This window comes from Nocardiopsis sp. NPDC055879 (genome assembly GCF_053615935.1).
Window position 1 is genome coordinate 456,475 of sequence record NZ_JBSHCT010000001.1, and the last position, 57,671, is coordinate 514,145.

Genomic DNA, 57,671 nt, shown 5'->3' on the forward strand with positions numbered 1-57,671 from the left:
TCTCCGCGATGTCCTCGGTCACCGAGGCGCCCTCCACCAGGGCACGGAAGAAGTCCTTGGCCAGGTCGGTGAGCAGGGTGGTGTCCGCGGCGACGATCCGGTCGTCGGCGGTGTCCACGGCGAGCACGACACCGAGCCGCTGGTACTGGGAATGGCTCGCCACCGAATCGGGGAGACGGGCGTAGCCGGATATGAGGACAACCCGGGGGTTGCGGAAGAGCTGCTGAACGCGGTCGTCGCCGGGCAACGGACACACCTCTCGTCTGCGGGCACGCGAAAACTCCTACCGACTGGAGTCTCGCGTCTGAAGGGTTACCGGGGGAACCGGACACCCGCGACGTGAGGGCAGTTCGAGACCAGTATGTCGTCACCGTCGCGCCGACTGTCAAGCGGGGGCGTGTCCCAGAGCACACGAATCCCGTGGGTGCGTCGCGCACGAGCCATGTGTTACATTTCGGCACAGGTCACGAGTACCAGCGTCAAGCCCCGGCTAGCTGGTCGGCAACCCTCCTTCCGCGGTGGGGTGCCCCGGGTGAGGACCAGGTCCCGACACGACCGTGTCGGACAAGCGCGGACCCAGGAAGACGCGGCCGTCGAGCGGCGCACCCCGTGGGTCCCACGACCCACCGAAGAGGTGCCCCATGACCACCGTCATCCCGTTCGACTCCACCCGTCGCCCCCGCACCCGCCAGGCCGTTCGGGACGCGCGTGCGCGCCGGGCGTCGTACCCCGTCGGCGCCGCCCCGGACTGCTCGATCGTCACCCCGGACCGCGGGGTCCAGCTGGTCACCGGCGAGTACGTCGACTACGCCAACTTCGACTACGCGGCCAGCGCGCCCTGCCTGACCGCGGTCGCCGACGCCCTCTCCGCCGCCCTGCCCTACTACGCCAGCGTGCATCGGGGCGCGGGCCACCACTCCCGGATCAGTACCGAGGCCTACGAGGAAGCCCGTCGCGGCGTCGCCGGTTTCCTGGACGCCCGCCCCGACACCGACGCCGTGGTGTTCGTGCGCGGCACCACCGACGCGCTCAACCTGCTGGCCCGTTGCGTACCCGACGGTTGCACCGTGGTGGTGTTCGAGTCCGAGCACCACGCGAGCCTGTTGCCGTGGGAACACCCGGCCGCCCGCGCCGCGAAGGTGGTGCGCCTGCCGCTGCCCGCCACCCCCGACACCGCCGTCGAGGCCGCCCGCGCCGCCCTGCGCGAGGCCCCCGAGGGTCCGAAGCTGCTGTGCGTGACCGCGGCCTCCAACGTCACCGGTGAGATCTGGCCGGTCGAGGAGTTGGTCGAGGCCGCCCACGCCGAGGACGCCCGCGTGGTGGTCGACGCCGCCCAGTACGTGCCGCACCTGCCGTTCAGCCTCACCGAGACCGGCGCCGACTACGTGGCGCTTTCCGGACACAAGCTGTACGCGCCCTTCGGTTCGGGTGTGCTGGCGGGCCGCGCCGATTGGCTGGCAGAGGCCGCGCCCTACCTGTCCGGTGGTGGCGCGACGCGGAAGGTCACCGACCACGACGTGTTCTGGAACGACCTTCCGGCCCGGCACGAGGCGGGCAGCCCCAACGTCTTGGGCGCCGTGGCGTTGGCCGCGGCCTGCGCCACCTTCACCGAGGACACCCTGTACCTGCAGCACATCCGCGAGTCCGCCCTCCTGGAGCGCCTGCGCGCCGGGTTCTGCCAGATCGACGGCGTGCACGAGCTGACCCTGTGGGGGCCCGAACAGGCGCGGGTGGGCATCGTTTCGTTCGTGGTGGACGGGCTGCCCGCCGATCTGCTGGCCGCCGCCCTGTCCGCGGAGCACGGCATCGGGGTGCGCGACGGCCTGTTCTGCGCGCACCCGCTCACCGCCCACCTGCTGCCCGAGGGGCACACTCAGGCGGTTCGGGCCAGCCTGGGCGTGGGCACCACCGAGGAACACGTCGACCGGTTGGTCGGCGCCGTGGCGGATCTGGTCGCCCATGGGCCGCGTTGGGAGTACGTCGACCTCGACGGCCGGTTGGTCCCCGCCTCCGACCCGCGCGACGCGCTCTGAACGGAGCACGCCCGGAGCGGTCCCGTCGTCTATGATCAATGCGGAAAAACCGGTGGGAACGGGATGTTCTGCGCACGGTCGTCGAATTCCCGTTCCCTGCCGCGAACCCCCTGCGTATCGAGGTGGATGACCGCATGACCGACGATTCGACCGCCCCGGCCCCGGGGTCGAAGATCGACACCACCCGGACCCACTCGGCCCGGATCTGGAACTACTGGATGGGTGGAAAGGACCATTATCCGGTCGACCGTCTGGCGGGAGACGTGGTGGCCGAGTCCTTTCCGGAGATCCGGGACCTGGCCCGCACCAGTCGGGAGTTCCTCGTCCGCGCGGTGACCCACCTGACCCGGGACGAGGGCATCCGCCAGTACCTCGACATCGGTACCGGGATGCCCACCGCCAACAACACGCACGAGGTCGCCCAGTCGATCGCGCCGGAGACCCGGGTGGTCTACGTCGACAACGACCCCCTCGTGCTGACGCACGCCCGCGCCCTGCTGGTCGGCACCCCCGAGGGGGCCACCGACTACGTCGACGCCGACCTGCGCGACCCCGACGCGATCCTGGCCAAGGCCGCCGAGACGTTGGACTTCGACGAGCCGGTCGGGCTCATGCTGATGGGGATCCTGGGCCACGTCCCCGACGAGGAGGTCCAGCCGATCGTGCGCAGGCTGTTGGACGCCCTGCCCTCGGGTAGCTACCTGGTCAGTTACGACGGCGCCGACACGAGCGAGGACTACAACCAGGCCATCGAGGAGGGCAACAAGCACGGGGACGTGCCTTACCTGCTGCGCAGCCCCGAGGCCATCGCCGAGCGCTTCGAGGGCCTGGAGCTGCTGGAGCCCGGTGTGGTTCCCTGCCCGTTGTGGCGGCCCCCGATCGCGGGTGCCCGGCGCGGACTGGACCAGTACGGCGGGGTGGCTCGCAAGCCCTGACGGCCGGTCTCCGGCCGGTGCCCGAAGTCCCACCGCGGGCCGACCCGGAACCTCCGGGTCGGCCCGCGGTGTTCGTGGATGGGAGTTCGGGACCTTGGACTCACAAGAACTTGCGACGCAGGTCGTGACAAACGGCGCGATAGGGCCCATTTCACTTGGGTGTGTGCGGGGTATCACGTTCACAAGCGGTACTATCTGGCCCTGACGGCAGGGCACACCGTCGCGGACCCGATCGGTCCACCGACAACGGACGTCCTGCCTCCCACGAGCGAACCGGCTGGGGGAGCGTGAACGTGACGGACGTCCGAGGACCTGAGGCAGGCCCCCTCACGGCCGTGTTCCGACGGAGGACATCCTTTCGAAAGCCCGGGCGGGGACCACGCGTGGTCGACCTCGGCGACAGTAGCCGCGCCCATGTCCCCCACGACCCGGCCCTGGCCGAACACGTCCGTTTGCACCAGGCCTTCCTCGGTCGGGTCGTCGACTACCTGAGCGTCGACGCGGGCATCCGCCAGTTCGTCGATTGGGGCAGTCCCGTCCAGGGAACCGCCGAACGCGTGCACGGCGCCGACCCCGACGCCACCATCGTGCACATCGCCCCCGAGGGCGCCGCGGGGATCCTGGCCTCCCCGGACGACTCCGCCGTGCCGTCCGGCGACGGCGTGTGCTCCGAAACGCTCCTGCGCCGCCTTCACGCCGGTGGGCTCGTCGATCTCGACGAGCCCATCGCCGTATTGATGACCCGCACCTTCGGAGCCGACTCCCCGCCCACGGGCCTGGACACCCTGCACCGACTCATGCGCGGCGGCGGCTACCTGGCCCTCACCTCCACGGCGCCCCGAGCCGACGTCGAACGCGCCTTCGGCCCCTTCCTCCCCCTCGAACCCGGCGTGGCCGACCTCACCTGGTGGCCCTACCCCGACGAGGACGTCGCCGCCCAGGGCAGCGGAGTTCTGGCAGGATTGGGCCGCGCGTCGAGACGAGGAGGGGGAACGACCCGATGGCGGTGAACTGGAACGGCGAGATCCTCGCCCAGATGCAGTTCTACTGGGATTTCTCGTTGTGGCCACGCCTGGAGGGGCTCACCGACGAGGAGTTCTACTGGGAACCGGTGCCGGACTGCTGGACGGTACGTCGGCGCGAGGACGGCCGACACGCGCCCGATGGCGCCTACCCCGAACCCGTCCCACCACCGGTCACCACGATCGCCTGGCGGCTGGGCCACATCATCGTGGACGTGCTGGAGACCCGGATCAACTGGCACTTCGGCGACCGCACCGCGAGCCGTGACACCATCGACTGGCCCTCCACCGCCGCCGAGGCGCGCCAACGCCTGCGCACCGCCTACCTCACCTGGTCCGAACACGTGGGACGACTCGACGACGACGCCCTGGCCGTACCCGTGGGCGGGGCCGAGGCCGCCCAGTGGTCGGAGTTCCCGATGGTGGTGCTGGTCCTGCACCTGAACCGGGAGTTCATCCACCACGGAGCCGAGGTGGCCCTCCTCCGGGACCTGTACCGTGCCCGCTAAATGACGCGGAGGGGGTCCACGCGGACCTGGGCGAGGTGCTCGTCGCGGCGGGCGCTGCGGGCCACCGCCGCCGCCTTCAACGCACGCGCCAGCTCACCGATCCCGTTGCGCGGGACTCGCAGCAGCGCGCGCTCGGTCACGTGGGACCCGTCGTCGGCCGTCTCCGACCCGACCGGGACCGGACCCAACAGCTCGACACCCGTGGGCAGGGCGATCTGATCCAGCAGCTCGCGCACGTGCTCGGGGCCGCCGGTGATGGAGGCCATCGACACCGCGGGCGGGAAACCCAGCTCGCGACGGTCGGCCAGCTCGCGTTCGGCGAACCCGGCCGGGTCCCAACGCACCAGTGACTGCACCAACGGCAGCGAGGCCTCGGCGGACACCACCACGGTGCCGCCGGGGCGCACCAGCGCGGCGGCGTTCAGCCACCGACGCAGCGTCTCCTCCGAGGCCCGCAGGTCGGCCCGGTTGAGGAGCGCCCACCCGTCCAACAACACCGCCGCCGCGTAACCGCCGCCCTTGGCCACGGGTTCGGCCCCCGGGGTCGCCACCACCAGGGCCGGTTTGCTCGAAACCTCGGGCAACACGTCCTCACGTCCGGAGGTGCGCACGGCCAGCGCGGGGAAGGCCCTCCCCAGCTCCTCGGCGGTACGCCGGGCGCCCACCACCACCGCGCGCATTCGGGTCACCCCGCACTCGGGGCAGGCCCACTGGCCGGCCACCCGGCCGCACCAGCCGCATGAGGGCAGGGCGTGCGACCCACGGACCGCGAGCGGGCCGCGACAGCCGTCACAGCGAGCGGGTTCGCGACAGCCCGCGCACGCCAGGCTGTTGAGGTAGCCCCGGCGCGGCACCTGGAAGAGCACGGGCCCCACCCGGGCGGCCTCCCGGGCCGAACGCAGGGCCACGCTGGGCATGCGCGCCGAACGCGCCGCCTGGTCCCGGGCCAGTTCACGGTCGTCCCCGGCCGCTCGTACCAGGGGGGCGCGTCGACGCAGCGTCGCGCGGTCGGCGATCAACGGGTGCGCCCACCCCGATTCCAGCAACAGTTGGGCGTCGGTGGTGCGGGTGTGCCCGCCGATGAGCGCACCGGCGCCCGCCTTGTGGGCGCGCATCGCCAGTACCGTGCGCGAGTGCGGGTAGGGCGCGTGCGGGTCCACGTGCACGTCGTCGCCGTCGTCCCACAGCACCACCAGGCCCAGGTCGCGCACGGGGGCGAAGACCGCGGCGCGGGTTCCGACCACGACCCGGATCTCGCCGCGCAGGACCGTCAGCCAGCGTCGGTATCGTTCGGCCGGCCCCAGGTCGGCGGTGAGCGCCACGTGCCGTCCCTCGCCCAACCGGCGGGTGAGCGCCTTGTCCACCCGGGCCACGTCCCGACCATCCGGGAGCACGATCACGCCGCCGCGCTCGGCGGCCAGGACGGCTTCGGCGGCCACCGCGATCGCGTCGGTCCAGTCGGTGCCGGGCAGGGCGTTCCAGATGGCGCGCGCGGGGAGTCCCTCGCGCAGCGCACGCACGTACGCCGGACCCTCCGTGTAGGCGTCCCAGGGGCCGGGGTCGACCTCCAGTACGGCGGCCTCCACGGTCTCCTGCACGGCGGAGGCTTCGCCGGGCGGCGCCTCACCGGGCTCGTCCTCCTCGGCCCCTTCCAGGTCTTGTGCCCTCTCCCGCGCGCGCCGGTCGGCCTCCTTCTCCACCCGCGCGTGCCGGGGTGGCACCGCCAGTCGCAGCACGTCGCTCAGGGTGCCCGCGTACCGATCGGCGACGGCTCGGGACAGCGCGAGGACCTCCGGGGTGAGCACCGGCTCGGGGGAGACCACCGTCTCCAGGTAGGCCAAGCGTCCGGCGAACTCCGAGCTCTCCACCCGCTCCGCCAGGAAACCGGCGAGCAACCGACCGTTGAAGCGCACCTTCACCCGGCAGCCGGGCACGGCCGTCTCGTCCATGTCGGCCGGTACGCGGTAGTCGAAGTAGCGGTCCAGGTGCGGCAGCGGGGTGTCCACCACGACACGCGCGATCGGGAGTCGGTCGGCGGGCCTGCGCTTGGCGGGCGGACGGCTCTTGGCGGAGGCGGCCCTGGCCTTCGCCGTTTCCTTCGGCTCCCCCGCAGGCAGGTCGAAGAGGGCCGCTTCGGGCTGGTCGGGCTGCGCTGTCATCACCTTTGGTCTATCAGATGACCACGACGGTCCAGGGACCCGAGAAGCCCGACACAGGCGCGTTCTCGGTGGGGAGTGCGGTAGAACAGTGACGTGTGGTCGCAGTCGAGGGGGAATGGTCGAACATGAAGCTGGTCTTTGCCGGTACACCCGAGGTGGCGGTGCCCTCACTCCGGGCCCTGATCGACTCCGAACACGAGGTCGCGGCCGTCGTCACCCGGCCCGACGCCCGCTCCGGGCGCGGGCGCAAGGTGTCGGCCAGCCCGGTCGCCGAGCTCGCCGAGAGCGAGGGCATCGAGGTCCTCAAGCCCGCCAAGGCCGGTGACCCCGACTTCCTGGCCCGGCTGACCGAGATCGCCCCCGACTGCTGCCCGGTGGTCGCCTACGGCGCCCTGCTGCCCCAGTCCGCCCTGGACATCCCCGAGCACGGCTGGGTGAACCTGCACTTCTCCCTGCTGCCGGTCTGGCGCGGCGCGGCCCCCGTCCAGCACGCCGTCCTGCACGGCGACGACGTCACCGGCGCCTCCACGTTCCGCATCGTCAAGGAACTCGACGCCGGGCCGGTCTTCGGCACCGTCGCCGAGACCGTGCGTCCCACCGACACCAGCGGCGCACTCCTCGCCCGCCTGGCCGAGTCCGGGGCCGGTCTGCTGGCACGCACCATCGACGGCATCGCCTCCGGTGGCCTGGTCCCCGTCGAACAGCCCGCCGCCGACGTCTCCTACGCCGGCAAGCTCACCCCCCTGGACGCCGAACTCGACTTCACCTGGACGGCCCTGCGTCTGGACCGGGTCGCCCGCGCCTGCACCCCGGCCCCCGGCGCCTGGACCACCTTCCGCGGCACTCGTCTGAAGGTGGGGCCGGTCCGCCCCGTCACCGACGCCGACCGCCCCGACCTGGACCCCGGCCACCTGTTCGTGGACAAGAAGCGGGTTCTGGCGGGCACCAGCACCCACCCGGTCGAACTCGGTGAGGTCCAGCCCCAGGGCAAGAAGGCCATGTCCGCGGTGGACTGGGCGCGTGGGGTGCGTCCCACCGAAGACGACCGGATGGGCCGCTGACCTGTCGTAGTCTCAAGGCCGGTGGGCGCGGTCGCTCGCCGACAAACGTCCCCGGCTTGTTGAGGCAGAGCACACGTTGAGCGAGCAGTCCCGTTCCCAGAACCGTCGTCCGAGCCGGGGCGGTGGATCCCGCCAGGGCGGTCAGCGGTCCGGGCCGCCCCAGCCGCGCGACCCCGCGCGCAGGGTCGCCTACGACGTGCTGCGCGCGGTCGAGCAGCGCGACGCCTACGCGAACCTGTTGTTGCCGGCCCTGCTGAACGAGCGTGGCATCCACGGCCGCGACGCCGCGCTGGCCACCGAGCTCACCTACGGGACCCTGCGTCGTCAGGGCACCTACGACGCGATCCTGCAGACCTGTGTGGACCGCACCTTGGCCTCGGTGGACGTCGAGGTGCTTCCGCTGCTGCGGATGGGTTCCCACCAGTTGCTGTCCACCAACATCCCGCCGCACGCCGCGGTGGGGGAGTCGGTGGAGTTGGCCCGCAAGGTGGTGGGCCATCACCGCTCCCGTTTCGTCAACGCGATCCTGCGCAAGGTGAGCGCTCGCGACCTGGACGCCTGGCTCCCGATCGTGGCCCCCGAGCGCGACCGAGACCCGAGCGGATACCTGTCGGTGGTGCACAGCCACCCGCGCTGGGTGGTCAAGGAACTGGCCCGGGCCCTGGGGGAGCGGGCCAAGGACGCCGGTCTGCCCCGTACCGAGGAGCTGCTCCAGGCGCACAACGAACGTCCCAAGGTGACCCTGGTCGCCAAACCGGGCCGGTCCAAGGTCGCCGACCTGGAGGAGCACGGCGCCGAGCCGGGCCGCTACTCGCCCTTCGCCGCCTACCTGCCGGAGGGTGACCCGGGCGCGATCCTGGAGGTACGCCAGAATCGGGCCGCCGTCCAGGACGAGGCCAGCCAGCTGGTCGCGTTGGCCCTGACCCGGGTCGACGTCCACGGGGACGACGCCCGTTGGTTGGACGTGTGCGCCGGCCCCGGTGGCAAGGCGGGCCTGCTCGCCTCCCTGGCGGGGCAGCGCGACGCCCGCCTGGTCGCCTCCGAGATGCAGCCGACCCGGGCCGGGCTGGTGGCCGGCGCGGTGCGCCGGGCCCCGCGTGACGCCGGTCGCGCGATCGCCGCCGACGGCACTCGACCCGCCTGGCGGCCGGGTGTCTTCGACCGGGTCCTGGTGGACGTGCCGTGTACCGGTCTGGGGGCCCTTCGGCGCCGTCCCGAGTCGCGTTGGCGTCGGGGCCCGGAGAACGTGACCGAGTTGGCCCCGCTCCAGCGCGAGCTGCTCGTCAACGCCGTGTCGGCCGTGCGTCCGGGCGGGGTGGTGGCGTACGTGACGTGCTCCCCCCACCTGGACGAGACCGACACCATCGTCCAGGGCGTGCTCGCCGAGCGGGACGACCTGGAGCTGTTGCGAGCCCCCGACTATCTCGACGAGGTTCCCGGCCTGGCCGCCGGACCGGAGGGAAGGTACGCGCAGTTCTGGCCGCACGTCCACGGCACCGATGCCATGTTCCTGGCCCTGCTGCGCCGCAAGGTCGGATAGCGTCACCCGTCGTTTCGCCCGACGCCCTCGGTGTCGGGCGAAACGGGCATATTCGGATCTACCTCGTAAAGGTGGAGGTATGGCGGTGTTCCAGTCTCGGGGGCCGACCACCGGACAAGGCCTATACACTGCTGACGTGGCAATTCAGATCTCTCCCAGCATCCTGAACGCGGACTTCGCGCACCTCGCGGACGAAGCCGCCGCCGTGCCGACCGCGGACTGGCTGCACATCGACGTCATGGACGGACACTTCGTCCCCAACCTGACGCTGGGTCTGCCCATCGTGGAATCCCTGGTCAAGGCGACCCCCACCCCACTGGACTGCCACCTGATGATCGAGGACCCCGACCGCTGGGCGCCCGCCTACGCCGAGGTCGGGGCCGGCAGCGTCACCATCCACGCCAAGGCCGCCGGCGCGCCGGTGCGCACCCTGCGGGAGATCCGCAAGCGGGGCGCTCGCGCCGGACTGGCCCTCAACCCCGCCGAGCAGGTCGAACCCTATGCGGACCTTATCGGCGAGATGGATATGCTGTTGTTGATGACCGTCGAACCAGGGTTCGGCGGACAGAAGTTCCTTGACCTGGTTCTGCCCAAGATCCGCCGAGCTCGTGAGATCCTGGACAGCAGGGAGGCCTCCGTCTGGCTACAGGTCGACGGAGGGGTCTCCGATGAGACCATCGAACGCGCCGCCGAGGCCGGAGCCGACGTCTTCGTCGCCGGATCGGCCGTCTACGGGGCACAGGACCCCGCGAGCGCCGTCGAGTCCCTCCGGGCCCAGGCTCGCAAGGCGAGCGGTCGGGACTAGAACCGAAGAGACCATCTCCGAAGGGGCGCGGCCGCCCGCACCCACCACCCCGGTGCGGCCGCGCCCCGCCCCATTCCCTTCCCAGGATCCCGCCCCGCCTTGAGGACCGGGTCTGGCCAGGGGGCGCGAAGGCGTTTAGGCTTTCGGCGGTAGTCGTAGAACCTTCGCTTGGTCGCGGCTCCGTCTTCCCCCGCACCACCTTGTGACCCAGGGAGCGGCGCGGCGTGAGCGCGTTGCCAGGCCGGACCCCGTGGAGCACGCGTGCAAGCCCAACACCTGGCCATGGACACCCTCTGGGAGGCGGAGAGCGTCGCCATCCGCTGGTTGCAGGGAGCCGGCGATCCGCTCTCGTATCCACTCGGGTTGATCACCCACCTGGGATCCCAGGGCGTGATCATCGTGCTGATGGCCGCCGTCTTCTGGTGCGTGAACCCCGGTCTGGGCGCTCGACTGCTCGTCGCGGTCATCGCCTCGGGCGCCGTCAACGGTCTGCTCAAGTCGGTGTCCTACACGCCGCGTCCCTACTGGTTCGACGCCCAGATCACCGGCCACAGCCACCACGGGAGCTTCGGAATGCCGTCCGGGCACAGCCAGGCCGCCATGGTGGCCTGGGGTTACCTGGGGATCCGGTCGGGCCGCCGCGCCCTGATGTGGGCGGCCGTGGTGATCATCCCGTTGGTGGGGTTCTCCCGGATCTACCTGGGCGCCCACTTCTTCAGCGATGTCGTGGTCGGGTTGTCCATCGGCGCGCTCATCCTGTGGCTGATGCTGCGCTACGAGGACCGGGTGCTCACCTGGTGGAGTTCGCTGGACACCACGCGTTGGGTCTCCTATCTGCTGCTGATCACCCTGGTGCCGTGCGCGCTGGGGGCGGCATGGCAGTTCGGGGTGCGCGGGGACTGGGTCCTGCCGGCCACCGAGTGGATCGGCGCAACCCCCGCCGACCCGGCCGGACACTCCCTGACCGGTCTGTACACGGCCTCCGGGGGGTTGCTCGGCGGCGTGCTCGGGCTCACCCTGCTCCACCGCTGGGGCTGGTACAGCGCCGAGGGCACCATCACCGCGCGGGTGTCGCGGTTCGCGCTCGGTATCTCCGTGGTCGTGCTCGTCGTGGTCCTGGACGAGGTCCTCTTCGGCGACCTGGGCGGGCCGATCGGTGCCCTGTTCTCCTTCGTCGTCTACGCGGTCCTGGCGTTCTGGGCCACCTACGGCGCGCCGCGGATGTTCGTCGCCGGTGGACTCGCCACCAAGGCGCAAGAGGCCGAGCGCATCGACCAGGGGTGACACCCCTCACAGCGGCTAGGCGTCCCGAGCGGCAAGGGGTTAGGATCGGGATCGCTGTAGTTATCGAACGCGTGCTCCGGGGTCGGTGAAAATCCGAACCGGCGGTGATAGTCCGCGACCCGGTCGAATCCATCGACCGGTTGAACCGGTGGAATTCCGGTACCGACGGTTAAAGTCCGGATGGGAGGCAGTACGCGTTGGGACGGTTTCGAGCGTCGCCGACCATCGGCGTACCCACTCGGACCCGGACTCGTCGTGGACCCGTTCCCACACCCTTTTCCCCGGAGCCTGAAGCAGGCGAAGGGACGTAGGGCGTGTTCACCGGAATCGTGGAAGAACTCGGCGAGGTCATCTCCGTCGAACCGGCCGGAACCTCCGGCGAGGCCGTGCTGCTCACCGTGCGCGGGCCACTGGCGAGCTCCGACGCGGGGCACGGCGACTCCATCGCGGTCAACGGCGTGTGCCTGACCGTCGTCGAGCTCGGTGAGGGAACCTTCACCGCCGACGTCATGAAGGAGTCGCTGGACCGGTCGAGTCTGGGGTCCCTCGTCCCCGGATCACCCGTCAACCTGGAGCGCGCCGCGCGCAGCGACGGCCGTCTGGGCGGGCACATCGTCCAGGGACACGTGGACGGCACCGCGGTCCTCCTCTCCCGAGACCCGGGCGACAAGTGGGACGTGCTCCGCTTCGCCCTGGCCCCGGAGCTGTCCCCCTACGTGGTGGAGAAGGGCTCCATCACCGTGGACGGCACCAGCCTCACGGTCTCCGCGGTCAGCGAGCCCGGAGCCCTGGAGGAGTCCTTCGAGGTCAGCCTCATTCCGGCCACCCTGGCCGCCACCACCCTGGGCGGCCTGGCCGTCGGCGCCGTCGTCAACATCGAGGTCGACGTCATCGCCAAGTACGTGGAGCGCATCACCGCCGTCGCACGCGCTCGCGAGAGCGCCCGTACCTGAGGCACCCGCGCCCTAGAGCGCCCACCACCCACCACTCAGCACCGACGTACCTTCAGGGAGCGGGAATGACCGTCACCGACACCACCCCGTCCGCCGACACCACCGACTCGCAGGACTCCGCGGGCACCGTGGTCCTCGACCCGATCGAGGACGCCATCACCGAGTTCGCCGCCGGACGCGCCATCGTGGTCGTGGACGACGAGGACCGGGAGAACGAGGGCGACATCATCTTCGCCGCCGAACTCGCCACCCCCGAACTCTTGGCCTTCATGATCCGCCACACCTCCGGCGTGGTGTGCGTGCCCATGGAGGGCGAGGAACTGGACCGCCTCGACCTGCCGCTGATGACCGCGCGCAACGAGGAGAGCCTGCGCACCGCCTACACGGTCACCGTCGACGCCCGAGAGGGCGTGACCACCGGGATCTCCGCCGCCGATCGCGCGCGTACCGTCCGGCTGTTGGCCTCCGCCGAGAGCACCGCCACCGACTTCGTGCGCCCCGGCCACGTCCTGCCGCTGCGCGCTCGACCGGGCGGTGTCCTGGCCCGTCGCGGGCACACCGAGGCCTCCATCGACTTCGCCCGCCTGGCCGGGCTGCGCCCCGCCGGTGTCCTGGCCGAGGTGGTCAACGACGACGGCACCATGGCCCGTCTGCCGCGACTGCGCCGGTTCGCCGACGAACACGGCCTGAAGTTGGTGTCGGTGGAGCAGTTGGCCGCCCACCGCATCGCCCTGGGGGAGACCCTCACCGCCGAGCAGGCCGCACCCGCGTTGGTCACACGCCAGGTGGAGACCCGCGTGCCGAACCGGCACGGTGAGTGGCGGGCGGTCGGCTACAAGGGCACCACAGACGGCGCCGAGCACGTCGCCCTGGTCCACGGTGACCTCACCGACGGCGTCGACGTCCTGGCCCGCCTGCACTCGGAGTGCCTGACCGGGGACGCCTTCGGTTCGCGGCGCTGCGACTGCGGCGCCCAACTGGACGCCGCCATGGCCGAGATCGTCGAGGAGGGCCGCGGTGTCGTGGTCTACCTGGGCGGCCACGAGGGGCGCGGGATCGGCCTGCTGCACAAGCTGCGCGCCTACAGCCTCCAGGACCAGGGCGTGGACACCGTCGACGCGAACCTGCGGCTGGGGCTGCCCGCCGACGCGCGCGAGTTCGGCGCGGGAACACAGATCCTCACCGACCTCGGGGTGTCCTCGGTGCGGTTGTTGAGCAACAACCCCGTCAAGGCCGAGGCACTGGAGAAGTACGGGGTGCGGGTGAGCGAACGGGTTCCCATGCCCACGTTCGTCACCGACGACAACCTCGCCTACCTGCTGGCCAAGCGGGACCGGATGGGTCACGACCTGGCCGGCGTCGCCCGCTAGCGGGCCCCACCCCCTGTTCGGGCCCGCCGTCGGGCGGGCCCATCGCATGTTCGTCATCACGTGGAAAGGCCGGTCATGAGTGGTACAGGACGTCCCGAACAAGAGCGGGTCGAGGCCGACGGGCTCTCGGTGGGCATCGTCGCCACCAAGTGGAACGCCCCGATCATCGAGCCGATGCTCGCCAACGCCCTAGAGGTCGTCAAGGAGTCCGGCGTCTCCGATCCGGTGGTGATCCACGTGGCCGGCGCGGTGGAGATCCCCGTCGTGGCACAGGAACTGGCCCGAAGGCACGACGCGGTGATCGCCTTGGGCGCCGTCATCCGCGGCGGTACCCCGCACTTCGACTACGTGTGCCGATCGGTCACCCACGGGTTGACGGAGGTGGCCCTGCGCGAATCCACCCCCGTGGGCAACGGTGTGCTCACGTGTGACACCCTGGAACAGGCGCGTGACCGTGCCGGCCTGCCGGGAAGCGCCGAGAACAAGGGCGCCGAGGCTGCGTTGGCCGCCCTGGACACGGCGGTGGCCCTGCGCGGGCTACGTCGCTGAACCACACCCTCCTCGTCGGCGCGCGCCGCAGTCGTATCCCAGCAGGACCGTGTGGTCACGGATGGAGCAGTCGGTGCGGACGAAGGAACAACCTGTGGACGAGGCGTCGAAGCGGCCCGAGCTGCCGAGGACCTGGCGTCCCCGGGCGGTGCGCTGGGTCGCCTACGGGATGTGTGTGCTGATCGTGGGGACCATGTTGGTGCTCGCGATCGTCCTGCCCGGTGACTGGCGACCACTGGACCGGATCATGATCGTCGGACTGGGGTTGGTCATCGCCGCCGGGCTGCACATGCTGGGTCGTCCGCGGCTGATCGCCACCGAGGACAACGTGGTCGTCATCAACGGGATCCGCACCCACTACCTGGCGTGGCCCGAGGTGTTGGACATCCGCATGCCGGTGGGGGAGCCCTGGCCGTGCGTGGACCTGTCCGATGGCACCTCGCTGCCGGTGATGGGGATCCAGAGCGCCGACGGTGACCTGTCCCGGCGCAACCTGGAGGAGTTCCGTTCGATGCTGGGCCGGGGCGAGGCCGCCGAGCCGAACCGGCCCGCCTAGTCGCCGGTCTCGATCACCGGTCGCCGACCGCCGTGACCGGGCCTCTTCGTAGAAGCAACCGAATCGAGCCCTCGTTTCCTGGAGGAACGGGGGCTCTTCGGTGTTGTGTGGGGCACATAGGTTGGTACCGAGTCCGGCGGATCTCGGGATCGACCCGCCGGGAGGAAGTCTGGAAGAGGTGCCGTGTGCGTGATATCCGAGCGACCGTGTCCGACCTGTACGCCTCAGGTGAGACGTTCGCGATGGCCACGGTGATCGACACCTACAAGAGCGCGCCCCGGGACGCCGGGGCGGCCATGCTGGTGAGCACCTCGGGTGAGGTGACGGGCAGCGTGTCCGGGGGCTGCGTGGAGGGCGCCGTCTACGAGGAGTCCCTGGAGGCCATCCGCACCGGAGACCCGGCGCGCCGCACCTACGGCGTGAGCGACGACGACGCCTTCAGCGTGGGGCTGACCTGTGGCGGAACCCTGCACATGTTCGTGGAGGCGATCAGCAGGGACACCTACCCGCAGCTGGGCGCCGTGTTGGCCGCCATCGACGAGCACCGGCCGGTGGCGGTGGCCACCATCGTGTCCGATCCCTCGGGGCCCGGGAGGGTGGGCCATCGCCGAGTGGTGTGGCCCGACAACGCAGAGGGCGACCTGGGCCCGGGAGGGGAGCGCCTGGCCGACGCCTTGGACGACGACGTGCGCGGCATGCTCGCCCAGGGCAGCACCGGCCTGTTGCACTACGGCGTGGACGGGCAGCGTCGCGGCGACGAGCTGGAGGTGTTCGTCCAGTCGTTCGCCCCGGCCCCTCGCATGCTGGTGTTCGGCGCGATCGACTTCGCGGCGGCCGTCGCCGACCTGGGTACCTACCTGGGCTACCGGGTGACGGTGTGCGACGCTCGGCCGGTCTTCGCCACCGCCAAGCGTTTCCCCACCGCCGAGGAGGTGGTGGTCAAGTGGCCGCACGTGTTCCTGGACGAGATCGCCGAGGAGATCGACCGGCGCACCGCGATCTGTGTCCTGACCCACGACCCCAAGTTCGACGTGCCGGTGCTCAAGCGGGCGTTGAGCACCGAGGCCGGGTACATCGGTGCGATGGGTTCACGCCGCACCCACGAGGACCGGTTGGACCGACTGCGCGAGGCCGGAGTCCCAGAGGAGGCCCTGGAGCGGTTGCACTCGCCGATCGGGCTGGATCTGGGAGCGCGCACACCCGAGGAGACCGCGGTGTCCATCGCGGCCGAACTGGTGCAGAGCCGGTGGGGCGGCAGCGGGCGCGCACTGCGTGAGACCACCGGACGCATCCACCGGGACACCCCGGTGCCCCCGCTGGTTCCGGCCGGATTCGGTCACCCTCGAAGGTGAACCGAAACGCCTCGGGTGGTGAACGCGCAGCTCAGCGCGGTGATCGCGACGCGGGGTAGCGAAAATCCTCCACCGGCTCTTGAAGGCGCCCCATGCGCGGCTTCGACGCGTGGCATCATCGCGTCATGGCTACAGGGGAAATGGCTATAGGAGAAGAAGCGGAGGGCGGAGGGGTCGAGTACAGGGGGAACGTCGCCGGGCTGCTGTTGGCGGCCGGCTCGGGTAGCAGACTCGGTCGACCCAAGGCACTGGTCGAACTGGGTGGCGAACGTCTGGTCGATCGCGGGGTGCGCACCCTGGCGGAGGGAGGCTGTGCCTGCGTCATGGTGGTCCTGGGAGCCGCCGACACCACGGTCGACGGCGCCGTGACCGTGCACAACCCCGACTGGTCCACTGGAATGGGCTCGTCGGTGCGGACGGGTATCGACGCCCTCCCCGACACCGTCGACGCCGTCCTCGTCGCTTTGGCCGACCAACCGTTGGTCACCCCCGAGGCGGTCCGCCGTCTGGTGGAGGCCTTCGAACAGGGAGCGCGCGCGGCCGCGGCCACTTACAACGGCAACCCCCGCAACCCGGTGCTGCTGGGCCGTGAACACTGGTCCACGGTCTACTCCATGGCCGAACGCGACGTGGGGGCCCGTCCCTTCCTGCGCGCCTACTCGCACGTGGTGACGACGGTGCCCTGCGACGACGTGGCCAGCCCCGAGGACATCGACACCGCCGAGGACCTGGCCCGACTCAGTGAGGTGCTCGACCGCGCCTGAGGGCCCGGGCGCGACCCGCGGCCCGGGCCCCGGCGTGGCTCAGCCCACCAGCGGTTCGGCGAGGACGCCGAAGTCGTGTTCCACGGCCTGACCGGGGGACAGGACCAACAGGTCGGTTCCGCCGTTGAAGGCGTCGGGCGGACAGGTCATGGGCTCGGCCGCCAGGTGGGCACGGTGCGCGTCCCCGCCCAGCGTGTCGGCGCTGAACAGTTGCAGCCAGTCGTATCCGGGGCCCGCCCACAGCGCCACCCGGTGCTCGGGTCCGCCGAGCCGCACCCAGGCGCGTCCGCGCTCGTCCCGCAGTAGGTCGGTGAAGGCCGTGTCCAGCACGGTGACGCCCAGATCGCGGCCGGGCGGGAGCAGGTCGAACCCGCCACCCTCCACCGGCACGGGCGCGCCCGTGGGGATGAGGTTCTCGTCGGTGGGCTGGCTGCTTCCGGCGTCGGCGGACACGGTGAGCACGCCGCGCGCGGACAGTTCGTCCAGGGGCCTGCCCAGGGTGAGGTAGGGGTGGAATCCCACACCGTAGGGAGCGTCGCCCTCCCCTGTGTTGACTGCCCTCACGCTCACGGTCAGCCCCTCGGAGGAGAGCCGGTGGCGGGCGGTCAGCTCCAGCGGGAAGGGGTAGCCGGACGTGCCCTCGAAGGCCAGCCGCAGGGTCACCTCGTCCTCGCGCGCGTCGACCGGGCTCCAGTCCTGGTCGTGCACCAGGCCGTGGATCGCCGAACCGGTCCCGGGGTCGTCGACCGCCAGGCGGTACTCGGTTCCCTGGAAGGTGTATCGCCCCCCGGCCACACGGTTGGGCCAGGGAGCCAACAACTGACCCTGGAACGCCTGGGGCCCCTCTCCCCGGGTGTAGGGCCACACCAGGTCGTGGTCGCGCCAGGTGAGGGCCTGCAAGCCCGCACCGACCCGGTCCACTCGCGCTCGGTAGTCACCCGAGCGCAGTTCGAACACCTCGCCCACCTGTCCGCCTTCCTCATCGTGGTCCGGCCCACGCCGAACCCGGCGATCTTAGCGTGACCGGTACGGACCGGCGGAGACGCGGGTCGGCCCGGACCCGGTCATCCGAGGAGGGTGTCCAGCGGGATGAGGACCCCCGACCCGAGGGCGAGCAGGCCGGTGGACATCAAGACGACCACCATCAGGATCGAACCTCCCACGGCCAGTCGGAAGGCGGCCAGTCGACGACGCGCCTTCACCTTCTCCTTCGCGGAGGTGCGTCCCAGGTACAGCAGGACCACGGCCAGCAGGACCGGGAACCACCAGGAGGCGCCCATCCCACCCGGCAACAACCCGGTCAGGGCGGCGGCCCCTTCGCTCAGCGGGTTGGCGCTGAAGTCCAACAGCCCGGTGTAGGCGTCCACCACCATGGGGCTCTCGGGGAAGAAGCCCTCCTCTGGGCGCAGTGCCCGCCCCAACCCGTCGACGAGGCCGAACAGGGCGGCCGGGTAGGCGAACCGGCGACAGCGTCCGGCCCGCATGGCCCGCTGGATCTGCCCCATGGTCCGTTCGACCCGGCGGGAGTCGCGTTCCTGTCGACGCGCCAGCCTGCGCTGTTCCTTGGGGGTGACGGCCTCTTGTGGGCGGGTGGGGTCGTGCGGAACGGCCGGGTTGTCGGGGCGGGTGGCCGCCTCGGCCCGACGTTGATTGGCCGAGGCCGCCTTCTCCTTGGTGCTGTCCCACCTCTCGCGTGCCGAACCGGCGAGGGAGGCCCACCGGTCCTGGCGGCGGGCACGGCCGTCGGCGCGCTCGCGTTCGGCGACGGCCGAGCCGATCCGGTCCGCCTCGGGCAACAGGAGCAGGGCGGTGAGCATCGCAGAACGCGAGGTCAGCGGGTCGCCGCCGTCACGCAGCGCGGCGCGGCGCTGCTCCGTCCACCAGGGCGCGTTGGGCGCGGAGCTGCGCTGCTGCGGGTGCCAGGACTGGCGGCGTAGCAGCGACCGGTTCTGGGACTCGGTCTCCGGGGCCAGGACCAGCTCGACGGCGCGTGCCCAGGTGGTGTCGATCTCGTGTGCGGCGGGGCGTCGGGGCGCGTCGGGCCCCGAACCCACCAGTCCGTCGATGGTCTCCTGGACGCGGCGCACCAACAGGGGAACCTCGTGTTGGACGCGTTCCAGCAGCGCGCAGCGGCCGGAGCCGCCCGAACGACAGGTGGGGTGCGGGCACCAGTGTTGGGAGCCGAGCCCCACCACGCCCGACTCCACGGCCTCGCGCACCACCGAGTGTCGGCTGGCGTCTCCGGTGGCCAGGGTCAGCAGTCCGTCGGCGCTGATCTCGTGGCCGCGGAACCTGGGCGGCATGCCGGGCACGTAACGGGCGGCCAGGGCGCTGATGGCCACGTGCGCCAGGTCGGGGCGCTCGTCCAGGCCGGTGAGGTAGGAACGGTCGAAGGTGTAGTCGTTGACCTCGCGATCCAGCCAGGTACGCAGTTCCGACCAGTGGCTGCGCAGCCACAGCGCGCCGGTGTCGGAGCGGTCCAGCAGGTCGAAGGCCAGGCTGGGCGGGTCCTCGTGGGTGGCCCCGGCGAACGAGATCGGGCGCAGCCTGCGTGCCGTACGGATGCGGGGCCGCTCGCCGGCCAGCCACGCGGCGACCTCGTCGTGTCCCCAACGGGCCGCCGGCGCGGGCGCGAGCAGGCCTCGGGCCAGCAGCCGCCAGCGTTCGTCGGTGATCGCCGAGATGTCGACCTCGGTGTTGCGGGCGGTCAGCCAATTGCCGCCGCGCTCGGGGCGGCGGCCGGTGATCAGCTCGTGCACCATCACACCCAGCGACCACCAGGCGGCGGGCGCCTCGCGCCGACCCTCGATGACCTCGGGGGCGGCGTAGTCCTCGGTGATGGCCTGTCCGCCGTAGACACGGCTCATGGTGGCACGCACGGCGCCGCCGAAGTCGGTGAGCGCGACCACCGGTGGGTCCAGGTCGCGCACCAGAAGGTTCTCCGGCTTGACGTCGGTGTGGTTGTGCTGGAGCTCGGCCTGCCAGTGGTGCAGACAGTCGGTGACGGAGCGCACGACGGCCTCGGCGCGTGCGTCGTCCAAGGGCGCCTCGTCGATGATCTCGCGCAGGGTTCCGTGGGCGAAGTACTCCTGGGCCTCCCAGGCCAGGTCCTCGCCCCAGGAGCTGGCGGCGGTGCCGTATCCCTGGATGGCGGGTGTGTGGGGGGAACCGGTGCCGCGTGCGCGCAGCCGGTCCAGGAGCTCGCGGTTGATGTCGTGGCCGGGCCGGTACACCTTCAGGGCGAGTCGGCGACCCGGGGAATCGGTGGGTTCGGCCAGGTAGACGACGGCCTCACCACCGGCGCCGAGTCGGTCCAGGACCTGGTAGCGGCGTCGCAGCTCGGCGGGTACGGCGTAGTCGAGGTCACCGGCGGGGCCGATGACCACACGCGAGGCCAGGCGGGCGACCCAGTCCAGCAGGGGGCCGAGGAGCACACGCCACCAGGAGCTCCGGTCGGAACGATCGGAACCGGTCGGGGACACGGAGCCCGCGGAGGCGGGTCGTCGGACCCGGGTGGCGTCGGCTCCGGGGGGAGAGGCGGCGGGGGAGTGGCCCGCGGCCTCGGGTGAAACGACCCGGGTGGCGCCGGCGCCGGCCGGAGGGACGACACGGGTGGGGGACTCGTCGGGTCCCTGCTCCGGGGGGCGGGCCGCCCCCGGTCGGAACACACGTGTGACCCAGCGTGTGGCCCCCACCGCCGGGTTGACGCGGGTGGTGGGCGCGACGGGGTCGATCCGTCGGGTCGGTGCGTTGTCGTCACCGGGGTCGGGCGTGACCATCGAGGCCGGATCCATCCTTCGAGCGGCGTGGCTGTACGGGCGTCCGGGGGAGGGAACGTCCCTTCCAGACTAGGCCGTACGTGTGCCCGAGCGGAGGGGTGTCCCCACCCCTTGCCGGCGGGGCGTGCACGCCCCTTCCCCCGTTTTCCGATTGGACTCCGCCGAGGCCGTTCCGGTTCCCGATCCTGTCCCGGGATTGACTTCCTCCCCACGCCTAAAGGCGGGAGATTCCAACCAACGGCAACGCCGGTTGGTGCGCCTGCCCTCGCGGGGGCGCCGGTTCCTGCTTCGTCGACCGGGTAACCCCGAGGTCTCCGCAGGCTGACACCGCATGCCCTGCGGCGTGAAGGATGTTCTTGGCCGCGTTCACATCGGCGTGATCGGTATGAGCACAAGAAGTGCACACGAACTCGGCTTGGCTCTTGCGCGAGTTCGCGTCCACCACCTTGCACCGATAACACGTCTGCGAGGTGTAGGCGGGGTCGACCAGCACGATCCGCGTGCCGGTCCTGCGCGCGCTGTTGCGCAGCGCGAGTTCGAGCCGGTGCCACCCCTTGTCCAGGATGGCCCGATTCAGACCGGACTTTTGACGCACCTGCTTACCGGGGGCTTCCAGGAACCCCTTGGCCGAGGCGGTCATGTCGGTGGTGCGCAGGCTCTCCAGCACCACCACGCTGTGGCGGGTGGTCAGCTGGTGGGCGAGCCGGCCACAGAAGTCGGCGCGCCGGTCCACCGCACGGGTGGCGATAGACCCCAGGGCCTGGAGGGTCTTGGCCCGGTTGGCCGACCCCTTCTTACGCTGGGACAGTTTGCGCTGAAGGCGTAGGTGTCGGGCCTTTTCGCCAGGTGTGAGGTAGGGGCGGTCGTGGAACTCGCCGGTGGACAGAGTCGCGGCGACCTTCACACCCCGGTCCACCCCCACCGGGGTACCCGGATGGTGCTCGGGGGTGAACAACCCGTCCTCCACAAGGAACGACACGAACCAGTGCCCGCCCTTACGGGACACCGTCGCCGAGCGGATCGTGCCCCCGATCGGTCGGGAGGAGCGCAACCGCACCCAGCCCAGTTTCGGCAGCTTGGCCCGCACCCACTTGCGGTTCAGCTTCTCCACGGTGATGAGGTTCCCGGCCGGGAAGCGGAACGAGGGCCTCCACCGGTACTTGGCCCGCCAGCGCACGTTGAAGGTGCCCTTCTCCCGACAGGCCCGGTCCAGGTCCTTCAACGTCTGCTGGAGCACATGCGAGGGGGCCGCCTTCAGCCAGGCCTCTTCGGTCTTGGCCTCGGCCAGCTGGGCGGCCTGGAGGTGGTAGCCGCAGAAAGGCCCCTGCCGGCCTCGGGTGTAGCGGTCCACGTACTGGCGGCGCTGATCCAGAGCGGTGTTCCACACCGCCCGGCACAGGTCACCGAACTCGGTACACATCGCGGCCTGTGCATCGGTCAGAGCAAGCCGGTAACGACGACCCGTCAACATCGTGCAACACCCCCTTCCCTCTCAGCGGCTCTCCTGGCCCCCCACATCACGCTCGATCGCTCCCAGCAGGGCGCCTCCGACGGTGGCCACGAAGTAGCCGTGGGTCCACAGCATCGGGCGGGCGGGACTTCAGGTGCCCGAGATCCCTCGCGCACGATCTCCTTCAGCCGTTCCTCGACACAGCCCCCCGGCACGCGGCGTCGGTGCATGGGGTGCCAGAGCACGTGGAGGGCTCGTGGGAAGGTGATGCCGCAGATCGAGCACGGAGTGACGGACGTGTGACTCATCGTATGGCAAAGGGCGGTTCAATGATCCCGTTCGCGGAAGAACGGCTACCCCCAGGGGGTGAACCCAGGGTCTGCGCCGCCCGAAAAGCTCCGATCACCTTCGGAAGGGGGCGCGGGTCAGTGCTCGCGGCGCGGGGGGAGACCGAGCCTTCGGCAGGACTCCCGGTACATGCGCACGACCTCCCAGCGGATCTGCGCGCGTTCGGTGAGCGTCTCGCCCCAGGGCACGCGCACCGTGCGTTCGGTCCCGTCCACGGTGATCGCGTAGTCGCCGCCCTCGGCGTCCAGGTCCACCATGCGGGCCGCGGTGGCTTCGGGTTCTCCACCCAGGCCACGGCAGATGACGAGGGTGTCCTCGGGGTGGTCGTCGTTCATGTGGCGGGTGACGGCGGCGACGACCTCGGCGGAGAAGGGGTTGGACGGCACGGTCGGGGCTCCTGTCGATGGCGGACACACGAAAAGGACGGAGGAGGGCGGGGTCGTGCCCTCCTCCGTCGACGATATCCGAGGCCTCTCAGGGTTATGACGTGGTGTCGTCAAGCCTGGGGCGGTGGCCGCTCCCCCGTGCGGTCACACCCGGACATCGTTCCCCGAGGTCGAAGGGACCTCGGGGGTCCCGGCCGGTGGCGGCCGTCGGATGCCGGGCCGGGACGTCCCCCGTCGAAGACGATCAGGCCTGGCGGGTGAACTCGGCGTCGATCTCGATGGTGATCTTGTCGCCGACGACCACGCCGCCACCGTCCATCGGCATCTCGATGTCCACGCCGAACTTCTTGCGGCTGATGGTGGTGGAGGCGGAGAAGCCCGCGCGGTCCAGGCCGTAGGGGTCGAGGGTGGAGCCGTTGAACTCCAGGTCCAGCTCGATCGGGTGGGTGTTGCCCTTGATGGTGAGCTCGCCCTTGAGGACGAAGTCCTCGCCCTTGGCCTCGATGCCGGTGGAGCGGAACTTGAACTCCGGGTTCTCCTCGACGCTGAAGAAGTCGGCCGAACGGATGTGGGCGTCACGGTCGGTGTTGTCGGTGTTGATCGAGGCCGAGTCGATGGTGGCCTCGACGGACGCCTTGGTGGCGTCCTCCGGGACCGTCAGGGTGGCGTCGAACTTCTCGAAGCGACCGCGGACCTTGCTGACCATCATGTGGCGGACCGAGAACCCGACGATGCTGTGGGCGGTGTCGATCTTCCAGGTGCCGGGCTTGAGTTCCTGAGCGGCCATGGTGTCTCTCCCTGTGTCTGTGTACGACCCGGTTCGGGGTCGAGGTTCCTGCGATCAAGTACTTTACTCGGTAGCAAAGTGCCTTAGAAGTATCTTCCTGGGAAGGAGCTTAGGTGATCGTTCGTGGGTTGGCAAGCCCCTCCCGTTAGAATCGGCGAATATGGACAAGACCTGGCTCGACGCCGACGAACAGCGGGTCTGGCGCGGGTTCCTGCGGATGAACTCCTCGATCTACGAAGAGCTCGAACGTGACCTGCGCGACCGTGACGGGCTCACGCTCACCGAGTACGGGATCCTCGCCCACCTGTCGGAGATGCCGGACCGGCGCATGCGCATGCGCGACCTCGCCGAAACCGTCATCGTGTCCAAGAGCCGGCTGTCCCACCAGATCGCGCGCCTGGAACGCGACGGACACGTTCGCCGCGAGGCCTGCGCCGACGACCGGCGGGGCTTTTGGGCGGTGCTCACCGAAACGGGCGCAGAAACCCTGCGCGCGGCCGCTCCCGGGCACGCGACCCGCGTGCGCTCCCTGGTCTTCGATCGGCTCACCCCCGAACAGGTCGACGGCCTCCGTGAGATCGTCCGGGCCCTCGGGGGGACCCCCGAGTCCCCTCCCGACGGGATCCCGGGCTGATAGCGGATCCGAGGGGCACCTGATCGCACCCGCGGCCACTTCGGGCCTACTTCGGCGAACCACTGGCCCACACCGCCCACTCCTGTGAAGCTGGACCGGGGCCGGCGCGCGAGTGAGGGGACGGCCCCGCACGGTGGCCGTCCGCGGCCGGAGGAGGGGAGAGGTCACATCGTTCTGTCCGAGAAGCGTTCCCATGACGGACACGCGTCCCAGGTAGAGTCGGAACCCGTGAGCAGACCATCCATCATCGGCGCCCAGAACTTCCGCGACGACGACGGCAGCGCCGACCCGGTAGTCGAGGCCCGGCTGCGCGACCACGCCGCCGGCAAGATCGGCGACCGCCAAGTCCTGGCCGCGCTCAGCGACTCCCGAGTGCTCATCCCGGTCGTGGCCGTGGCCACCGAGATCGAAGAGGGAGTGGGCGGCCTCACCAAGGACAAGAACAGCGAGGTCGCGATCCCCATCATGACCGGCAAGGACGGTCGCCGGGGAGTACTCGCCTTCACCTCCGTGGACGCCGTCCGACGCTGGCGCCCCGACGCCCGCCCCGTTCCGTTCACCGCCCAGGACGCCTGCCAGGCCACCCTGGAGGAGAACGCCGACGCGCTCGTCCTGGACGTGTCCGGCCCGGTGCCCCACACCATCCAGGGCCGCTTCCTCACCATGCTCGCCGAACAGGGCACCGTCCCCGAACCCAAGGACGACCCCCAGGTGTTGGCCCTGATCTACCGGGTGACGCACGCGGAGTTCGGCATCGAGCGCGTACGCATCCACTCCTCCGAACGCGGCGACATCGGCATCCGCCTCGAACTGGACGAACGCGACGACGAGTCGCTGCGCCGGGTCGCGGAACGACTGTCCACCGAGCTCGAACACGTGCTGCCGGGCGGGATCGAACTCAGCGCCGTGGTGCGCGCCCAACGCGACGAGGAGTGAGCGGGGTGAGCGGGGACGGACCCGTTCCGTCCCCTCCAGGGTCGTCCACAGGCTCGCCGAGGCACTGTGATCCCGGCTCCGGGGCGGGTAGTTTCCGATCATGTCCACCCCCTTGGTGCTGAGCCTCACCCTGACGCCCTGGTCGATCCCCGCCGCCCTCTCACTGGGCCTGGTCGGTCTGCTCGTCGGGCGCGCCACCGGTCGATTGGTGCACCTGTTCGGACCGGCCCGCCCCCATACCGAACCGATCCGTCCCGCGTCCGTGGGCCCTCCAGGTCAGGACGGTGCCATACCGGGGGCCGTCGCCGAAGAAGGCGCGCTGGAGGAGCAGGACACCGGCCCGCCGCCACCACGATGTCCGCACTGCCACACCGAACTGTCGTTCGTACGTGGCCTACCGGCCGTGGCCGCCCGCGACTTCCGACGCCTCGGACGCTGCCCCTGGTGTGAACGGGGAGTGGACCCGCACGCACCGGCCGCCATCGCCACCGCCGTCCTATTCGCCCTGATCGGCGCGGTCTTCCCCCATCACCTACAGGACTGGTCCCTGTTCGGTCTCGCGGCGGTCCTGTGGTTCGCCGCCCTGGGCACCCTGTTGTCCGCCATCGACCTGCGGGTGATGCGACTGCCGGACGCCGTCGTCGCCCCCGCCTACCCCATGGCCGGGCTGCTGCTGGCCGCCTCCGTGCTGCTGCCGCCCAGCGGCCCGGACCTGCAGCGCGGCGCCCAGGCCCTGGTCGGAATGGTGCTCATCACGGTCCTGTACTGGAGCCTGTGGCGGGTCCACCCGCGCGGGCTCGGCTTCGGCGACGTCAAATTGTCCGGACTGACCGGGTTGTACACCGGCTGGGCCGCGGGACCGGTCGGCGCGCTGGTCGGCGTGTTCTGGGCCTTCTCCGCCTTCGCCGTGGTCGGCCTGATCCTGTTGCTGCTGCGCAGAGCCGGTCGCTCAGACCCCCTGCCGCTCGGACCGTTCATGATCGCCGCCACCCTCGCCACCGTCCTCGCGGGCCGACCACTCCTGCCTTAATCCCCATCCCGAGTGCGACCTCGGGTCATGGTTCGTGGGAGGATCGTGCACATGTTGCGTTGGCTGACCGCGGGGGAGTCCCACGGACCGGCACTCGTCGCGATTTTGGAGGGCCTCCCGGCCGGCGTGTCCGTCACCTCTGACGACATCGCCGCCGCGCTGCTCCGACGCCGCGCCGGGTACGGTCGAGGCGCCCGGATGAAGTTCGAGAAAGACCAGGTCTCCGTCATCGGAGGCATCCGACACGGCCGTACCCAGGGGGGACCGGTCGCCATCGAGGTCGGGAACACCGAGTGGCCCAAGTGGGAGAAGGTGATGTCGCCGGACCCGGTTCCCGCGGAGGAACTGGAGAGCCTGGCGCGTAACGCCCCGCTGACCCGGCCCCGTCCCGGTCACGCCGACCTCGTGGGCATGCAGAAGTACGGGCACACCGAGTCCCGCCCCATCCTCGAACGGGCCAGCGCCCGCGAGACCGCGGCGCGCGTGGCCGTCGGGGAGGTCGCTCGACGGTTCTGCCACCAGGCGCTCGGCATCGAGATCCTCAGCCACGTGGTCTCCATGGGACCCGTGGCCGTACCCGAGGGCACGCCCGAACCCGGCCCGCGAGACCTCGCCGCGATCGACGAGGACCCGCTGCGCTGCTTCGACGCCGCCACCAGCGCCCGCATGGTCGAGGAGGTCGACGACACCAAGAAGTCCGGGGACACCCTGGGCGGAGTCGTCGAGGTGCTGGCCTACGGCCTGCCGCCCGGCCTGGGCAGCCACGTGCACTGGGACCGTCGTCTGGACTCCCGCCTGGCCGGTGCCCTCATGGGCATCCAGGCGATCAAGGGCGTGGAGGTCGGTGACGGTTTCCGCACCGCGGCCCGCCGCGGTTCCGAGGCCCACGACGAGATCGAGCCCGGCCCCGACGGTGTGCGCCGTCGCACCAACCGCGCCGGTGGCGTCGAGGGCGGCATGTCCACCGGTGACCCGCTGCGTGTGCGCGCCGCGATGAAGCCCATCGCCACCGTGCCCAACGCGTTGGACACCATCGACATCGAGACCCGCGAGCCCACCAAGGCCAACCACCAGCGCAGCGACGTCACCGCGGTCCCGGCCGCCGGCGTGGTCGCCGAGGCGATGGTGGCCCTGGTCATCGCGGAGGCGGCCATCGAGAAGTTCGGCGGCGACTCGGTCCCCGAGACCGCCCGCAACCTCCAGAGCTACCTGGACTCGTTGACGATCCGCTAGAGGACCGACCCGGCCCGCCCCTCCCCGAAGGGCGGGCCGGCCCTCGACACCGTTCGTACTCGCCGCCGGGGGCTTTCTGCTAGACAAGAGGACGAACGGCAGCGACTTCCCCTCCCACGCTCGTGGGAGGACGTGACCCCCGATAGGTAGGCAGAGCGTGGCAAGAGCGATCGCGGTCCTCATCGGTTCGCCCGGTTCGGGCAAGTCCACCGTCGGCGAGGCGTTGGCCCGCCGCCTGGACTCGGACCTGTTGTGCACCGACACCGAGATCGAGAAGCGCGCGGGCAAGCCCATCGGCGACATCTTCATCGAGGACGGCGAGGAGCACTTCCGCGCCTTGGAACGCGAGGTCGTCGCGGAGGGGCTGCGGGCCTGGGAGGGCGTCATCGCGGTCGGTGGCGGCGCCGTCCTGGACCAGGAGACCCGCAAGGACCTGGCCGAACACCACGTGGTCTACCTGCAGGTCGACTTCGGTGAGGCCGCCAAGCGCGTGGGCATGGACGTGGCCCGCCCCCTGCTGTCCGGCAATCCACGCACACAGCTGCGCAAGCTCCTCAACGAGCGCCTGCCCGTCTACGAGGGTCTGGCCTCGGTGACGGTGCCGACCACGGACCTGCACCCCGAGGAGATCGTGGACACCATCGTCTCCTCCCTGCCCGGAAAGGCCGACCAGTGAGCGTGACCCGCATCGGTGTGGGCGACCCCGCCGGACGCTACGACGTGCTGGTCGGAGAGAACCTCCTGAACGAGCTGCCCGGACTGGTGGAGGGCGCCGCGCAGGTCGCCGTCATCCACCCGGAGGGCCTCACCGGCATCGCCCAAGGCGTGGTCACCGCGCTGGAGGCCGGTGGATACACCGTCCGCCCGATGCCCGTGCCGGACGGCGAGGCCGCCAAGACCGCCGCCGTCGCCACCGACCTGTGGTCCAGGCTGGGCTCGTTCAACTTCACCCGCAGCGACGCCGTGGTCGGCGTGGGCGGTGGCGCCGCCACCGACCTGGCCGGATTCGTCGCCGCGAGCTGGCTGCGCGGGGTGCGTTCGGTGCTGGTTCCCACCACGCTGCTGGGCATGGTCGACGCCGCCGTGGGCGGCAAGACCGGCATCAACACCCCCGAGGGCAAGAACCTCGTCGGCGCCTTCCACCCGCCGGCGGGGGTCCTGTGCGACCTCACCACCTTGGAGGGCCTGCCCAAGGCCGACTACATCGGAGGCCTCGCGGAGATCATCAAGGCCGGGTTCATCGACGACCCCGTCATCTGCGAGCTGATCGAGGCCGACCCCGAGGGCGCCACCACCCCCGGCGGCGAGCACACCCGGGAGCTCATCGAGCGCGCCATCCGCTTCAAGGGCGACGTGGTCTCCGGTGACCTCAAGGAGAGCGGGCTCCGGGAGGTCCTCAACTACGGCCACACCCTCGGGCACGCCATCGAGCGCGCCGAGAACTACACCTTCCGGCACGGCTACGCCGTCGCGATCGGCATGGTCTTCGCCGCCGAACTGGCCCGTCTGGACGGGCGAGTCGACCAGGCACTGGTCCGCCGCCACCGCGACGTCCTGGCCTCGGTGGGCCTGCCCACCTCCTACACGGCCCAGTCCTGGGAGGCGCTGCGCGCCACCATGAGCGTGGACAAGAAGGCCCGTGGCAACACCCTGCGGTTCGTGGTCCTGGACGGCCTGGCCACCCCGGCGATCCTCGCCGGCCCCGCCCCCGAGCTGCTCGACGAGGCCTACCGCTTGATCTCGGGCGACACCGGCGCGCCGCGTTTCCACTAGACTGCGAAGGGAAGGCGGGGAGCGTCCATGGGCCGTGAAACAGCACGGTAACGGGCCCCACGCCTCGTCACACCGATCATCGACCGGGCCGCCATGTCCGGTTTCCGACGTGTCAAACCTCTTGGAGAGACGACCGAAGTGGCCACGACGAACGACATCAAGAACGGCTCCACCCTTCGACTCGACGGCGGCGTCCTCTGGAATGTCATCGAGTTCCAGCACGTCAAGCCGGGCAAGGGCGGCGCGTTCGTCCGTACCAAGCTGAAGAACGTCCTCACCGGCAAGACCGTCGACAAGACCTTCAACGCCGGCATCAAGGTCGAGTTCGCCAACGTGGACCGCAGCGACATGGAGTACCTGTACCACGACGGTGATTCCTTCATCTTCATGGACAACCAGACCTTCGACCAGCTCCCGGTCCCCGAGGCCGTCGTCGGCGACGCCAAGGGCTTCCTGCTGGAGAACACCAAGGTCACGGTCGCCACCCACGAGGGCAACCCGCTGTACATCGAGATGCCCGCCGCCGTCGAGCTGGAGATCACCCAGACCGACCCGGGCGTCCAGGGTGACCGCTCCACCGGCGGCACCAAGCCCGCCACGGTGCAGACCGGCGCCACCATCCAGGTGCCCCTGTTCGTCACCACGGGCGAGCGGGTCAAGGTCGACACCCGCACCGGTGACTACCTCGGGCGTGTCAACTGATGAGTGGTGCACGGCGCAAGGCACGTAGGCGCGCGGTAGAGGTCCTCTATGAGGCCGAGGTGCGCGGCACGACGGTCGAAGACGTCATCAAGCGTCGCCTGGCCCAGCCCGAGCCGCCGATCAACGAGTTCACCGAGCGGCTCGCCCGCTCCGTCGACGAACGACGTGAGCGTATCGACGAGCTCCTCAACGAGTACGCCATCGGGTGGACCCTGGAGCGCATGCCGGTGGTCGACCGCAACATCCTGCGGATGGGCGCCTTCGAGCTGCTGTGGGCCGACGACATCCCCGACGGCGTGGCGATCGCCGAGGCGGTCGGTGTGGCCAAGGAGCTGTCCACCGACGATTCGCCCAACTTCATCAGCGGACTTCTGTCTAGGCTGATGGAGAACAAGTCCACGCTCTCGCTCTGAGGCGCCCTACCGGCGACGACGCCCGCCGGCGCTTCGGGTGAGGGGCCACGAGCTGAATGAGGGAACAGGTGACTGACAGCAGGGGCACGTCCGAGACCGCCACCGGTGGTTTCGGAGTGAGCGGTTTGACCGGCCCGGCGCGCGCGGCCAACGCCGCACGGACCGCGGTGGTGTGGGACGCGCTGTCCCGGCTGCTGGCCCGCCTGTCCGAGGACGGTCCCCTGGAGATCGTCGACGCGGGCGGGGGCACCGGGGGAGCCGCCGTCCCGCTCGCCGAGTTGGGTCACCGGGTGACCGTCGTCGAACCCAGCCCGGACTCGCTCGCCGCCCTGGAACGCCGAGCGGCGGAGAGCGGTGTGACGGTGCGCGGGGTCCAGGGGGAGACCCGGGACCTGGCGTCCCTGTTCCCCGAGGGCGGCGCCGACCTGGTGCTGGTGCACAACGTCCTGGAATACGTCGACGAACCGGCCGCCGCGCTGGCCGACGTCGTGGGGATCACCCGGCCCGGAGGCGCGGTGAGCCTGCTGGCTACCAACGCGGTCGCCGGGGCCCTGCACCGCGCCCTGGCCGGGCGGATCAGCGAGGCCCACCACCTGCTGTCGGACGCCGACGGCCGGTGGGGCGAGGCCGACCCGATGCCACGACGTTTCACCCGTCAGCAGCTCTTGGAACTCATCGCCCGGACCGGTCTGACCGGTGAGAGCATCCGTGGGGTACGGGTGTTCGCCGACGTCCTTCCCGGGCACGCCTGGGAGGGGGACGCGCAGGCCGGCCAGCACCTGGTGGAGCTGGAGAAGGCCGCCGCGGACCACCCGGAGCTGCTCGGTATCGCCACCCAGCTGCACGTCATCGCGCACCGGGCCTGAGCGGCCCTCGCATGTACGACACCGTCGCCCCGCTCGACCGGATCACGTCCGGGTCGGCGGGGCGACGAAGTTCCCGGGCCCGGACGGGTCGGTCCGGGGCAGCACATAACCTGGACGCATGAGCCGACGTCAACTGGAGCGTGGGGCCGCGTTGCGGGGAGTGGTGACCCGTGACGCCATCGTGCCCCTCGACTCGGGTTTCCCCCTGGACGGCTCCGGTCCCGACTCCGACTGCGACATCCTGCACCTGGACATGGACGCGTTCTTCGCCAGCGTCGAACAGTTGCGCCGTCCCCAGGCGCGCGGCCGACCGGTGATCGTGGGCGGTACCGGGCCGCGCAGCGTCGTCTCCTCCGCCGACTACATCGCCCGCCGTCACGGCGTGCACTCGGCCATGCCCATGGCCCAGGCGATGCGTTTGTGCCCGCAGGCCCTGGTCTTCCCACCCGATGGCAAGGCGTACCGGCAGGCCTCCGAGGCCGTCATGGACATCCTGCGTTCGGTCACGCCGCTGGTGCAGCCGCTGTCCTTGGACGAGGCCTTCCTGGACGTGTCCGGTGCCCGTCGACGGCTGGGCGGTCCCGCCCGCATCGCGGCGATGATCCGGGAACGGGTCCGTCGCGAGCAGCGCCTGACCTGTTCGGTGGGGGTGGCGGCCACCCGTTTCGTGGCCAAGCTCGGCTCCACCCACTGCAAGCCCGACGGGATGTTGGTGGTGCCCACCGACACCGTTCAGGGTTTCCTGGACCCGTTGCCGGTGGGCGCCCTGCCGGGTGTGGGAGACAAGACCGAACGTGTGCTGGGCCGGCTGGGGCTGCGCACCGTAGGAGCCCTGGCCCGCACCGATCCCGAACTGCTGCGGATGGAGCTGGGAGACAAGGCCGGCACCCGCCTGACCGAACTGGCGCGTGGCCGGGACCCCAGCCCCGTGGTGCCGGACACACCGGACAAGAGCCTCGGCGCGGAGGAGACCTTCGCGGAGGACGTCGACGACCCCCAGACGATCGATCGCGAACTGCTGCGCCTCTCCGAGAAGGTGGCGCGCCGGTTGCGCGCCTCCGGCCAGATGGGGCGCACGGTGAGCCTGAAACTCCGTCGGGCTGACTTCTCCACCGTCACCCGCTCGCGCACCCTTCCCGAGGCCACCGACGTGGCCCGGGAGATCAGCACGGTGGCGCGTGAACTCCACGCCGCCTCGGGGCTCAAGGGCGTCCCACTGAGGTTGGTGGGTGTGCGGGTGGAGGGCGTGATCGCCGAGGGACAGAACCACCGACAGTTGGCACTGGGAGAGGAGGACACCGGTTGGCGTGACGTTGAACGGGTTATGGACCGTGTGACGGCACGTTTCGGGCCGGGCGCGATACAGTCGGCAGTGTTGGCCAAACGTGACGAAAACGACGTATGATACGGCAACTTCCGGGGCCCTCTGAGCGTTGTAAGAGTAGAACCGGAGTGCAGGGTAAGAAGAGAGGCATGGAAGCCGGTGTTTCCTCAAGAGGGCGAGGGTATCGTGGCTGTGGTGGGCCAGGTACACACGCAGCTTTTCTTTCCATCAGGCGCTAGCGCCCCGTATTCTGGGCATACCACCGAGCAAGAGACAGTTCATCAGTACCCGTCACCCCAACCGGGGACTGCCGTAGGGAGGCGCCGTGCCGCTCTCTGAACACGAGCAGCGCATGCTCGACCAGATCGAGCGGGCGCTGTACGCCGAGGACCCGAAGTTCGCCAACACCGTTCGGCAGACGAACCCCTCGGTGCATTACAAGCGCTGGATCATCAGGGCCGGGGCCGGTTTCATCACCGGTATCGTGCTGCTGCTTCTGGGACTGCTGCTGAGCAACCCCGACACCTCCATGGTGTTGCCGGTGAGCATCAGTGTCCTCGGTTTCGTCTTGATGCTGGCCTCCTTCCTCATGGGGGCCAACGCATGGCGCAAGGCGTCCGGAGGCGGTGCCGAGATGGCGGCCGAGGAACCCGAGCCCAAACGCCGCAAAGGCGATAAGCGGCCCGGGATGATGAACCGGTTCGAGGAGCGTTGGCGACGCCGCCAAGAGGGCGACGACCAGTAGACGACCGGTGACCGATCGGCGGGATCCGTTCCGCCCCGGGGCCGGGTGTTCCCCGAACACAAGAGGTTTCACGTAGGTGGGGCCCGTGGAGGACCGATGGTGGTCGTCCACGGGCCCCACCTACGTGTATGGGCCCTTCGTATGGCCCTGAAAGCCGTGTGGGCCTCAGGGCGGGCGGGTCAGACCAGGCCGGGGACCGGCTCCGCCTCGACCCGGGGCCGACGCCAGGGTGCCAAGGATCGTGGCGCCAGCACCGCACGCCACCGCCGACCGGTCGTGACCGACCCGGACAGCGCCGCCACGACGGTGACCAGGTCACCCTGAAGCCCCTGAACGGGCCGCGGTTCGGGGGCGTATCGAGCACCCTCCTCGGCCAGGGCCAACCGCCACAGGGCGCCCCCGGCCTCCTCCCCGAGCCCCCTCTCGCCCATGGTGGCCAGTCGCGCGGCGGTACTTCGCGGACTCTCGGTCAGGTCCCAGGTCATCCCCAGATCCAGACAGGTGTCGCGCAACTCCCGCCAGGCGGTGTGCGCGGCCGCCGGCCCACCGGTGGTCACCGCGGACCGGCGTGCCCGGCGCAGGAGTGCGCGGACCAGCGCGGGCAGTGCCGCCGCCGACAACACCAACAGGCCGACCAGGAGCGCGACCGGCCACCCGGACGGACCCTGGCCACCGCTCACCGCGCCGGTCTCGTCCAACCCGTCGGCGGCCGCGTCCGACCCCTCGTCCGGGGACTCGCTCGCCTCCGGGGTGGTGGAGGGCTCCTCCTCGGGTGACGCCTCGGCCTCGGGCTCGTCCTCGGTGTTCGGTTCGGGGGCGACGTTGTCCGGCAGTTCGTCCACCCCGGCGCTGTAGTCCGGCCGGGAGGCGGTGCCCTGCCCGCCGTCGGGGTCGGCCGGGGTGGGCTCGAACCGCACCCAGCCCGACCCCTCGAAGTACAGCTCGGGCCAGGCGTGGGCGTCGCTCGCCGCCACCGTCCACCGGTCCTCACCGCTGGGCTTGCCCGCGGTGTAGCCCACCGCGACCCGGGCGGGGATCCCGGCCTGTCTGGCCATGACCGCCATCGCGCCGGCGTACTGCTCGCAGTAGCCGATCCGGTCCTCGAAGAGGAAGTGGGTGAGCGGGTCGGTGCCCTCGGGTACCGGCGGTGGACTCAGGTCATAGGTGAAGTCCCCGTCGACGAAGAACTCCTGCAGGGCCAGGGCGCTCTCGTAGTCGGAGTCGGCGCCCTCGACGAGGGTGTCGGTGAGCTCTTGCACCCGCTCGTCCAGGTCCTGCGGTAGGTGAAGCCGGTCGTCGGTCAGGGAACGCGGCGGCCCGGCGGTGTCCAGCTCGCGCGCCCCGGGCCGGTTCTCCGCGGAGGTCACCACGAAGTTGTAGCCGCTGGGCGGGGTCTCGGTGGTGAACACCATCAGGCTGCTCTCGTCCACGTACCAGTCCCCGGCGATCTCCACCGAGCGGGCCGGGTAGGGCAGTGGAAGGAAGTCCATCGGTGGGGTGTCGGAGTCCAGGGAGATCCGTGTGGTGACGAGCCCGTCCTCGTCGGGTTCGACCGCCAGGCCCGGGGGAGTGGGCAGCGTACCGTCGACCCCGCTGTCCCGACCCGCGTGCACCGGCGTCATCGTCCAGTTCTCACCGTCGAACTCGTCGAGGGCGAAGGTGCGCAGGTACTCGGGTTCCTCGTCGTCGGTCCGGTAGGTCAGCACGGTGCGGTCGGAGTCGGCCCCCAGGTCCCGGCGCAGGGACACCATCGGGTGGGTGGTGGTCACCGAGTCGTTGGCCGCGATCCCGCTCTCGGCCAGCGTGTAGAGGGCATCGGTGCGCAGCGAGGGCAGGGCCTGCGGCAGCGACAGGGCGAGGGCGACCGCCACCACCGAGACGGCGGCGGCCAGACCCACGCGACCGACCACGCCGTCGGGGGGCGCGCCGGGCCCGCGCCCGGTGGAGACACGCGTCCCCCACTCGTGGGAACGGGCCCACATGTCCACCGCCAACAGGGCGAGGAAGCCGATCGCGGTGATCGCGGCCGGACCCCAGGACATCCCGGCGTCGTCCACGAACAGCGGCACCACCAGCAGCGAGAGCAACAGGCCACCGACCATGCCGGGGCAGCGGGTGGTCACGGCGAGGAAGTCCGCGGTCATCGTGAACACCATGAACACCATGGCGATGATCACGGTGAGCCCCGGCGTGGGCGATACCGGAGGGGTGTTGGTGCTGACGGTGTGCAGGCCCTCTACGAACAGGGCCCCGGTGTGGTCGAGCGTGTCCAGTGTGGGCAGGAAACCCAGAACGGTGGTCTCGGGAGCGAACAGCGGCGCGTACAGCAGCGACACCGCGAACAGCTGGAGGAAGGGCACGGCGAAGGCCCCGCCCACCAGCGACCGGTACGCCGTGGAGACGAGCGCGACCACCGTCATGAGCACGGCGGCCGGCACCCACCACGCGTCGCCGCGGACCAGGCCGCTCAACAGGGGGAGTGAGGCCAGCATCGTGACCAGGGTGGCCAGGGGCATCAACGCTCTCAACGCGGGCCCTCCCAGGGGTTCGGTGTCGCCGCGGCGGCGGGAGAGACGGCGCCGTGCCACAGGGCGGGAAGTTCGGCGGGCTCGGCGACGGGGAGGACCCGCCAGCCGTTGGCGGACAGCAGGTCGCCCACTCGTCGCGGGGCCTCGGCGTCGGGCCAGGCGGCGTTGACGCACAACACCGCCACCCGTGTCGCGGAACCGCCGACTCGGGACAGGGCGACGGCGTCTTCGGTGTCCAGGGCGCCCAGGACCGCGACGACCAGCCCGGCCGAGGTCCCGCGCACTCCCTCCAGTTCGGCGACGCCACCGCCGAGTCGGGAGGTGTCGGAGGCCTCCACCACGGCGAGTCCGTCCAACACACCGGTGGCGTGTTCGGTGGCCAGAGGGCCGCGATCGGTGTGGAAGCGCAGTTCGTGCCCGTGTTCGAGCACGTGCAGGGCCACCGACGCGGCCACGCTCACCGCCGTCTCCAGGGAGTCGCGCGGGCCGTCGCCGGCATGGGCGTCGACGCGGGTGTCGAGTAACAGGGTGCTGTGTTCGCGCCGGTGCTGTTCGTCCCGGCGCACCATCAGTTCGCCGTGCTTGGCGGTGGAACGCCAGTGCACCCGGCGCAGATCGTCGCCGTGGCGGTAGGCCCGGGGGATCGGGTCCTGCTCGCCGACACCGGTCACCGACCGCCGGGGGGCGTCCTCCCCGGGTGAGCCGTCGGTGGGGCCCCGCTCGGGCAGGGGTACGAAGCGGGGCGTGACCAACAAGGGGGTGGGTGAGCCCAGGGAACGGGTCACGCGAACACAACCCAGCGCGTCGAGCACGCTCACCCACAAGGGCCCCACCGGGTAGCGACCGCGAACGGGCGGACGCACCAGGTAGGTGATGTCGCTGACGGCGCGTGGCCCCAGGAAGCCGACGGTGAAACGGGGTTCGTGACCGAGTCGGACCGGCAGGGCGTCCTGGAGACGGACCCAGCCCACCGGCCAGACGGGGGAGCCGTTGCCGACGCGGACCAGGACCTGGGCCTCGGTGCCCGCGGGGATCCGGCGAGGGCGCAGGTCACGGCTTTCGACGATGCGCGCGGACGCTCCGATGAGCGTGAGCGCGCCGATCGCCGGCACCAGGATCAGGAGCAGTCCGACACCGACGATCTCGCGTTGACCGACGACGAGACCGCTCGCGAGCGCGACCGCTCCGAAGAACAGCATCAGGCCGCCACGGGCGGTGAGGGTGCGTTGCGGGCGCATCGTCCGTCTCTGGGTGGGATCGGGCGCTGCCGTAAGGGTCAGCGGGGTCCGGGCACGGGAAGTCGAGCGACCAGCTTGGCCACGATCTGTTCGGGACTGAGGCGTTCCATATGGGCCTCGGGTCCGGGCAGGAGCCGGTGGGCCAGGACGGGCACGGCCAACGTCTGCACGTCGTCGGGCACCACGTAGTGGCGGCCCTCCAAGGCGGCGTGGGCGCGGGCCGCGCGCACCAGGTGCAGGGTCGCGCGGGGGGAGGCGCCGAGCTTGAGTTCGGGCGCGGTACGGGTGGAGTTGACCAGGTCGACGACGTAGCGGCGCATGCCGGGGGCGACGTGGACGTGCTGGACCCGTTCGACCAGGTCCCGGATCTCGGCGGCGTTGGTGACGGGGGCCAGGTCCTCCAACGGGGAGCGTGACCCGTGGGAGTCGATCATGTCGAGTTCGGCCTGCGGCGAGGGGTACCCGACCGAGACGCGGGCCATGAACCGGTCCCGCTGCGCCTCGGGCAGGGCGTAGGTGCCCTCCATGTCCGAGGGGTTCTGGGTGGCCACCACCATGAAGGGGCGCTCCAGGGCGCGGGTCTCGCCGTCCACGCTGACCTGTCGTTCGGCCATGCACTCCAGCAGGGCCGACTGGGTCTTGGGCGAGGCCCGGTTGATCTCGTCGCCGAGGACGATGTTGGCGAACACCGGGCCCGGGTTGAACTCGAACTCGCCGCGGTCCTGGTGGTAGACGCTGACGCCCGTGATGTCGCTGGGCAGCAGGTCCGGGGTGAATTGGACGCGTTGGACCGAACAGTCCACCGCCCGTCCCAGGGCTTTGGCCAGCATGGTCTTGCCCACGCCGGGGACGTCTTCGATGAGCAGGTGGCCCTCGGCGAGCAGAACGGTCAGCGTGATGCGCAGAACGTCGGGTTTGCCTTCGATGACCGTCTCGATCGCGTCGCGGACGCGGTCGGCCACGGTCGCGACGGCGTCCACGTCCTCTCGGACGTCACCCCCGTGACCGTCGTGCTGTGTGCCGAGTGACACGAGACCCCTCTCGCTCCATATGCCTCGGTGTATCGATCCGAGGCTAGGCCCAATCAGGCCCTAAGCAAACCAAAGTGCCGAAATAGGCCGTGGAATGGGGGACCTGCGGAGCAATGTTCCACATGGTCCGGAATGGTGCTTCTGATCATCGGTGGGAGCGGGGGTCCGGGAAGCCGGGCGGATGCGAGGAGCCGGCCGGGGGTGGCGCCGCGGCGCCCGGGCCCTCCGCCGCCCCACCCGAACACCACTGCTGTGACCTGCGCATTCAACGATCCTTCCAGTGCCGCGCGCCGATTTGAACTGTTGACGGTGGGGGAGAGTGGAGTAAGGTGGAGCAGCGTGGAGAGGGTGAATTCTCCACTCGGGGGGTGAGGGGGTGAGCGTGTGTTCCTCGGCACCCACACACCTCGCCTCGATCAGAAGGGACGGCTGTTCCTTCCCGCGAAGTACCGCGACGAACTGTCGGGGGGTGTGGTGATCACGAAGGGCCAGGAGCGCTGCCTCTATGTCTTTCCGACGGACGAGTTCGCTCGTCTGACCGCAGCCCTGAGCTCCGCACCGGTCACCGCCAAGGCGGTTCGCGACTACGGCCGGATTCTCTTCGCCGGCGCGTCGGATCAGGACTGCGACAAGCAGGGCAGGGTCACCGTCCCGCCGAAACTGCGCGAGTACGCGGGCCTGGACCGGGAGTGCGTCGTCATCGGCGCCAACACGCGTTTGGAGATCTGGGACTCCCAGGCGTGGTCGGACTACGAGGCCGAACAGGAGCAGGAGTTCGCGCAACTCTCAGAGGAGGTGCTGCCCGGGGTGCTGTGAGCGGGGCGGTCCTTTCTGCGCCGCGCGGACGGCACTACGTCCATGCAATGCCGGGACCGGCGGTGGTCTCCGGACACGAGACACGAGCTGGCGCGACTTCCCCGGTGCCAGGTCGTGGACGCTGGACCCACCGAAGGGTGGACAATAGCGGCCGTGTCCGGAGGCCCACCGGTGACTCCCGGCCGGGCCACGCGAAGGACACCGTGACGCGCCCCCGGGGCGCGCTCATGGACTCAGGGGGAGACCGCGACAGCGTGGAGGAACAGCACCGCATGGGGGAGACCCGCAAGCACGACCGTCCCGACGGGGACGAAGCGTCACAGGACCACGACGACCTCGGTGACACCGCGCAGGCCCATGTGCCGGTGATGCTGGACCGGATCGTCGAACTGCTCGCCCCGGCGCTCACCCGCCCCGACGCGGTGCTCGTCGACGGCACCCTCGGCCTGGGCGGCCACTCCGAGGCACTGCTCAAGGCCTGCCCGAACCTGCGGCTGGTCGGTGTGGACCGCGACACCACCGCTTTGGAGCGCAGCGCCGAACGACTGAAGCCCTTCGCCGACCGCACCCACTTCGTGCACGCGGTCTACTCGGAGATCCCGCGGGCCCTGGACGAGGCCGGGTTCGACCGGGCCGACGCCGTCCTGCTCGACCTGGGGGTCTCCTCACCCCAGCTGGACGAGAGCGACCGCGGGTTCGCCTACGCCCAGGACGCGCCCTTGGACATGCGCATGGACCGCACCCAGGGACTCACCGCCGAAGAGGTCGTCAACGACTATCCCGTCGGTGAGCTCATCCGTGTCCTGCGCAACTACGGCGAGGAACGCTTCGCGCCGCGCGTGGCCAAGGCCATCGAACGCCGCCGCGCGCAGGGCCGCATCACCTCCACCAGGGAACTGGCCGACCTGGTCCGCGAGTCCATCCCCGCCGCCACCAGGCGTACCGGAGGGCACCCCGCCAAGCGCGCCTTCCAGGGGCTACGCATCGAGGTCAACGCCGAACTGTCCATCCTCAAGGAGACCCTGCCCGCCGCCCTGTCCCGGCTGGCCATGGGCGGACGCATCGCGGTGCTGTCCTACCACTCCCTCGAAGACCGGATGACCAAGAAGGCCTTCGCCGCGCTGGCCACCGACACCACGCCTCCCGACCTCCCGGTCCCTCTCCCGGACCGGCAACCGGAACTGAAGCTCCTCACCAGGGGCGCCGAACTCCCCACGGACGAAGAGAACGAACGCAATCCGCGCGCGCAGTCAGCCCGGCTCCGGGCGGCCGAGCGTGTGCGCGAACCGTCGCGGCAGTAGGGAGAACAGATGGGCACGAAGACGGACACCCGCCGCAACGGCAAGGACCGCGGACGCACCGGGACCACCACCCGTACCGCCGCGCCCCCACGCTCGGTGCGCACCAAGGCGCCGGCCGCCAAGGCACGCGCGACGGGGGGAGCCGCGGCGAGTCGCGCCCCGAAGATCCCCTTCGTGCTACTCATCCTCTGCCTGTTGGGCGGGGCCCTCATCAGCCTGCTGCTGCTGCGCAGTCTCGTGGCGCAGGAGGCCTACGCCATCACCAGCCTGCAGTCGGAGAACCGCGAGATGTCCTACGAGGAACAGCGGCTCCAGGAGTCCGTCGCCCACCTGGAGACCTCCGACCGCATCGCGGAGGAGGCGGAGGAGATGGGGATGGAGCCGGGCGAGGCCCCGCTCTTCCTGGACTTGGACAACGGTGAGATCACCGGGGACGCTGGGAGCGATGATTGAGCACGCCTCGGGACCGACGCCCACGTGACCCCCGCCGACCCGGAGCGACCAGCCGCTCCGGGTCGCGGCCGAACAAGGGCTCACAGAGGAGACCGAACCGGCCGGCCCAGAGCGGGCGGGCTCGGGCCGGTGGCGGATCCGGTGGCACGGGCCGTCCGGTACGGCGGGGGGAACGCCCCCGCCGTCGGTCGAGTCCGCCGCCGCCCCCACCGTTGCTGCGTCGTACCTTCCGAGCCGGCGACCCGCGTAAGCGGATCAAGGCCGGTGGGGTCATCATCGTGGTGATCCTGATGCTGTTCGCCGGACGCCTCACCCAGATCCAGGGGATCGACGCCGAGACCTACGCCGAGGCCGCGGCGAACCTGCGCATGCAGACCATCGACATCCCCACCCTGCGCGGGCAGATCACCGACTCCGAAGGCAACCCCTTCGCCCTGTCGGTGGAGGTCCGCAACGTCTTCGTCGACCCCGAGGAGGTCGCGGAGGACGAACGGGACCGGCTCATCGACGAACTGGTGAGCCGCTTCGACCTGGAAGAGCAGGACGTGACGGCCAAGGTCGACGCCAAGCCGAGCCGCTACCAGATCGTGGCGAAGGACATCTCGCCCGGCGACTGGGGGGAGTTCAGGGAGCTCGGCTTGAGCGGAGTGGGCGCCGACGTCGACTACAACCGGGTCTACCCCGACGAGACCGGTGCCTCCGACCTGATCGGTTTCGTCGGTGCCGAGGGGCACGGCCTCGAAGGCCTGGAGGGCTACATGGACTCCACGCTCGCCGGTGAGGCCGGCAAGCGGCAGGTCGAGGTCGGCCAGGACGGCACCCAGATCCCCATGGCCGGCGGTCTGGTGCGCGAACCCGAGGCCGGTCAGGACGTACGCCTGACCCTGGACCGTGACCTGCAGTGGTACGCCCAACAGGCGTTGGCGAACCGGGTCGAGGAGCTGGAGGCCGAAGCGGGCAGCGTCGTGGTCTCCAACAAGGAGGGGGAGATCCTGGCCATGGCCGACTTCCCCACCTACGACCAGACCGACATCGCCTCCTCCGAGCCCGAGGACCGGAGCAACGGGTCGGTGGCCTCCACCTTCGAGCCCGGCAGCACCAACAAGGTCATCACCTTGGCGGCCGCCCTGGAGGAGCAGAAGACCACCCCGGAGACGGTCTACACCGTGCCCTACGCGCTCCAGTACTACGACCAGACCTTCCGCAACTCCAGCAACGACGGCACCCAGCGCCTGACCACCAACGGGATCATGGCCCAGTCCAGCAACGTGGGCACGATCAAGATCGCCGATCAGGTGGGCGCCTCGGTCCTGCACCGCTACATGACGAACTTCGGTCTGGGACAGCCCACGGGCCTGGCCCTGCCGGGTGAGGAGGCCGGTGTGCTCAGCGATCCCGACGACTGGTGGGGCACCCAGCTGCCGTCGGTGTCCATCGGACACGGTCTGTCGGTCAACGCCGTGCAGATGGCCTCGGTCTACGCCACCGTGGCCAACGGGGGAGTGCGGGTCGAACCGACGCTCGTCTCGGGAACGGTCGACCCGGAGGGCGAGTTCACCAAGGCCGAGGAGCCCGCCCGTCAACGGGTGATCAGCGAGGAGACCGCCGAACAGCTCCAACTGATGCTGGAGGCGGTCACCAGTGACGAGGGAACCGCGCCGCAGGCCCGCATCGACGGCTATCGGGTGGCCGGCAAGACCGGCACCGCCAACCGGATCGACCCGGAGACGGGCCGCTACGACGAGGGCGGCTACACGGCCACCTTCGCCGGGTTCGCCCCCGCGGACGACCCGGAACTGGTGGTCCAGGTGGTGCTGCACAACCCGCAGGGCACCTACTACGGCGGTGAGGCGGCGGGCCCGGTGTTCAACGACATCATGTCCTTCGCGCTGAAGTCCTACAAGGTCCCCCCGACCGACGAGGAGGCCCCGGCCATCCGCCTGGTGGAGGACGAGGACGCCGACGGCTGACACGCGCACCACCCGGGGCGGGCCGCCTGCCGGCCCGCCCCGGGGTACGCCGTCCTAGCCGGGGTGGCGGTCGTCCACGGCTTCGCGGAGGGCACGGATGTGGGCGGGGCCGGTACGGCAGCAACCGCCCACCAGCACGGCGCCGTCCGAGCACCAACCGGCCGCCGCCGCGGCGAAGCCCTCGATGTCGGTGGCACCGGCCCACGTCCGGCGTCGGGCGTCCCACACCTCACCCGAGTTCGGGTAGGCCACCGAGGCCAGACCCACCGAGGCCACCTCCCGCACCAGGGCGGACACGTTCGACGGCGGAACGCAGTTCACGCCCACGGCCACCACCCGCCCCCGCCGGTACAACGGCGCCAATCCCTCCGCCACCTTGCGCAGCGGCGTGCCATCGGCGATCCGAGTGTCGTCGGCGCACGAGAAGGAGAACCACGCACGGACCCCCGGAGTCTCCGCCACCAGGCGGGCCAGTGCCCGGGCCTCGGCGGCCGACGGCAGCGTCTCGCAGGCCACCAGATCCGCACCGGAGTCGGTGAGCACCCGCCACCGCTCCCGGTGCCACCGGTACAGCCCCTCCTCGTCCAGGTCGTAGTCGCCGGTGTACTCCGACCCGTCCGCCAGGGCCGCGCCATAGGGGCCCACGCCCGCCGCCACCAGACCCGAGCCGAACGCGTCCCGTTCGGTCACCGCCAGTTCCACCGACCGCGCCAGCAACCCCAAGGCCTCGGCGCGCGAGTACCCATGGGCGGTGAACCCGTCGACGCTCGCCTGATAGCCGGCGGCGATCGCCACGTCCGCGCCGGCCTCGAAGTAGTCGCGGTGCACCCGCGCGATCAGTTCCGGCTCCCGCGCCAACAGTCGGGCCGACCACAGACCATCTCCCAGGTCACGGCCGTAGGCCTCCAACCGCGTCGCGAGTCCGCCGTCCAACACCAGTGCCCGGTTCGCCAACGTGACCACCCTTCTCGACCCACCTGTCCCAACCCGGACGAAAGGCCACACCATCCCCTGCCGGGGAAACGCGGACCGGCCCAGCGTGGAAATTACCGACCGGCCCCCCACAGCCGTTAATCTCCAGACGTGCCACCGGTAATGCGACCTGAACACTCCAAACTCCGTCCACTGTCCGACCTGGCGACGAAGCTCGGTCCGGACACCACCCTGCTGCGCCCGGACCTGGATCCGGACCGGCCCGCGGACATGCCTCCACGTGAGATCCACGTCCGCGGCATCACCCACGACTCTCGACAGGTCGGCCAAGGCGACCTGTACGTCGCCCTGCCCGGAACCCGCGTCCACGGCGCCCGGTTCTCCCGGCAGGCGGCCGACGCCGAGGCCGCCGCGATCCTGACCGACGCCGACGGCGCCGACGAGGCCGTGGCGACCGGCCTGCCCGTGGTCGTGGTCCCCGACGCGCGCGCCGCGCTCGGCACGGTCGCCGCCTGGGTCTTCGACGAGCCCGCCCGCGACCTGCTCCTGGTCGGGACCACGGGCACCAGCGGCAAGACCACGATCAGCTACCTGATCGAGTCCGGGATGCGCCAGGCCGGGATGAGCACCGGCCTGATCGGCACCGTGGAGATGCGGGTGGGCGACGAACGCGTCGCCTCCTCCCTGACCACGCCGGAGGCCACCGACCTGCACGGCCTCTTCGCCGTCATGGCCGAACGCGGCGTCACCGCCGCCGCCATGGAGGTCTCCAGCCACGCCCTCGCCCTGGGCCGGGTCGGTGGCGCCCGCTTCGACGTGGCGATCTTCACCAACCTGTCCCAGGACCACCTGGACTTCCACTCGGACCTGCGCGACTACTTCGACACCAAGGCGCTCCTGTTCACCCCCGAGTACTGCGACATCGCGGTGGTCAACGTCGATGACCGCTTCGGTCGCGCACTGGTGGACATGGTGCAGCCACGCGGGGACGTCCCCGTCACCACCTTCGCCGTGGAGGGCTTCTCCGACGCCGACCCCGAGAGCGCCATGGAAGCGGACTGGAACGCCGTGGACGTCCACCTGGGGGCCACCGGCAGCACCTTCCGCGTCGTCGGACCCGGCGGCATGGAGGCCAAGGCGTCCGTGGCGCTACCGGGACCCTTCAACGTCTCCAACGCCATGGCCGCCATCGTCGGTCTGGTCGAGGCGGGTCTTCCGATGGAGACGGCCATCGCCGGAGTCGCCGCGGCGCCCGGCGTCCCGGGCCGTATGGAACAGGTGGAGGCCCGCGAGGCGGCGCAGCCACAGGACTTCACCGCGCTGGTCGACTACTCGCACAAACCCGGCGCCATCGAAGCCGTCCTGAGCGCCCTGCGCGCCACCACCGAGGGACGGGTCACCATGGTGGTCGGCTGTGGCGGTGACCGTGACCGGGCCAAACGCCCGCTCATGGGCGAGGCCGCCGCGCGCCTGGCCGACCACCTGATCATCACCAACGACAACCCGCGTACCGAGGACCCGGTGACGATCGCCACGGCGATGCTCGAAGGGGTCGCCAAGGTCCCCGAGGATCGACGGGCACGTGTCACCGTGGAGTTCGACCGGGCCGAGGCGATCGGTCTGGGCGTGGCCCGCACCGGCCCCGGCGACGTCGTCGTGGTCGCCGGAAAGGGCCACGAGACCGGCCAGTACGTCAAGGGCGAGGTCCTGCCCTTCGACGATCGTGAGGTGCTGCGCGGGGCCATCGAGGACGCGCTGCGCATCCGGGCCGGGCAACGGCTCGGGGACGCCCTCCGGGACGTACACCGCGCACCGGACCAGGGCTGACACTCCGACACACCGAAGACGCGCCGAAAATGGTGCCGTCCACTCACCGGGACACGGCCTGTGGCCGTGTCCCGGTCACATCGAGCGCCCTGACGTGTGCGTATCACTCTCGGTATGGCCCTTGGCGGTCACGAAGTGGAGCATATTGGCGTTCACAGGGCCCCGTCGGGACCCCGGACGCCCCAACATGTTCTAAGGTAGGTCCGGCAATCGCAGCCCGATAGTGCCGCCCCACGTGGCGCCCATGACCCGGCATCGTCGGGTCGTCAGTGGCCCGGTGTGGCACCGCGCGCACGGTATCCGCGGTGCCATCCCCTGACCCGAAACCCGAGGCCGGGTGGCCAATGCCCTTGGGGCGCTGTGGGCCGGGCCTGACCTGAGGAGTGGATTTGATCGCGCTCACGCTCGATCGGATCGCTGAGATCACCCAAACCGCCATCGGCGGATCAGCGCCCCCGGACGCCGTCGTCGACGGCCCCGTCGTCATCGACTCCCGACTGGTGGAGTCCGGAGCGCTCTTCGTCGCGCTCAACGGAGAGAGGGTCGACGGACACGACTTCGCCGAGTCCGCGGTGGCGGCCGGGGCGGTCGCCGTCCTGGCCTCGCGCCCGGTCCCCGCACCGCACCTGCTGGTGGACGGCGGAGACGACGAGGTCGTAGCGGCCCTGGCCCGTCTGGCCAGGTACGTGGCCGGTGAACTCGGCGATCCGACGCGCGAGGACGCCACGACGCGGATCGTCGGCGTCACCGGCTCCTCCGGCAAGACCACGACCAAGGACCTCATCGCCCAGGTCGTGGGTCGTATGGGGGCCACCGTGGCCCCGGCCGGCTCCTTCAACAACGAGATCGGCCACCCGCTCACGGTGCTGCGTGCCGACACCGACACCCGCCACCTGATCCTGGAGGTCGCCGCGCGCGGCATCGGGCACATCGCCCACCTGTGCCGCGTCGCCCCGCCCCGGATCGGCGTGGTGCTCAACGTCGGCAGCGCGCACATGGGCGAATTCGGTGGCCGCGACGCCATCGCCAAGGCCAAGGGAGAACTCGTCGAGGCGCTCCCGGCCGGCTCCGAGCGGCGCGGCACGGGCGGCCTGGCCGTCCTCAACGCCGACGACCCGCTGGTCCGCGCCATGGCCTCCCGCACCGACGCGCGCGTCGTCCTCTACGGCACCGCCGAGGACGCCCACGTGCGCGCCACCGACATCACCACCCAAGACAGCGGAGCCCCGGCGTTCACGCTGCACCTGAACGGCCGCTCGACCCGAGTCCGACTGGGACTGGTCGGCGCCCACCAGGTGAGCAACGCCCTGGCCACCGCCGCCGTCGCCGACGAGCTCGGCATGGACATCGAAGACATCGCCGCAGCCCTCGGCGCGGCCACCCCGGTCAGCCGTTGGCGGATGGAGGTCACCGAACACGACGGTGTCACCCTCGTCAACGACGCCTACAACGCCAACCCCGAATCGATGCGGGCCGCGCTGACCACCCTGGCCTCCTTGGCCAGGGAACGCCGCGCCATCGCCGTGCTCGCCCATATGGCGGAGCTCGGGGAAGAGGGCGACGCCGAACACGAGAAGATCGGCGAGTTCGTCGCCGACATCGGCGTGGACCACCTGGTCGTGGTCGGGGAGGCGGCCGAGGGCATCGCCATCGGTGCCGAACGCGCCGCCGACCGGTGGAGCGGTGAGAGCATCCGAGTTCCCGACGCCGAGGCGGCAGCCGAAGCGGTGCGCGAGCGGATGCGCACAGGAGACGTCGTCATTGTGAAGGGATCGCGCGTGGCTGCGCTCGAAAGGGTTATCGACCTCATCACCAAGGGTGATGACCAATGATCGGGATCACCATCGCGGCGGCGCTCGCGCTGATCGTCTCCATGCTGCTGATGCCGCCGCTCATCAAGCTCCTGTACCGGTTCAAGTTCGGACAGGAGGTCCGCGACGACGGACCCGAGGGTCACAAGACCAAGCAGGGCACGCCCACCATGGGCGGCATCGTCATCATCCTCGGTGCGGTGATCGGTTACTTCGGCTCCCACCTGGTGCTGTGGATCGTCCAGCCGACGGCCTCCGGGCCCACGGCCTCCGGTCTGCTGGTGATGTTCCTGTTCGTCGGCATGGGCTGTGTCGGCTTCCTCGACGACTTCATCAAGATCTACAAGCGCCGCAGCCTGGGTCTGCGCAGTGGCGCCAAGATGGTCGGTCAGGCCGTCATCGGTGTGGGCTTCGCCTACGGCGTCACCCAGTTCCCCAACGGGTACGGCTACACCCCGGCCGCCCCCCAGCTGTCCTTCCTGCGCGACTTCGGACCGCCGCTGATGATCGGCGTGTTCGTCATCTGGGCGCTGTTCCTCATCGTCGGGTTCTCCAACGCGGTGAACCTCACCGACGGTCTGGACGGCCTGGCCACCGGCGCGGTCATCCTGTCGCTGGCCGCCTACGTCATCATCGGCAACTGGCAGCTGCGACAGTCCTGCGTGGAGGCCCTCACCTCCAGCTGTTACACGGTCCGCGACCCCCTGGACCTGGCCGTCGTGGCCTCCGCCGTGCTCGGCTCCTGCATCGCCTTCCTGTGGTTCAACGCGCCCCCGGCGAAGATCTTCATGGGCGACACCGGTTCGCTGGCCCTGGGCGGTCTCATCGTGGGTCTGGCCATCACCACCCGCACCCAGCTCCTGCTGCTGATCATCGGTGGACTGTTCGTCATCATCACCCTGTCCGTGATGATCCAGATCACGTCGTTCCGCCTCACCGGCAAACGCGTGTTCCGCATGGCGCCACTGCAGCACCACTTCGAGCTCAAGGGCTGGGCCGAACCGACCATCGTGATCCGTTTCTGGATCATCCAAGGTCTGTTCATGGCGGTGGCGATCGGCCTGTTCTACCTCGAATGGATGCCAAGCTAGAGGCATGCCGCACCACCGTTCTTCCACCTCCCCGACCACCGCGCCCGCCGAAGGCGAGAACCCCTTCGCGGGCGCGTTGGTCTGTGTCGCCGGTCTCGGAGTCTCCGGTCCCCCCGTCGCCAGGGCGCTCCTGGCGCAGGGGGCCCGGGTGGTCGTCGTCGACGGCCGTGACGACGAGACCACCCGCGCCGTGGCCGCCGAACTCACCGAGGCGGGCGCGAGGGTCCTCCTCGGTGACACGCCCCTGCCCGAGGGTTGCGACCTGGTCGTCACCTCACCCGGCTGGCGTCCCGACTCGCCGCTGCTGCTCCGCGCCGCCGAGGCCGGCGTGGAGGTCATCGGCGACGTGGAACTGGCCTGGCGGATCAAGCCCGCCGACCAGGTGTGGCTGGCCATCACCGGCACCAACGGCAAGACCACCACCGTGCGCATGCTCGAATCGATCCTGCGCGCGGACGGCCGCGACGCGCTCGCCGTCGGCAACGTCGGCACCCCCGTCATCGACGCGGTCCGCCCGGACGCCGACGGTCACGTGTACGACGTCCTGGCCGTGGAACTGTCCAGCTTCCAGCTGCACTGGGCCGACAGCCCGCGCCCGCACGCGGCCACAGTCCTCAACATCGCCGCCGACCACCTGGACTGGCACGGCGGACTCGACCCCTACGCCCGAGCCAAGGGCAAGGTGTTCGCCCGCGGCACCGTGCGCGTGGTCAACACCGCCGACGAATGGTCGGTGCGCCTGGCCGAGGAGGACGGTGACCCGCACACCCCGCTGGTGGGCCTGCGCCTGGACACCCCGCGCGCGGGTGAACTGGGCGTGGTCGAGGACCTGCTGGTGGACCGGGCCTTCGTCGCCGAACCCCACAGCAGCGCCGAGGAACTGGCGACCCTGGGCGACGTCCGCCCGGCCGCCCCGCACAACGTCGCCAACGCCCTGGCCGCGGCGGCCCTGGCCCGCTCGATCGGTGTGACCGCCGACTCGATCCGCGCCGGTCTGAACGCGTTCGTCCCCGAACCCCACCGGATCGCCCACGTGGCCAAGGTGGCGGGAGTGGACTACGTCGACGACTCCAAGGCCACCAACCCGCACGCCGCCGCGGCCTCCCTGAACTCCTACGAGTCCGTGGTGTGGGTGGCCGGCGGGCTGCTCAAGGGCGCCGAGGTGGACGACCTGGTCGCCGAGGCCGCCGCCCGATTGCGCGGCGTGGTGCTGATCGGCGCCGACCGGGCGCGCATCCGGGAGGCCTTGGACGAGCACGCCCCGGACGTGCCGGTGGTGGAGGTCGAGGGACCCGCCGCCGACGCTCCTCGCGAGCACACCGTCATGGACGTGGTGGTCGGCGAGGCCGCCGCGTTGGCCCGGGAGGGTGACACGGTGCTGCTCGCCCCGGCCGCCGCGTCCATGGACATGTTCACCGACTACCCCGAGCGGGGCCGCTTCTTCTCCGAGGCCGTCCGCCGCCTCGGTTGAACCACCGATATCGCACCCAGGGTCATCGGACGACGACACTTCGTGTTCCGGTGGCCCTGTTGTGTGCCGTACCACCCGTGAAGCCCGTCAAAGATGGCCAACACGCGGAAAATGTCCACTGGTCCCGACCCGCCGGTACGCCACTATTGAGGCGCCGATCGTGCGGAGGGTGTGTGGATGGCGGCGACGACAGCGGTTCCCGGGGCGACCCGGAGCCGGGGGCGTACTGCCTCCGGTGGGCGCGAGCGTGCGCTTTGGCGTGAGTGGGCCAGGTCCCTGGACCGGCCGCTCACCTCCTACTACCTGATCCTCAGTACCGGGATGATGCTCATCGCCCTGGGACTGGTGATGGTCCTGTCCTCGACGATGGTCAACTCCATCAGCGAGACGGGATCGGCCTTCTCCGTCTTCCAACGCCAGTTGACGTCGGCGGCGATCGGCCTTCCCCTCATGCTGCTGGCCTCCCAGACGCCGCTGTGGATCTTTCGGATGGTCGGCTACCCGGCCATGATCGTGTCGGTGGCGCTGCTGCTGCTCACCGCCTTTCAGGGCACCGAGGTCAACGGCGCGATGCGCTGGCTGGAGATCGGCGGCCTGGTCATCCAGCCCTCCGAACCCGCCAAGCTCGCCTTCGCCCTGTGGGGCGCCAACATCCTGGCCCGCAAGGAGGAGCTCAAAGAGCTCACCGAGTGGCGGCAGCTGTTGATCCCGCTGGTGCCCGGCTGTGGTCTGCTCACCCTGCTGGTCCTGATCGGCTCGGACCTGTCCACGACCCTGGTGCTGCTACTGGTCTTCCTCGCCTTGTTGTGGGTCGTGGGGGCTCCGGGCAGGCTGTTCGTCGCGATGTTCGGACTGGTCGTGGGCCTGGCCGCGATCGTCATCGCGATCGAGCCGTTCCGAATGACCCGCATCACCGCGTTCCTCGACCCGGGGGCCGACCCCTCCGGGGCGGGCTTCCAGTCCCTGCACGGCCTGTACGCGCTGGGAACCGGAGGCATCTTCGGGGTCGGTATCGGCGCCAGCCGTGAGAAGTGGGGGTTCCTGCCCTTCGCCGAGTCCGACTTCATCTTCGCCATCATCGGCGAGGAGTTCGGTCTCATCGGCACCCTGCTCGTGCTCTGTCTGCTCGGCATGCTCGGCTACGCCGGGCTGCGGGTCGCCTTCCGTGTCAAGGACCCCTTCTCGCGCCTGGCCGCCTTCGCCATCTCGACCTGGATCATCGGTCAGTCCATGATCAACATCGCCGCCGTCATCGGCCTGGTCCCGGTCACCGGTATCCCGCTGCCCCTGGTCTCCTACGGTGGTTCGGCGCTGATCCCCACGATGATCGCCCTCGGTGTGCTGCTCGCACTCGCCCGTAACGAGCCCCAGGCACAGAAGGCGCTGGCGGCTCGCGGTCCCGGTTGGCCCCAAAGGGCTCTAAGCTGGCTTGGCCTGGAGAACTTCGTCGCTTCCGTCCAGAATCGGGCCGGAGGCACGACTTCCAAGCGCACATCCGCGCCGAGCACCCCTCGCCCGGCGCGCAAGCGCGACACCAAGACAACGGCCAAGAACCAGAGCGGCCCGGTCCCGGCGGGTGACCGGCCAAGGAGGAATCGACGACGATGAGGGTAGCCCTCGCCGGAGGCGGCACGGCCGGGCACATCGAGCCCGCACTCTCACTTGCGGACGCGCTGCGGCGCATCGACCCGAACACCGAGATCCTCTGCCTGGGAACCGAGCGTGGTCTGGAGACCCGACTCGTTCCCATGCGCGGTTACGAATTGGGCCTGATCCCCGCGGTCCCCCTACCACGCAGGCTCACCCCACAGTTGCTCACCGTTCCGGGCAAACTCGCCGGCGCCCTCAGCGCCGCGGGCGAACAGCTCGACCGGATCCAGGCCGACGTCCTGGTCGGCTTCGGCGGTTACGTCGCCACCCCCGGATACCTCGCGGCCCGTCGTCGCAAGATGCCCATCATCGTGCACGAGGCCAACCCGCTGCCCGGCCTGGCCAACCGGCTCGGCGCGCGGCTCACCCCGCACGTCTTCACCGGGCACCCCCACGCCCAGATACGCAACGGGCGCTTCATCGGCATCCCGCTGCGCAAGCAGGTCACCTCCTTGGACCGTCTGGCCATGGGTGACAGGGCGCGCACCTACTTCGGCCTGCGTCCCGACCTGCCCACCCTGTTGATCTTCGGCGGCTCCCAGGGCGCCCAGCGCGTCAACGAGGCCGCCTTCGCCGCCCGCGACGCCTTCCGCGACGCCGGCGTGCAGGTTCTGCACGTCGTCGGCCCCAAGAACGCCGACGAACCCCAGGACCTCACCCAGGACGGCATCCCCTACGTCGCCGTTCCCTACGTCGACCGTATGGACATGGCCTACGCCGCCGCGGACGTGGCCATGTGCCGTTCCGGCGCTCTGACCTGCGCCGAACTCACCGCCGTCGGCCTGCCGGGCGCGTTCGTCCCGCTGGCCATCGGCAACGGCGAACAGTCCCTGAACGCCGAGCCCATCGTCAAGGCGGGCGGCGGCATCATGGTCGACAACGCCGCCCTGTCGCCCGACTGGATCGTCCAGCAGCTCATCCCGCTGCTCACCGACACCGACCGGGTCGTGGCGATGTCGGAGGCGGCCTCCCGTATGGGCCGCCGCGACGCCGACACCGAGCTCGCCCGTGAGGTCATGGCGATCGCCCGCGGCGACAAACCCACCCCGGAGATGCCGTTGCCCGAGGATGAGGGCGACGAGGTCTACTACGACGACGGTAAGGACGCACGATGAGCCTGGTCCGGCAGACCGAACCGGTCCCCGTCGACAAGCTGGGACGCACCCACTTCATCGGCCTCGGAGGAGCCGGCATGTCCGGCATCGCCCGGGTGCTGCTGCAATCCGGGGTCGAGGTCTCGGGCAGTGACGCCCGCGACAGTGACACGCTGCGCGAACTCGAACAGATGGGGGCGCGTGTCCACGTGGGACACGCCGGCGAGAACCTCGGCCCCGCCGAGACCCTGGTGGTCTCCTCCGCGATCCGCGAGGACAACCCCGAACTGGTCGAGGCGCGACGTCGCGGCATCCGGATCCTGCCCAGGGCCGCGGCCCTGGGAGCCCTGCTGCTGAACCGCGAGGGCGTCGCCGTCTCCGGCACCCACGGCAAGACCACCACGACCTCCATGGTCACCGTGGTCCTGCAACACCTGGGCGCCGAACCCGGCTACGTGATCGGCGGCAAGCTGGTCACCACGGGCCTGGGCGCGGACGCGGGGGTCGGCGACGCCATCGCGGTGGAGGCCGACGAGAGCGACGGCTCCTTCCTGATGCTCTCGCCCAAGATCGCCGTGGTCACCAACGTCGAGGCCGACCACCTGGACAACTACAGCGGTCTCGACGAGATCCACGACAACTTCGCGAACTTCGTGGACCGCGTCGAGCGCACCCTCATCGTGGGCGTCGACGACCCCGGTGCCCGCAAGGTCGCCGAACTGGCCCGAGAACGTGGCAAGCGGGTGCTGACCTACGGTGAGGCGGCCGACGCCGACTACCGGATCACCCGGATCCGCGCCCGTGGCTTCACCACCGAGTTCACCCTCCAGACCGTCGACGGCGACCCGATCGACGGCACGGTCGCCGTCCCAGGACTGCACAACGTCCTCAACGCGGCCGCCGCGGTGGCCGTGGCCGACCAACTCGGGCACGACCTGGACGTGGCGGTGGAGGGCATCGCCGACTTCGCCGGAGCGGCCCGCCGCTTCGAGCTCAAGGGCCAGGGCGATGGGGTGGGCGTCTACGACAGCTACGCCCACCACCCCACCGAGATCGACGCCGATCTGCGCGCCACCCGCGCCGCGTTGGAGTCCTTCTCCGAGGACGCGGAGGAGGAAGACGTCCCCCTCGGCCGGGTCGTGGCCCTCTTCCAGCCGCACCTGTACAGCCGGACCCGGATCTTCGCCGAGGAGTTCGCGGACGCGCTGAGCCTTGCCGACGAGGTCGTGGTGACGGAGGTCTTCGCCGCCCGGGAGGACCCCGAACCCGGGGTGACCGGTGAACTCATCACCTCCAAGGTCTCCCACGAAAGGGTGCGTTACGTGCCCGGTCGTGAGGAGGCGGTGCGTACGGTGGTCGAACTCGCCCGTCCCGGGGACATCGTCCTGACCATGGGGGCGGGGGACGTCACCGAGCTGGGTCCGCACATCGTCGCGGCCCTGTCGGAGCGGGCAGAGGGCAACGGAAACGACTAAAGGGGTACACACGTGGGTGCCGACCAGGCCGGGAAGAACGCTGCGACGGCACGTCGGGGGAGTTCGGACCCCTGGAAGGTGACCTTCGCGGTCCTCTTGGTCGTCTCCCTGGTCTGCGCCGTGGTGTGGTTGCTCCTCGGTTCCCGGCTGCTGGTGGTCCGCGACGTCGCGGTTACCGGCGCGGACCGGATCTCCGCCGCCGAGGTCGAGGCGGCGGTGTCGGTGAACACCGGTACCCCGCTGATAAGGGTGGACCTGGACGCCGGCCGCGACCGCGTCGAAGGACTCGACCTGGTGGAGTCCGCCACCGTCAGCAGGGGCTGGCCCGCCACCTTGAAGGTGGAGGTCGTAGAACGTCAGCCCCTGCTCGCGATCGCGGTGGGGGAGGAGTACCGGTTGGTGGACGGCGACGGTGTGCGCATCGAGGACTCGACGAGCCGGCCCGGCACGCATCCACTGGTGTCGGTCACCGGGGAGGTCGAGGAGAACGAGGCGGTCCGGGCCGCCGCGGACATCGTGCGGGAGGCCCCCGACTCCTTCGTGGCCCGAATCCAGCTCATCGACGCCAAGGACCCCGACGCGATCAAGATCGAGTTGGGGGACGGTTCCCTGGTGGAGTGGGGCGACGCCGAACACACCGTGGACAAGAGCGAGGTCCTGAGGGTGCTGATGCGCGAACATCCCACCGCCGAGGGGCGCGTCTACGACGTCGGTACGCCCGACCTGGCCATGGTCAGGTGAAGGGAATATCAAGGGATGTTCTGGTTCGGGTGGAGTCGGGGCAACGCGCCGTTCCCGGGACAAGCGGGTCCGCACCACCGCGAAACGGCACTCCGAGAGGACATTCCAGACGCGACGCGCCGAGTACGCACTTCGCTTCCTCGTGTTATACGCGGTTAGGCTGAAGCCGTCATCGGTTGCCCGCACCCGACGGTCCGCTTACTGTCGGGAAGCACAACCACCATCAACAACGTAGTAAAACACGCTTTTCGGGATACGCAGGAACCGTTTGATCGAGGCCACAGGCACGAGGAACGGTACCGGTGACCCGGGGTCCCCGCCGACGGTCCATGCGAACCGGGAGGTGGGTGAACCCGAAACGCACTCAGTAGAACCGGATGCCGGACCGCCGGCGCACCCGCGGAACCATCTCGCGGACGCGAAGACGGAACGGCTCATGCGAGCGGAAAGGCCCCTCGTCGTGGCAGCACCGCAGAACTACCTCGCGGTCATCAAAGTCGTCGGCATCGGCGGCGGCGGTGTCAACGCCGTCAACCGAATGATCGAAGAGGGGCTCAAGGGCGTTGAGTTCATCGCGATCAATACCGACGCCCAAGCGCTGCTGATGAGCGACGCGGACGTCAAGCTCGACGTCGGCCGTGAGCTCACCCGCGGCTTGGGAGCGGGAGCCAACCCCGACGTCGGCCGCAAGGCCGCGGAGGATCATCGTGAGGAGATCGAGGAGGTCCTCAAGGGGGCCGACATGGTCTTCGTCACGGCCGGCGAAGGCGGTGGCACGGGCACGGGAGGAGCCCCGGTCGTCGCCAACATCGCCCGCTCCCTGGGAGCCCTGACCATCGGTGTGGTCACCCGCCCCTTCGGTTTCGAGGGCAAGCGGCGTGCGACCCAGGCCGAATCCGGGATAGCGATGCTCCGCGAGGAGGTCGACACCCTCATCGTCATCCCGAACGACCGCCTCCTGTCCATCTCCGACCGTCAGGTCAGCGTCCTCGACGCGTTCAAGGCGGCCGACCAGGTCCTGCTCTCCGGTGTCCAGGGCATCACGGACCTGATCACCACACCGGGCCTGATCAACCTCGACTTCGCCGACGTCAAGTCGGTGATGTCCGGGGCGGGATCGGCGTTGATGGGGATCGGATCGGCGAGAGGGGACGACAGGGCCGTCGCAGCGGCCGAACTGGCGATCTCCTCACCATTGCTGGAAGCCAGTATCGACGGGGCGCACGGGGTCCTGCTGTCCATCCAGGGCGGCTCCGACCTCGGACTCTTCGAGATCAACGAGGCCGCGCAACTGGTCGCCAACTCGGCGGCCCCGGAGGCCAACATCATCTTCGGCGCGGTCATCGACGACGCCTTGGGCGATGAGGTGAGGGTCACCGTGATAGCCGCGGGCTTCGATGAACCCGAGGCCATCGTGCCGGCGACGCGGGAGCGTCAGCCGGTGGACCCTCCTGAGGCCGTCGCCCCCACGGCAGGCATCACGTCCGGCAAGGAGGAGTCCGCCGTGGCCGCTCCGTCCGCCGAGGGCGCGAGCGGGGCGTCGGCCACCAACATGCCGTGGACGGCCCCGTCCCGACCGGCCGCCCCGGAGCCCGAGGCACCCTGGACCACCGAGCCCGCCCACTCTTGGACGAGCCCGGAGTCCGCACGTCCCGAGCCCCGGTACACGCAGACCCCGCCGGTGTCCTCGCGTCCCGAGCCGGAGCCCCGACAGAACGCCGACTCCTACCAGGGCATGGAGTCCTACCAGGGCAACGGCCACCGGGTCTCCCATGAGGAGGCCCCGGCCGCGCCCATCGCCCCGGAGCCCACAGCGGCACCGACGGCGCAGCCGGTTCCGGCCGAGGAGCCTCCGGCACCCGAACCGGAGCCGGAGTCCGAAGTCCAGTCCGGTCCCATCCACGCCGTCTCGGACGCCTCCGAGCGGCGCGGCGACGTTCCCACGCCTCGTCGTCGGGTCATCTTCGACGACCCCGACGACCTGGACGTGCCGGAGTTCCTCAAGTAGCCCACCGGATACCATCGACGTGTCAGCGGCCCCGACCCTTGTGGCGGGGCCGTCGCCGCCCCCGGGGTCGGGACCTCCCGGCCGCCGGTGGGGCCGAGGGAAGGACCACGGACACACCGATGGGCAACGTCATCGACCTGGGGGCCGGCGTACGCGCCGCCGTCACCGAACGCAAGGGCGGGGTCAGCGTTCCACCGTTCGACTCGCTCAACCTCGGCCTCGGCACGGGCGACTCCCGTGAGGCGGTTCTCGCCAACAGAAGGAGCGCCGCCGAGGACCTGGGCTTCGACATCGATCGGACGGTGTGGATGAACCAGGTGCACAGCGCCGACGTGCTCGTGGCCACCGAACCCGGTGGGGTGGGCACCTGCGACGGGGTGGTCACCACCCGTTCCGATCTGGTCCTGGCCTCCATGGCCGCCGACTGCCTACCGGTTCTGGCCGCCGACGCCGAGGCGGGTGTCCTGGCCGCCGCGCACTCCGGTCGACTCGGTACGGCCCGGGCGATCGCCGTGAACCTGGTCGAGGCCATGGTCGCCCAGGGCGCCAGAACCGACCACATCACCGTCTTCCTCGGGCCTACGATCTGTGGGAGCTGTTACGAGGTACCACCGGAGCTTCAGGCCCGGACCGCCGAACGTACGCCGGAGGCGGCCTCCACCACCCGCCGGGGCACCACCGGGGTGGACATGCTCGCGGCCGTCATCGCCCAGCTGAGCCGCTCGGGAGTGGAGAACATCACTTCCGACGGCCGTTGCACCCTGGAGAGCCCCGAACTGTTCTCCCACCGCCGCGACGCCCCCACCGGCAGGTTCGCCTCCTTCATCTGGAGGACCTGACCCGCACGGCCCTGACGGCCACCAAACCCGCGTTGCCGGAATCGGCCAATCCCGCCTGGACCGAATCGGTACGGCGCACGCCACACGGAACACAGC

General features: G+C 70.4%; 50 protein-coding genes, 1 pseudogene and 2 riboswitches (1 of these 53 running past the window's edge). Of the genes and pseudogenes, 39 read left to right on the forward strand and 12 right to left on the reverse strand.

What is annotated here, in order from left to right; all coding sequences use genetic code 11:
• A protein-coding gene (locus ACWGKS_RS01910; protein ID WP_358507506.1) for a DUF3870 domain-containing protein crosses the window boundary here: on the reverse strand, positions 1-247 show its 5' portion. Its footprint begins 137 nt before the window's first position; 247 of the gene's 384 nt are visible here — the first part of the coding sequence; it begins with the start codon at positions 245-247; its stop codon lies beyond the left edge, outside the window.
• Between the two features lie 215 nt (positions 248-462).
• Positions 463-577: riboswitch (SAM riboswitch) on the forward strand.
• A 64-nt stretch (positions 578-641) separates the two neighbouring features.
• Here ACWGKS_RS01910 and ACWGKS_RS01915 point away from each other — a divergent pair.
• The 4 genes from ACWGKS_RS01915 to ACWGKS_RS01930 all read left to right on the forward strand — a co-directional run bounded on the left by ACWGKS_RS01915 (position 642) and on the right by ACWGKS_RS01930 (position 4,499).
• A complete protein-coding gene (locus ACWGKS_RS01915) occupies positions 642-2,033 on the forward strand; it encodes an aminotransferase class V-fold PLP-dependent enzyme (protein ID WP_358507508.1) in 1,392 nt (463 codons plus the stop codon).
• A 134-nt stretch (positions 2,034-2,167) separates the two neighbouring features.
• Positions 2,168-2,968: an SAM-dependent methyltransferase gene (locus ACWGKS_RS01920; protein ID WP_358507510.1), complete on the forward strand. Its 801-nt coding sequence runs from the start codon at positions 2,168-2,170 to the stop codon at positions 2,966-2,968.
• Between the two features lie 293 nt (positions 2,969-3,261).
• Positions 3,262-3,978: an SAM-dependent methyltransferase gene (locus ACWGKS_RS01925; protein WP_358507512.1), complete on the forward strand. Its 717-nt coding sequence runs from the start codon at positions 3,262-3,264 to the stop codon at positions 3,976-3,978.
• Positions 3,969-4,499, forward strand: a complete 531-nt coding sequence (locus ACWGKS_RS01930; RefSeq protein WP_358507514.1) for a DinB family protein — start codon at positions 3,969-3,971, stop codon at positions 4,497-4,499. The genes ACWGKS_RS01925 and ACWGKS_RS01930 overlap by 10 nt, the downstream gene beginning before the upstream one ends.
• On the opposite strand, the gene ACWGKS_RS01935 is transcribed toward ACWGKS_RS01930, so the two are convergent.
• On the reverse strand, positions 4,496-6,658 hold the full coding sequence (locus ACWGKS_RS01935) for a primosomal protein N' (RefSeq protein WP_358507516.1): 2,163 nt from the start codon (positions 6,656-6,658) through the stop codon (positions 4,496-4,498). The two genes, ACWGKS_RS01930 and ACWGKS_RS01935, sit on opposite strands and share 4 nt — an antisense overlap.
• 125 nt (positions 6,659-6,783) lie before the next feature.
• Between ACWGKS_RS01935 and fmt the strand changes: the two genes are divergently transcribed.
• The 10 genes from fmt to ACWGKS_RS01985 all read left to right on the forward strand — a co-directional run bounded on the left by fmt (position 6,784) and on the right by ACWGKS_RS01985 (position 16,892).
• On the forward strand, positions 6,784-7,719 hold the full coding sequence (gene fmt / locus ACWGKS_RS01940) for a methionyl-tRNA formyltransferase (protein ID WP_358507518.1): 936 nt from the start codon (positions 6,784-6,786) through the stop codon (positions 7,717-7,719).
• Between the two features lie 76 nt (positions 7,720-7,795).
• Positions 7,796-9,259 carry an RsmB/NOP family class I SAM-dependent RNA methyltransferase gene (locus ACWGKS_RS01945; RefSeq protein WP_358507520.1) on the forward strand — a complete coding sequence of 488 codons (1,464 nt, stop codon included), beginning with the start codon at positions 7,796-7,798 and terminating at the stop codon, positions 9,257-9,259.
• Between the two features lie 136 nt (positions 9,260-9,395).
• The gene (rpe, locus tag ACWGKS_RS01950) at positions 9,396-10,064 is read left to right on the forward strand and encodes a ribulose-phosphate 3-epimerase (protein ID WP_358507522.1); all 669 of its coding nucleotides are present in this window, start codon (positions 9,396-9,398) and stop codon (positions 10,062-10,064) included.
• A 282-nt stretch (positions 10,065-10,346) separates the two neighbouring features.
• Positions 10,347-11,348 (forward strand): phosphatase PAP2 family protein, encoded by a 1,002-nt coding sequence (locus ACWGKS_RS01955; protein ID WP_358507631.1) that lies wholly within the window; start codon positions 10,347-10,349, stop codon positions 11,346-11,348.
• 67 nt (positions 11,349-11,415) lie between these two features.
• A riboswitch (FMN riboswitch) is annotated at positions 11,416-11,546 on the forward strand.
• A gap of 116 nt (positions 11,547-11,662) precedes the next feature.
• On the forward strand, positions 11,663-12,301 hold the full coding sequence (locus ACWGKS_RS01960; protein WP_358507524.1) for a riboflavin synthase: 639 nt from the start codon (positions 11,663-11,665) through the stop codon (positions 12,299-12,301).
• Between the two features lie 65 nt (positions 12,302-12,366).
• Positions 12,367-13,671 (forward strand): bifunctional 3,4-dihydroxy-2-butanone-4-phosphate synthase/GTP cyclohydrolase II, encoded by a 1,305-nt coding sequence (locus tag ACWGKS_RS01965; RefSeq protein ID WP_358507526.1) that lies wholly within the window; start codon positions 12,367-12,369, stop codon positions 13,669-13,671.
• Positions 13,672-13,746: 75 nt separating this feature from the next.
• On the forward strand, positions 13,747-14,220 hold the full coding sequence (ribH, locus tag ACWGKS_RS01970; protein ID WP_358507528.1) for a 6,7-dimethyl-8-ribityllumazine synthase: 474 nt from the start codon (positions 13,747-13,749) through the stop codon (positions 14,218-14,220).
• Between the two features lie 94 nt (positions 14,221-14,314).
• A complete protein-coding gene (locus ACWGKS_RS01975; RefSeq protein ID WP_358507530.1) occupies positions 14,315-14,776 on the forward strand; it encodes a PH domain-containing protein in 462 nt (153 codons plus the stop codon).
• Between the two features lie 185 nt (positions 14,777-14,961).
• Positions 14,962-16,128, forward strand: a complete 1,167-nt coding sequence (locus ACWGKS_RS01980; protein ID WP_358507532.1) for an XdhC family protein — start codon at positions 14,962-14,964, stop codon at positions 16,126-16,128.
• A gap of 140 nt (positions 16,129-16,268) precedes the next feature.
• The gene (locus tag ACWGKS_RS01985; RefSeq protein ID WP_358507633.1) at positions 16,269-16,892 is read left to right on the forward strand and encodes a nucleotidyltransferase family protein; all 624 of its coding nucleotides are present in this window, start codon (positions 16,269-16,271) and stop codon (positions 16,890-16,892) included.
• 39 nt (positions 16,893-16,931) lie between these two features.
• Here the strand turns inward: ACWGKS_RS01985 and ACWGKS_RS01990 are convergent, their stop codons facing one another.
• From ACWGKS_RS01990 to ACWGKS_RS02015, 6 genes and pseudogenes are all read right to left on the reverse strand, one after another.
• On the reverse strand, positions 16,932-17,858 hold the full coding sequence (locus ACWGKS_RS01990; protein ID WP_358507534.1) for an aldose 1-epimerase family protein: 927 nt from the start codon (positions 17,856-17,858) through the stop codon (positions 16,932-16,934).
• Positions 17,859-17,956: 98 nt separating this feature from the next.
• Positions 17,957-20,671, reverse strand: a complete 2,715-nt coding sequence (locus ACWGKS_RS01995) for a protein kinase domain-containing protein (protein WP_358507536.1) — start codon at positions 20,669-20,671, stop codon at positions 17,957-17,959.
• 214 nt (positions 20,672-20,885) lie between these two features.
• Complete coding sequence (locus ACWGKS_RS02000; RefSeq protein ID WP_452455943.1) at positions 20,886-22,142, reverse strand: RNA-guided endonuclease InsQ/TnpB family protein; 1,257 nt, start codon at positions 22,140-22,142, stop codon at positions 20,886-20,888.
• 21 nt (positions 22,143-22,163) lie between these two features.
• Positions 22,164-22,429 (reverse strand): annotated as a pseudogene (locus tag ACWGKS_RS02005) (hypothetical protein).
• A gap of 117 nt (positions 22,430-22,546) precedes the next feature.
• Positions 22,547-22,855, reverse strand: coding sequence for a DUF2470 domain-containing protein (locus ACWGKS_RS02010; RefSeq protein WP_358507540.1), 309 nt, complete (start codon positions 22,853-22,855; stop codon positions 22,547-22,549).
• A 244-nt stretch (positions 22,856-23,099) separates the two neighbouring features.
• Complete coding sequence (locus ACWGKS_RS02015) at positions 23,100-23,642, reverse strand: YceI family protein (protein WP_452455944.1); 543 nt, start codon at positions 23,640-23,642, stop codon at positions 23,100-23,102.
• Between the two features lie 160 nt (positions 23,643-23,802).
• Here ACWGKS_RS02015 and ACWGKS_RS02020 point away from each other — a divergent pair, with 160 nt between their 5' ends.
• From ACWGKS_RS02020 to ACWGKS_RS02070, 11 genes are all read left to right on the forward strand, one after another.
• Positions 23,803-24,276: a MarR family winged helix-turn-helix transcriptional regulator gene (locus tag ACWGKS_RS02020; protein WP_358507544.1), complete on the forward strand. Its 474-nt coding sequence runs from the start codon at positions 23,803-23,805 to the stop codon at positions 24,274-24,276.
• Positions 24,277-24,504: 228 nt separating this feature from the next.
• Complete coding sequence (locus ACWGKS_RS02025; protein WP_358507546.1) at positions 24,505-25,212, forward strand: SseB family protein; 708 nt, start codon at positions 24,505-24,507, stop codon at positions 25,210-25,212.
• A gap of 100 nt (positions 25,213-25,312) precedes the next feature.
• Entirely contained in the window at positions 25,313-26,242 is a 930-nt protein-coding gene (locus ACWGKS_RS02030) for a prepilin peptidase (RefSeq protein ID WP_358507548.1), read from the forward strand.
• A 51-nt stretch (positions 26,243-26,293) separates the two neighbouring features.
• A complete protein-coding gene (gene aroC, locus ACWGKS_RS02035; RefSeq protein WP_358507550.1) occupies positions 26,294-27,475 on the forward strand; it encodes a chorismate synthase in 1,182 nt (393 codons plus the stop codon).
• 157 nt (positions 27,476-27,632) lie between these two features.
• Positions 27,633-28,151, forward strand: coding sequence for a shikimate kinase (locus tag ACWGKS_RS02040; RefSeq protein ID WP_358507552.1), 519 nt, complete (start codon positions 27,633-27,635; stop codon positions 28,149-28,151).
• Positions 28,148-29,248 (forward strand): 3-dehydroquinate synthase, encoded by a 1,101-nt coding sequence (gene aroB, locus ACWGKS_RS02045; RefSeq protein WP_358507554.1) that lies wholly within the window; start codon positions 28,148-28,150, stop codon positions 29,246-29,248. The genes ACWGKS_RS02040 and aroB overlap by 4 nt, the downstream gene beginning before the upstream one ends.
• Positions 29,249-29,386: 138 nt before the next feature.
• On the forward strand, positions 29,387-29,950 hold the full coding sequence (gene efp / locus ACWGKS_RS02050) for an elongation factor P (protein WP_358507556.1): 564 nt from the start codon (positions 29,387-29,389) through the stop codon (positions 29,948-29,950).
• Positions 29,950-30,363 carry a transcription antitermination factor NusB gene (gene nusB / locus ACWGKS_RS02055; protein WP_358507558.1) on the forward strand — a complete coding sequence of 138 codons (414 nt, stop codon included), beginning with the start codon at positions 29,950-29,952 and terminating at the stop codon, positions 30,361-30,363. The genes efp and nusB overlap by 1 nt, the downstream gene beginning before the upstream one ends.
• A 68-nt stretch (positions 30,364-30,431) precedes the next feature.
• On the forward strand, positions 30,432-31,229 hold the full coding sequence (locus ACWGKS_RS02060) for a methyltransferase domain-containing protein (protein ID WP_358507560.1): 798 nt from the start codon (positions 30,432-30,434) through the stop codon (positions 31,227-31,229).
• Between the two features lie 118 nt (positions 31,230-31,347).
• Entirely contained in the window at positions 31,348-32,634 is a 1,287-nt protein-coding gene (locus ACWGKS_RS02065; RefSeq protein ID WP_358507562.1) for a DNA polymerase IV, read from the forward strand.
• Between the two features lie 244 nt (positions 32,635-32,878).
• A complete protein-coding gene (locus tag ACWGKS_RS02070; protein ID WP_358507564.1) occupies positions 32,879-33,298 on the forward strand; it encodes a DUF3040 domain-containing protein in 420 nt (139 codons plus the stop codon).
• Between the two features lie 179 nt (positions 33,299-33,477).
• Here ACWGKS_RS02070 and ACWGKS_RS02075 read toward each other — a convergent pair whose 3' ends face one another.
• The 3 genes from ACWGKS_RS02075 to ACWGKS_RS02085 are packed head-to-tail and all read right to left on the reverse strand — an operon-like array spanning position 33,478 to position 38,095.
• Entirely contained in the window at positions 33,478-35,814 is a 2,337-nt protein-coding gene (locus tag ACWGKS_RS02075) for a transglutaminase family protein (protein WP_358507635.1), read from the reverse strand.
• Positions 35,815-35,822: 8 nt separating this feature from the next.
• The gene (locus tag ACWGKS_RS02080) at positions 35,823-37,064 is read right to left on the reverse strand and encodes a DUF58 domain-containing protein (RefSeq protein ID WP_358507566.1); all 1,242 of its coding nucleotides are present in this window, start codon (positions 37,062-37,064) and stop codon (positions 35,823-35,825) included.
• 38 nt (positions 37,065-37,102) lie between these two features.
• Positions 37,103-38,095, reverse strand: a complete 993-nt coding sequence (locus tag ACWGKS_RS02085; protein WP_358507568.1) for an AAA family ATPase — start codon at positions 38,093-38,095, stop codon at positions 37,103-37,105.
• A gap of 384 nt (positions 38,096-38,479) precedes the next feature.
• Between ACWGKS_RS02085 and mraZ the strand changes: the two genes are divergently transcribed.
• The 4 genes from mraZ (at position 38,480) to ACWGKS_RS02105 (ending at position 42,635) form a co-directional block, all read left to right on the forward strand.
• Entirely contained in the window at positions 38,480-38,911 is a 432-nt protein-coding gene (gene mraZ, locus ACWGKS_RS02090; RefSeq protein ID WP_358507570.1) for a division/cell wall cluster transcriptional repressor MraZ, read from the forward strand.
• 272 nt (positions 38,912-39,183) lie between these two features.
• Positions 39,184-40,212, forward strand: coding sequence for a 16S rRNA (cytosine(1402)-N(4))-methyltransferase RsmH (gene rsmH, locus ACWGKS_RS02095; RefSeq protein ID WP_358507637.1), 1,029 nt, complete (start codon positions 39,184-39,186; stop codon positions 40,210-40,212).
• A 9-nt stretch (positions 40,213-40,221) separates the two neighbouring features.
• Positions 40,222-40,665 (forward strand): hypothetical protein, encoded by a 444-nt coding sequence (locus tag ACWGKS_RS02100; protein WP_358507572.1) that lies wholly within the window; start codon positions 40,222-40,224, stop codon positions 40,663-40,665.
• Positions 40,662-42,635: a peptidoglycan D,D-transpeptidase FtsI family protein gene (locus ACWGKS_RS02105; protein WP_358507574.1), complete on the forward strand. Its 1,974-nt coding sequence runs from the start codon at positions 40,662-40,664 to the stop codon at positions 42,633-42,635. The genes ACWGKS_RS02100 and ACWGKS_RS02105 overlap by 4 nt, the downstream gene beginning before the upstream one ends.
• A gap of 54 nt (positions 42,636-42,689) precedes the next feature.
• Here ACWGKS_RS02105 and mmuM read toward each other — a convergent pair whose 3' ends face one another.
• Complete coding sequence (mmuM, locus tag ACWGKS_RS02110; protein WP_452455948.1) at positions 42,690-43,643, reverse strand: homocysteine S-methyltransferase; 954 nt, start codon at positions 43,641-43,643, stop codon at positions 42,690-42,692.
• A gap of 87 nt (positions 43,644-43,730) precedes the next feature.
• Between mmuM and ACWGKS_RS02115 the strand changes: the two genes are divergently transcribed.
• The 10 genes from ACWGKS_RS02115 (at position 43,731) to pgeF (ending at position 57,575) form a co-directional block, all read left to right on the forward strand.
• Positions 43,731-45,395, forward strand: coding sequence for a UDP-N-acetylmuramoyl-L-alanyl-D-glutamate--2,6-diaminopimelate ligase (locus ACWGKS_RS02115; protein ID WP_358507578.1), 1,665 nt, complete (start codon positions 43,731-43,733; stop codon positions 45,393-45,395).
• 389 nt (positions 45,396-45,784) lie between these two features.
• Complete coding sequence (locus tag ACWGKS_RS02120; RefSeq protein ID WP_358507580.1) at positions 45,785-47,227, forward strand: UDP-N-acetylmuramoyl-tripeptide--D-alanyl-D-alanine ligase; 1,443 nt, start codon at positions 45,785-45,787, stop codon at positions 47,225-47,227.
• On the forward strand, positions 47,224-48,297 hold the full coding sequence (gene mraY / locus ACWGKS_RS02125) for a phospho-N-acetylmuramoyl-pentapeptide-transferase (RefSeq protein ID WP_358507582.1): 1,074 nt from the start codon (positions 47,224-47,226) through the stop codon (positions 48,295-48,297). Before ACWGKS_RS02120 ends, mraY begins: the two co-directional genes overlap by 4 nt.
• A gap of 4 nt (positions 48,298-48,301) precedes the next feature.
• A complete protein-coding gene (gene murD, locus ACWGKS_RS02130; protein ID WP_358507583.1) occupies positions 48,302-49,768 on the forward strand; it encodes a UDP-N-acetylmuramoyl-L-alanine--D-glutamate ligase in 1,467 nt (488 codons plus the stop codon).
• A gap of 177 nt (positions 49,769-49,945) precedes the next feature.
• Positions 49,946-51,376, forward strand: a complete 1,431-nt coding sequence (gene ftsW, locus ACWGKS_RS02135; protein ID WP_358507584.1) for a putative lipid II flippase FtsW — start codon at positions 49,946-49,948, stop codon at positions 51,374-51,376.
• Complete coding sequence (gene murG / locus ACWGKS_RS02140; RefSeq protein WP_358507586.1) at positions 51,373-52,533, forward strand: undecaprenyldiphospho-muramoylpentapeptide beta-N-acetylglucosaminyltransferase; 1,161 nt, start codon at positions 51,373-51,375, stop codon at positions 52,531-52,533. Before ftsW ends, murG begins: the two co-directional genes overlap by 4 nt.
• Positions 52,530-53,987: a UDP-N-acetylmuramate--L-alanine ligase gene (gene murC / locus ACWGKS_RS02145; protein WP_358507588.1), complete on the forward strand. Its 1,458-nt coding sequence runs from the start codon at positions 52,530-52,532 to the stop codon at positions 53,985-53,987. Before murG ends, murC begins: the two co-directional genes overlap by 4 nt.
• Before the next feature lie 12 nt (positions 53,988-53,999).
• Positions 54,000-54,728 carry a cell division protein FtsQ/DivIB gene (locus ACWGKS_RS02150; RefSeq protein ID WP_358507590.1) on the forward strand — a complete coding sequence of 243 codons (729 nt, stop codon included), beginning with the start codon at positions 54,000-54,002 and terminating at the stop codon, positions 54,726-54,728.
• Positions 54,729-55,188: 460 nt separating this feature from the next.
• Complete coding sequence (gene ftsZ / locus ACWGKS_RS02155; RefSeq protein WP_358507592.1) at positions 55,189-56,736, forward strand: cell division protein FtsZ; 1,548 nt, start codon at positions 55,189-55,191, stop codon at positions 56,734-56,736.
• Positions 56,737-56,855: 119 nt separating this feature from the next.
• Positions 56,856-57,575 (forward strand): peptidoglycan editing factor PgeF, encoded by a 720-nt coding sequence (gene pgeF, locus ACWGKS_RS02160; RefSeq protein WP_358507594.1) that lies wholly within the window; start codon positions 56,856-56,858, stop codon positions 57,573-57,575.
• The last annotated feature ends 96 nt before the right edge of the window (positions 57,576-57,671 follow it).

Bases quoted from the DNA above. Each gene is read 5' to 3' on its own strand.
- ACWGKS_RS01915 (WP_358507508.1), top strand. From the start codon at position 642: ATGACCACCGTCATCCCGTTCGACTCCACCCGTCGCCCCCGCACCCGC.
- ACWGKS_RS01920 (WP_358507510.1), top strand. From the start codon at position 2,168: ATGACCGACGATTCGACCGCCCCGGCCCCGGGGTCGAAGATCGACACC.
- ACWGKS_RS01930 (WP_358507514.1), top strand. From the start codon at position 3,969: ATGGCGGTGAACTGGAACGGCGAGATCCTCGCCCAGATGCAGTTCTAC.
- ACWGKS_RS01935 (WP_358507516.1), bottom strand. From the start codon at position 6,658: ATGACAGCGCAGCCCGACCAGCCCGAAGCGGCCCTCTTCGACCTGCCT.
- fmt (WP_358507518.1), top strand. From the start codon at position 6,784: ATGAAGCTGGTCTTTGCCGGTACACCCGAGGTGGCGGTGCCCTCACTC.
- ACWGKS_RS01955 (WP_358507631.1), top strand. From the start codon at position 10,347: ATGGACACCCTCTGGGAGGCGGAGAGCGTCGCCATCCGCTGGTTGCAG.
- ACWGKS_RS01965 (WP_358507526.1), top strand. From the start codon at position 12,367: ATGACCGTCACCGACACCACCCCGTCCGCCGACACCACCGACTCGCAG.
- ribH (WP_358507528.1), top strand. From the start codon at position 13,747: ATGAGTGGTACAGGACGTCCCGAACAAGAGCGGGTCGAGGCCGACGGG.
- ACWGKS_RS01985 (WP_358507633.1), top strand. From the start codon at position 16,269: ATGGCTATAGGAGAAGAAGCGGAGGGCGGAGGGGTCGAGTACAGGGGG.
- ACWGKS_RS01995 (WP_358507536.1), bottom strand. From the start codon at position 20,671: ATGGTCACGCCCGACCCCGGTGACGACAACGCACCGACCCGACGGATC.
- ACWGKS_RS02000 (WP_452455943.1), bottom strand. From the start codon at position 22,142: ATGTTGACGGGTCGTCGTTACCGGCTTGCTCTGACCGATGCACAGGCC.
- ACWGKS_RS02015 (WP_452455944.1), bottom strand. From the start codon at position 23,642: ATGGCCGCTCAGGAACTCAAGCCCGGCACCTGGAAGATCGACACCGCC.
- ACWGKS_RS02020 (WP_358507544.1), top strand. From the start codon at position 23,803: ATGGACAAGACCTGGCTCGACGCCGACGAACAGCGGGTCTGGCGCGGG.
- ACWGKS_RS02030 (WP_358507548.1), top strand. From the start codon at position 25,313: ATGTCCACCCCCTTGGTGCTGAGCCTCACCCTGACGCCCTGGTCGATC.
- aroC (WP_358507550.1), top strand. From the start codon at position 26,294: ATGTTGCGTTGGCTGACCGCGGGGGAGTCCCACGGACCGGCACTCGTC.
- nusB (WP_358507558.1), top strand. From the start codon at position 29,950: ATGAGTGGTGCACGGCGCAAGGCACGTAGGCGCGCGGTAGAGGTCCTC.
- ACWGKS_RS02065 (WP_358507562.1), top strand. From the start codon at position 31,348: ATGAGCCGACGTCAACTGGAGCGTGGGGCCGCGTTGCGGGGAGTGGTG.
- ACWGKS_RS02075 (WP_358507635.1), bottom strand. From the start codon at position 35,814: ATGCCCCTGGCCACCCTGGTCACGATGCTGGCCTCACTCCCCCTGTTG.
- ACWGKS_RS02080 (WP_358507566.1), bottom strand. From the start codon at position 37,064: ATGCGCCCGCAACGCACCCTCACCGCCCGTGGCGGCCTGATGCTGTTC.
- rsmH (WP_358507637.1), top strand. From the start codon at position 39,184: ATGGGGGAGACCCGCAAGCACGACCGTCCCGACGGGGACGAAGCGTCA.
- ACWGKS_RS02100 (WP_358507572.1), top strand. From the start codon at position 40,222: ATGGGCACGAAGACGGACACCCGCCGCAACGGCAAGGACCGCGGACGC.
- mmuM (WP_452455948.1), bottom strand. From the start codon at position 43,643: ATGGTGTGGCCTTTCGTCCGGGTTGGGACAGGTGGGTCGAGAAGGGTG.
- ACWGKS_RS02115 (WP_358507578.1), top strand. From the start codon at position 43,731: ATGCGACCTGAACACTCCAAACTCCGTCCACTGTCCGACCTGGCGACG.
- mraY (WP_358507582.1), top strand. From the start codon at position 47,224: ATGATCGGGATCACCATCGCGGCGGCGCTCGCGCTGATCGTCTCCATG.
- murD (WP_358507583.1), top strand. From the start codon at position 48,302: ATGCCGCACCACCGTTCTTCCACCTCCCCGACCACCGCGCCCGCCGAA.
- ftsW (WP_358507584.1), top strand. From the start codon at position 49,946: ATGGCGGCGACGACAGCGGTTCCCGGGGCGACCCGGAGCCGGGGGCGT.
- murG (WP_358507586.1), top strand. From the start codon at position 51,373: ATGAGGGTAGCCCTCGCCGGAGGCGGCACGGCCGGGCACATCGAGCCC.
- murC (WP_358507588.1), top strand. From the start codon at position 52,530: ATGAGCCTGGTCCGGCAGACCGAACCGGTCCCCGTCGACAAGCTGGGA.
- pgeF (WP_358507594.1), top strand. From the start codon at position 56,856: ATGGGCAACGTCATCGACCTGGGGGCCGGCGTACGCGCCGCCGTCACC.